This is a genomic window from Rhizobium hidalgonense, assembly GCF_002914525.1.
GTDB lineage: Bacteria > Pseudomonadota > Alphaproteobacteria > Rhizobiales > Rhizobiaceae > Rhizobium > Rhizobium hidalgonense.
Genome location: NZ_LODW01000093.1, coordinates 56,013 through 112,382 on the forward strand (window position 1 = coordinate 56,013; position 56,370 = coordinate 112,382).

The window sequence follows — 56,370 nt, forward strand, 5'->3', positions numbered from 1 at the left end:
AAAGCCGTTCGAGATGGCATCGACGACCTGGCTGCGGACGGCGACCTTGCTGCGCTCCTTGATGTAATCGTCCTGACGGATATTGGCATTGCGCAGGCGCGAGACGAAGAGTTCGCGGTCGAATTTGCCGTTGACGGCCTTGAAAGCGGGATCGTCGGCGATCAGCTGAGCGAGGCGGTCTTCGGACAGGCCGAGGTTCATGTCTTCGGCGAGCTGGTCGAGCGAGGCGCCGGCGACGAGCTGGGCAAGCACCTGCTGTTCGACGCCGAAGGCGCGGGCCTGTTCCGGGGTGAGGCGCATGCCGAACTGCTGGCCGAGACTTGCCACCTGGCGCTGATAGGCGAGGTGGAATTCGTTGACGTCCACATGCTGATCGCCGACGGTCACGACGGTGGTGCTGTTGCCGCCCGACAAGAGCTGATGCGACACGCCCCAGGCGCCGAAGGAGACGACGAGGAGAAGCAGGAGCAGCTTGGCAACCCAGGTCTGAGCAGCTCTTCTCAGGATATGGAACATGGAAAGGCAAACCTCGCAGTATCATTGAGCCGCGCGCGGGCGGACATTCGACGTTCCTTAAAACAAACCCGACAGGAAATGAAGGGTTTGTCGTGCGAAAAGCTGCACAAGCTCGCCGCTTATCCGTGGTGGCTTTGCGGCCAACAAAAGATCGGCTGCGGCGGAACCTTTCAGGCCGTCATTTCGTTGAAACGGCATCCCATGCAACAGGAGCAGACCATGGCTGAATTGAAAACCGCTTCCGCCGAATCCACCGCTGCGCGCGTCAAAGCCGATATGGCAGCAGACGACCTGTCGGCGCAGGTCGCAGCCCTTCGCAACGATCTCTCCCGGCTGACGGAAAGCGTGGTCGCGCTCGGGCAGGGGGCAAAGTCGGCGGTGACCGACGAGGCGTCGCTGATGACGGAGCAGTTGCGTGACAAGGTTCGTGAGGAACCGCTCATGGCGCTCGCGGTGACGGCAGGCATCGCCTATGTATTCGGCCTGCTGAGCCGCCGCTGAACGACATTTCAGGACAGAGAAAAGCCGGACGCGAAGCGCGCCCGGCTTTGAACTATGTCTGCTCCATCTGCGGCAATCAGCGACGGATGGCGCGGCCGACGAAGATCAGAATGCATGCACCGACGAAGCCGGTGATCAGGTAACCCAGCCAACCGGCCAGTGGCTGAATGTGCAACAGACCCAGGATCCAGTTGGCGACGATGGCGCCGACGATGCCGAGCAATATGTTCATGAGCAAGCCCATGCTGCTGCTCATGGCCTTTTCCGCCAGCCATCCGGCGATGCCACCGATGATGATGGCTGCAATCCAACCCACGCCTGCGCTTTCCATGGTTATCTCCCTCCTGGCAAACCGACTCCAAACAATGCATGAAACGGACAGAAATTCCACTCCCGGCAGAATTTAAAGCGCTCACGGGTGCAGATGGGTGACCGGCGTGTCCAGCGCATAAACGGCCAGCTGGAACAGGAGTCCTGATATGGCCAGCATTGCAAAGCCGTAGGGCATGATCAGACTTTTGCTAAACATTCTTTTCTCCCCCTTTTGGAGAAAGAATAAGCTTAAGCAGCTGCCGCGCAAGATTATTACTAATAAATAGTTAAGCTTAGTTTTTGAGTAAAACTTAAGATATCGAAACGGCACGACATGTTATATTTCAATACGAAAGAATTAATACTCGAACAGGGGGTGCGTGGTTATGCGGCATAGGTTGCTTGTCTTGGGCTTCCAGGGCGCAAATGAAGCTGTTCCGCTGGCGGACGACCTACAGGATAACTTTGCCGTCATGCCAGCCCGGACGATTGATTTTGACGCGAAGCGCATCATTTTACTCCAGAAGCCATTCGATCCGAGGGGAACACCTGATGTCAAAAGCTGCAATCGCCGTCGCCTGCATTTGCCTGCTCACACTTTCCGGCTGCGGCAATACCGCATACGGGCTGAAGAAGGATGGACAGGAGGCGAGCCACGCCATGGACAATGCCACACATCGGGTGCTTTCCGCAGGCGCCAAGAAATAAAGCGCGCAAGAGGACGACGGCGAAAAAAGCCCGCCTGGGGTGAGGCGGGCTTGCAGTAACAGGGAGAATGGACGGATCGACGCCGTCTCAGGTAATAAAGCATTTGCTTAAGCGCGTGGCTTTACGTCATTCGACGTATCCGGCGCCGCCGCTCCGGCAGAGCCGAAGCGACTAGTCTATCGCAGTCGAATCAGAAGTTGCCCCAGTTCTGGGCGCGGGCACGGGCGCGAATAATTCTGTATTCGCGACCGCCATAGAGCGAGCCGATTGTCAGCATAAGCGTCAGAACGTCCCAGATGATATGCATTTTATCCTCTTAGGTTGGACGGCTCTGCCGTCGATCGGTTGATGCAGAATAGCAATCTTTCGAATGTGCTTATATGACAAGAATTCGGGATAAGCGGGGAGCAGGCAGGGGGCGCCTCACGCAGAGGAGAGGCGGCCTATGACGATTTTCTCCGTCCGCCATATCACGGCCTATCGTTACGTCAGGGATGTCGATTTCGGCGAGCATCGCTTGATGTTCCGGCCGCGCGACAGTTTCGACCAGCGGCTGATCGAAGCGTCGTTGACGATATATCCTGAGGAAAGTCATGTGCGCTGGATCCACGATGTTTTCGGCAATTGCGTGGCGCTCATCGATATTTCGAGGCCGGCGTCCGAGCTACGTTTCGAAACCTGGATCACGCTAGATCATACGCCCCATGTTGCCCTCGACCTCAAGGTGGATGACCAGGCGCTGACCTATCCGTTCTCCTACGACAAGGACGAAATTGCCGATCTGACGCCGGCGATGCAGCGTCATTATCCCGATCCCAATGACGAGGTCGGACGCTGGGCGCGCCGGTTCGTGCGCCAAGGGCGACCGACCGAGACCGGGCATATGCTGATGACGCTCTGTTACGCGATTCGGGAAAGCTTCGTCTATGCGCGGCGAATGGAGCACGGAACGCAGACGCCGCTGCAAACTTTGCAGCTTCGCTCAGGCACCTGCCGGGATTTCGCGCTGCTGATGATGGAGGCGGCACGCGTGCTGGGGCTCGCGGCGCGCTTCGTCACGGGCTATGTGTATGTTCCCGACCGGGACGGCTCGACCGTGCTCGGCGGCGGTTCCACCCATGCATGGTGCCAGGTTTATCTTCCCGGGGCCGGCTGGGCGGAGTTCGATCCGACGAACGGGATTGTCGGCAATCGCGATCTCATTCGGGTCGCCGTTGCCCGCGATCCGCGCCAGGCCGTCCCGCTGAGCGGCAGCTATGATGGCGATGGGAGGGATTTCGACAGCATGACGGTGCAGGTCAACGTCACCACCAAGTAATCGCGGTTTGGGTTCGGCGACAGTCGCGGCTGCGGGAACCGGGCAGCACGATCGACGTTGCATAGTCACGCCACCTGTGCGGGATGCGAGGACGCCATAATGAAGATACGCGCCGGGTTTCATCTGGGCTATGAATGCATACAGCCGACGCCGATGCTGCTCGCTCTCAACATTCATCCTTCGCGCCGCACCGATCTTCTCAGCGAGCAGGTCCTGACATTCGACCGGCCGATCGAGGCCTGGGAATATACCGACGGTTTCGGCAATGCCTGCAGCCGGATCGTCGCGCCAGCGGGATTGACGACGATCTCCACGGAGTTCGAGATCTACGACAGCGGCCAACCCGACGTCGTTCCCGACGATGCCGTCCAGCACGCGATCAGCGACCTGCCGGACGAGGTGCTCGTCTTCCTGCTCGGCAGCCGCTATTGCGACACCGACAGGCTTGGCGATTTTGCCTGGGCAACCTTCTCGTCGACGCCTCTCGGCTGGGCGCGCGTCCAGGCGATCTGCGATTTCGTCCATGACCACATCACCTTCGACTACCTGAAGGCCGACCTGCTCAGGACCGCGCATGGCGGCTTCGTCGACAAGGCAGGCGTCTGCCGCGACTTTGCCCATCTCGCCATCTCGCTTTGCCGATGCATGAATATCCCAGCCCGGTATTGCACCGGCTATCTCGGCGATATCGGCGTTCCGATCGATCCCAATCCGATGGACTTCAGCGCCTGGTTCGAGGTTTTTCTCGGCGGCCACTGGCATACGGTCGACGCCCGCCACAACACGCCGCGAATCGGTAGAATCCTGATGGGGACCGGCCGCGACGCTACCGACGTCGCAATGTCGACGGCCTTCGGACCGGCAGTGCTTTCCCGCTTCGAGGTGATCACAGAGGAAGTGCCGCAGGAAGCGGCGGGCGAGGCCGATCCTATGCCTTCTTGAGGAATTCCGTTTTCAACACCAGACCCTTGACCTGCTTGGTGCTGCACTCGATCTCGCCTGGATTGTCGGTCAGGCGAATGCCTTTGACGAGGGTTCCACGCTTCAGCGTTTCGGACGTTCCCTTGACCTTGAGGTCCTTGATCAGCGTTACGGAATCGCCGTCGTGAAGCTGACTTCCGTTGCTGTCCTTTACGATGATGTCGGACATGATGTTCCCGCCTGATGATTGACTTGATGATCTCGGGCGGGAAATCACGTCGACACGGGATAGTCAACCATTACGAACGGATCGAGCAGGGCGATCAAATCTAGCGCGAGATCGAATGCCGCAAAGCTCAGGGCTATGACAGGCCGCCGCCGCCCGATCGCGACGGTCTTCAGCAACCGAAACTGAGACCAAGGTCCGATCTATCCCGGACTTCAGGCCTATAGCCAACTCACGCTACTGCAATAGGTTGTCGCGGCATGAGTCGAGTTACGGAGTTTTGCGGTGACGAAGATTTTTTTTGCGGGAATGATACTGACGCCGGTTATCTTCTGGGGTTCTGTCGGCGTCCTGATATATTCGATGCTTTCGTGAGCGGGTGCCGGTGCAGCCTCATGGAATGAGGACAATCGAACCGCGGGTTCGACGGGCTTCCATATCTTCATGCGCTTTAGCCGCATCGCCGAGCCTGTATTTCGATATATTCGGCGCCTTGACGATGCCGGCCTCGATAGCGGCAAAGAGGTTGCTCGCTGCCGCTTCGTACTCGCTGCGATCAGCCGTATAGTGGGCGATGGACGGACGGGTGACGAACAGCGAACCCTTGGTGCCGAGCGACGCAACATTCAAGGGCGCGACCGGGCCGGAGGCTTCCCCGAAGCTGACAAGCGTGCCACGCGGTGCCAGGCAATCCAGGGACCCGGTAAAGGTGTCGGCGCCGACGGAGTCGTAGACGACGCGCACGCCCTTGCCGCCGGTGATCTCGGCAACGCGGGCTTTGAAATCTTCCCTGCTATAGACGATCGTGTGGTCGCAGCGGTTTGCCCGCGCAATCTCGGCCTTTTCCTCCGAACCGACAGTGCCGATCACGGTGGCGCCGAGATGCTTCAGCCATTGGGTGGCGATTGAGCCGACACCGCCTGCTGCGGCATGGAAGGACGGTGTCATCTTTGGCCACCGGCACACAGCGATGGATCAGATATTCGACCGTCAGCCCCTTGAAAACCAGGGCGGCGACTGTCTCGCTGTCGAGCGCGTCCGGCACCGAAAGGGCGCGGACGGCGGGCAGGTTTCGATAGGTCGAATAGCCGTTCGGCGGACCGCCGACATAGGCGACCCGATCACCGACATTGAAATTGCGAACGCCGTCGCCAATAGCGGTGACGATACCGACCCCTTCGACGCCCAGCCCGCTCGGCAGGGGCAGTTGGGCCGCGAAGACGCCCCGGCGATGGTAGACGTCGATATAGTTCACGCCGATGGCGAGGTGCCTGATCTGAATCTCGCCGGCAGCCGGCGCGGCCAACTCGAGGGTTTCCCGGCGTAGGACGTCAGGGGCGCCGAATTCTGAAAATCGGAAAGCGTCTGTTCTGGTTGTCATGCTTGCCTCGTGGGAGCGATAGGTAGACCGGATCAGGCTGACCTGGCGGCGGAGAAAAAATTCGACATCGTGTCAGCGCGATTGGCCCGGAAAGATCGCGACGGTGGCGAGGCTCTCCTTGCCATCGGCTTCCCGCGGATGAGTGTGGAGTTCCGCAGCGCCGGCCGCCACCGAAGCGGCGGCATCGCGCACCATGGCATCGACCGTCAGGGGAATGCGCGGATGAAAATCATTCGCACGAGCACCGTTGATGCAGGCTTGAACGATCAGAGTGACAGGCCTCGCGCTTGTTGGGCTGTGGTAACGATTGGCCATACCAAATTTGGAAACTCTATGTCTTTGAAGTGCCGCCACTGCGGCGACATCTCTTGCCGTTGCAGCCGTGATGATATCAAATCCAGCGCAGTAAGCGATTGCCGATATGGGAAACCGCTATTCCAAAAATGGAAAGTCATATGGACTGGAATGACCTGAAATTCTTTCTCGCCGTTGCAGAGTCGCGATCGCTGAGTGCGGCGTCGCGCCGATTGGGCGTCAGCACATCGACGGTCTCGCGCCGGATCGCCGCCCTCGAGCAGGCGTTGGGCGTGGCGTTGTTCCGGCACCACTTCGACGGATACGAACCGACCGAGGCCGGGATGAACCTGCAGATACCGGCCGAACAGGCCGAATCTTCCCTGAAGGCTTTCGAACGGTCGGCCAGGGACAGGAGCGACACCCTCTCGGGAATCGTTCGGATCGACGCGCCTGAGCTGCTCGGCCAGCAGATCCTGCTCCCCAATCTGGCAGGCTTCATGCAGGACTATCCCGGCATCCGGCTCGACATCCGCTCCAGCGTCCGGCCGGTGCAGCTCGCCACCCAGCAATCCGATATTGCCCTCCGGATCGTTCCGCCGGAACGGGGCAGCTACCGGATGCGCAGCGTCGGCAAAGTCGCATTCGGCCTCTACGCCCACCGGAATTACCTGGAAGCTTATGGACAGCCGTCGAACGACCGCGATCTGCACTCTCACCGAATGATCGGCTGGAGCGAAGAACTGCGTTACCTCTCGATGTCGGTGTGGCTTGACGAGCTTTTCCCCGACTTGCAGCCGGCCATGCGGCTGAGTTCCTTCACCGCCCAGTTGACTGCCGTCGAAAGCAGCCTCGGCATCGCGGTTCTGCCCTGTTTTGCCGCGCGCCGAACCGGGCTGTTACCGGTGCTCGAAGACCTCCCCAGACTGACGCTCGATCTGTGGCTTCTCGTGCAGGATCAGGCCGGCCGGTCGCCGAGGGTTCAGATCGTGAAGGAATGTCTGGTGAAGATTCTCGCGGAGAATGCTGACCAACTGGAGGGTTGAGCGGTGCCGACACGCGACAGATCGAATTCCGCAAAGAAATCAATGCGGCATGGCGGAAGAGGTGGGATTCGAACCCACGGTACGGTTTCCCGCACGCCGGTTTTCAAGACCGGTTCCTTAAACCACTCGGACACTCTTCCATCTAGCTGAAAAGGTTGACCAATCAACATTTTGTTGACCGTCTGAAATCGGAGTTTGCTACCGATTTGCGACCCAATCACTCGATGGCTGGCTTTTTAGCAGCTTTGATAGCAGCGTCAACGTGCCCGGCAGCATTTGTCGGCATCTGCGCCGATTGCAGTGCCGGCGGATAGATCGTTGCCTGTTCCGCACATTGGAAATGACTGGCGTTCGCGCCGGCTTGGGCGTTTACTCTATTGTTCCGGCGGAGGAAAAAATCATGGCCATGTATCTCACGCGCTTCAGTTACACGCCCGACACATGGGCGCGCATGATCGAAAACCCCGAGGATCGCCGAGAGGCGGCCCGTCGTTACATTGAATCGGTGGGCGGCAAGCTCCACGGGTTCTGGTATGCCTTTGGCGAACATGATGGTTGGAATCTGTGGGAGGCGCCCGATAACGTGTCGATGGCGGCCGTCGCGATTGCTATCGGGGCGGGAGGGGCGGTCAGTTCCATGGAAACCACGGTCCTCCTCAGCGTCGAGGATACGATCGAAGCCCTGGGAAAGGCTAAGTCGGTGCGGTATCGTCCCCCGGCAGCGTAGGGGACGGACTGCTGCTTCTATTTGAAGATCGGTGCTTGGCGCGTATCTCGTTGCCGGCGCAAAGCTCTCTTTGAATCGCGCCTGATCTAGGAGAGATCTAGCCTCCGTCAGATCCGAGGCCCTTCGGACCGTTGAGCTGGTTCATATCCTCGCAGAGAGATCGGACTGCCTCCATGGTCACGGCGAGTGCCGACATCAGCATTGCGATGTCATTGTCTTGATCCGGCTGGGAAAGCGCTCGAGATCTGGCATGCAACTGCTGACTGACCGTGTCGAGTTGCGTCATGGTTTCAACGCTCATGGGGATCCTCCAAAGGCATAACCTTGAAAGCCCGTGAGAGACACTTCGTTCCCAATAGCCGCGCGTGAAGCCGTGGCGACGGCGTCATATTGAGCTTTTCGAGCGTTCTGATGTTTAGCATCTGCCCCGGATCGGCACGGGAATTTCAGACCTATTTGCGGCGGCGGCAGGGCAGGGCGGCAAGGCTCGCGTTAGTAATTTGTAAACCATAATCATTAGAATTGTCGCTATCGCTGCGAAATCGTTCGTAAATTTGCCACGAACTTCGCAAGATTAAAGCCTCGTTAGGCGGGCGGGGATAAGGCGTATTGGCCCGGTATGGGGCAAGTTCCTTAACCATAACGATCTTTGAGCGGCGTGGGACAAATGAAATTGGGATACGGGGCGGCGTCTTTCGCAGCGACAGCACGGTGGCTGGCGGTATCGGCGATGTGTGCGACGGTTGCGGCGTGCGGCACGACGCAGGCGGTGCCGAAGAAGAAAGCTCACGGCAAAGAATATTTCTCCGAATCCGAATATGGCGTGAAGGCCAGCCCGCGGGTCGCCACCGGCAACAATATTCCCAAGGGCGGCGGCCGCTACATCGTCGGCAACCCCTATGAAGTGAAGGGCAAGTGGTATTATCCGAAGGAAGACTTCGCCTATAACAAGGTCGGCGTCGCTTCCTGGTATGGCTCGGCCTTTCATGGCCGCCTGACGGCGAATGGCGAAGTCTACGACCAGATGCATCTGTCTGCCGCGCATCCGACCTTCCCGCTGCCGAGCTATGCGCGCGTCACCAACCTCGAAAGTGGCTCCTCCGTCATCGTGCGCGTGAACGATCGCGGCCCTTATCACGAAGGCCGCATCATCGACCTGTCGAACAAGACAGCCGACATGCTGGACCTGCAGCACAGCGGCACCGGCAAGGTGCGCGTGCAATATGTCGGCCGCGCCCGCATGGACGGGCACGACATGCCCTATCTGATGGCCTCCTACACGCCGAAGGGCAGCCGCATTCCCGGCGTCAATCCGGAAGGCCAGATCGCAACCGGCGTGATGGTCGCCTCCAACAGCCGCAAGATTACCCGCGACCAGTTGCAGAGTTCGGAAGATTACGAGACCCCGGCCAACGTGCCGGTGCCGGTGTCGGCGACCTCCTATGCCGGCTCGACGCCGAGCGCACGCTATAATGCGGCGCCCACTCCGGCTCCCGGTGCCCATGTCTTAGTGGCGCCAGCGGCATCGTCTGCCAGCAATGCCCCGCAGGCCTTCGACCAGATGGTCGTGCTGCCGGAGATCGGTCCCATGCCCTACGAACGGCCGCTGGGCTCTTTGGCGCTCGGTTACCAGAACGAGGATGTGAAGACGGTGACCGTCGATCTCGCCTTCGACGCCGTAATGGTTCGCAATGACGGGCTGACGCAGGAGTCGATCCTTGCCGCGGCCAAACGTCATCAGACCAAATTCGCCGCGCGCTGAGCGCTGCGATTGCATCGGATTTCCTCTCGCTCTAACCTTCTGACGACACGCCGCTCGATCGATGGAAACTCCCGATGCTGAAGCCTGTGCTTCGCCTGTTTGCATGCCTGTTACCGCTCGCCACCGGGGCGCTTGCGGCCGATAACGGCACGGCCGGTTTCGCCACCAAGGCGGCGCAGGCCTATATGATCGAGGCCGCCACCGGCACGGTGCTTCTCGCCAAGAACGAGGATCAGGGGTTTTCGCCGGCGTCGCTCGCCAAGCTGATGACGATGGATCTCGTCTTCGACGCGGTGACGAAGGGCGAGATCACCTTCGATACCGAATATCCCGTTTCCGAATATGCCTGGAGAACCGGCGGCGCGCCGTCGAGGACGGCAACGATGTTTGCCAGCCTCAAATCGAGGGTGCGCGTCGAGGATCTGATCAAGGGCGTCGCCATCCAGGGCGCCAATGACAGTTGCATCATTCTCGCCGAAGGCATGGCCGGAAGCGAGCAGCAATTTGCCGTGTCGATGACGCGCCGCGCTCGCGAGCTCGGCATGGAGAAGGCCGAGTTCGGCAATTCTACCGGCCTTCCCGATGGAAAGAGCAAGGTGACGGCGCGCGAAATGGTGACGCTGGCCACGGCCCTGCAGAAGTCCTATCCGAACCTCTATCCCTATTTCGCCCAGCCGGATTTCGAGTGGAACAAGATCTTCCAGCGCAACCGCAATCCGCTGCTGGGGCTCGATCTCGGCGCCGACGGGCTGGCAACCGGCTTTACCGAGGGGGAGGGCTATTCGATCGTCGCGTCGGTTGAGCGCGACGGCAGGCGGCTGTTTCTGGCGCTTGCCGGCATTGCCTCCGACAAGGAGCGGACGGAGGAGGCCAAGCGAGTGCTCGAATGGGGGCTGACGGCCTTCGAGAACCGGCAGATCTTCGCCGACAAGGAAGTGATCGGCGCTGCCAGCGTCTATGGCGGCACGGCGCGCACCGTCGATCTCGTGGCAAAGGCGCCGGTCAGCGTCTATATTCCGATCAGCAATCCCGACCGGCTGTCGGCCCGCATCATTTATCGCTGGCCGCTGACGGCGCCGGTAGAGCCGGATACTCAGGCTGGCACGCTGAGGATTTTCGCAGGCAGCCGGCTGCTCAGGGAAGTGCCGCTCTATACCGTGCAGGCGGTCGGCGAGGGATCGCTCAGCAGCCGGGCTGTCGACGCCATGCTGGAACTCGGCGAATCGCTGTTATTCTCCTGGCTTTGGGACAAGTCCGCGCCGGGTTGAACTGCGGCTGCTGACAGAATTTGCCGGGAAAGGTGAATATGTCGCCGCGGCGAAAGGTTTTCCTTCCTGCCGTCTTCGGATAGATAGAAGGGGCGGGGCGCGTGCGGCGCCTGGAATGCGGGAAGTTGTCATTGTCATCCGGTGCGGGATTGTTCGTTACGTTTGAAGGCGGGGAAGGCGCTGGGAAATCCACGCAGATCCGCCGCCTCGCCGAGGCGCTGAAGGGCGAAGGTCACGATGTGCTGGTGACGCGGGAACCGGGCGGATCGCCGGGTGCCGAGGCCGTGCGCCACGTGCTGCTGTCGGGGGCAGCAGAGGCCTTCGGCACACGGATGGAGGCGATCCTGTTTGCGGCCGCGCGCAACGACCATGTCGAAGAGGTGATCCGGCCGGCGCTCGTCGCCGGCAAGATTGTGCTCTGCGACCGCTTCATGGATTCTTCGCGCGTCTACCAGGGCATCACCGGCAATCTCGAACCCGATTTCATCGAGACGCTGCAGCGCATCGCCATCAACGGCGTCATGCCGGATTGCACCGTGATCCTCGATATTCCCGCCAGCATCGGGCTGGAGCGGGCGCAGAAGCGCGCCGCCACCGATGCGCCCGATCGCTTCGAGAAGGAGCGGCTCGAAACGCACGAGAAGCGACGCGAGGCCTTTCTCGATATCGCCGCCCGCGAGCCGGAGCGCTGCCATGTGGTCAATGCCTTGCAAAGCGAGGAGGCGATCGCCGTCGAAATCCTGACGATCGTCCGGCAACTCATGTCGCCTGAAGGCCATGCGCGGATGCCTGAAGCCGCTCATCATGAGTGATGGCCATTATGAGTGAAGAGAGACCCGGACTGCTCGACGGCGCCATCTGGCCGGCGGAAAATACCAGGCTGTTCGGCCATGAGGAGGCAGAGGTCTTCCTGGCGCAATCCTATCGCTCCGGCAAGGGTCACCACGCCATCCTGATCGAGGGGCCGGAAGGTATTGGCAAGGGGACGCTCGCCTTCCGCTTTGCCAATCACGTGCTCTCCTATCCCGATCCTGCCACCGCGCCGGAGACGATCGGCGATCCGGATCCTGCCTCTCCAGTCAGCCGGCAGATCACCTCCGGCGCCTCGCACAATCTCCTGCATCTTGCCCGGCCGGTGGATGAAAAGACCGGCAAGGTGAAGTCGGCGATCACCGTCGACGAGGTGCGCCGCGCCGGCAAATTCTTCTCGCAAACCTCAGGCACGGGCAATTGGCGGATCGTCATCATCGATCCGGCCGACGACATGAACCGCAATGCGGCCAACGCCATCCTGAAGATCCTGGAAGAACCACCAAAGCGGGCTTTGTTCCTGGTGCTCTCGCATGCGCCGGGGCGACTGCTGCCGACGATCCGTTCGCGGTGCCTGCCGCTGAAGCTGGCGCCGCTTGCCGACGATGCGCTCATGGCGGCCCTTGCCCATCTCGGCATAGCCGGCGAGGGCGGGGCGGTGCTTTCCGCCGCCAAGGGCAGCGTCGGGGAGGCGCTGAAATTATTGAACTACGGGGGCGGCGAGATCATCGCCGCCTATGACGAGATGCTGTCGGCGGAAGGGCCGGCGGCCCGCAAGGCCATGCATCGGCTGGCCGACGCACTTTCAGGCCGGGAAAGCGACACGATCTTCGATTTCTTCGTCAGCCATGTCGGCGACGACATCATGAACCGGGCACGTATTGCGGCTGGCGAGGGGCAGATCATCGCCGCAGAGCGGCTGGCGCGACTCTATTCCGAGATCACCGAGCGGCTCACCATTTCGGATGCCTATAACCTCGACCGCAAACAGACGATCATCAGCATTCTCGCCGACATCAAGCAGCCGGGCCTGTAGGTCAGCTGGCCAGCAGCTTCCAAGCGACGACGGCAAGGGTAACCGCAAGGACGATGCGGATGGTGCGTTCGCGCAGCTTCGGCGCCAAAAGGCTGCCGATGATGATGCCGGGGATAGAGCCGACAAGCAGGGCAAACAGCATCGGCCAGTCGATCTCGCCAATGAACCAGTAACCCATACCGCCGATCAAGGTCAGCGGCACCGCGTGGACGATATCGGAACCGACGATCTCGCGCACATCGAGCCTGGGATAAAGGACGAGTAGGATCGTCACGCCCAGCGCGCCGGCGCCGACCGAGGTCAGGGTGACGAGGACGCCGAGCAGGAACCCGAGTACGACGGTGAGGGTGAGGATGACCGCCGGCCGCGGCGGCGTACGATCGCCGATGGCGCGGCGCGCCAATTCGAGGATCGGGCCCCGGAAGACCAGCATGATCGCGGTCATGACGAGAAGCCAGCCGAGTGCTGTGGTGATCGTATTGGTGACGCCGATGCTTTTGCGGTCGACGCCCGCCAGCAGCCAGAGCATCAGCAGGGCAGCGGGCACGCTGCCGACGGCGAGAGCACCGACGATCTTCCAGTTGATGCGCCCATGCACGCCGTGAACCGCGGTGCCGGCGGTCTTGGTGATTGCCGCGTAGAGAAGATCGGTGCCGACCGCGGTTGCGGGATGAACGCCGAAGAGCAGCACCAGCAGCGGGGTCATCAGTGAACCGCCACCAACACCGGTGATGCCGACGAGCGCGCCGACGAACAGGCCCGAAAGCGAATAGAGAGGCTCGAATGTCAAGCAAGCGCCTCCGACGGCGCGCGGCCACGACTATCCCGGTAGATGAAAACTGGCACCTGCTTCTGTTCCGCCCTCTTTTTCATGAGGGGTAGATTGCGGCACAAGCTGAGTCAAGTTCACCGTGCCCACCTCCCGGAAATCATTGGCGAGGGTAAAACTTGATGTTTCGCTTGACGGTGACATGCGCTAAGAGCGGCTGACCATTTTTATAGAGTTAGCCGGACATTGGCCGCCATGACAGACAAGACACCCTTCTACATCACCACCGCGATTTCCTATCCCAACGGCAAGCCGCATATCGGTCATGCCTATGAGCTAATCGCGACGGATGCGATGGCGCGCTACCAGCGCCTGGATGGCAGGGACGTGTTCTTCCTGACCGGCACCGACGAACACGGCCAGAAGATGCAGCAGACGGCGCGCGGCGAGGGCATCACCGCCCAGGCGCTTGCCGACCGCAATTCCGGTGAATTCCAGGCGATGGCCAAGTTGCTGAATGCGTCGAACGATGACTTCATCCGCACCACGCAGGAGCGTCATCACGAGACTTCGCGCAACATCTGGAACCTGATGGCCGAAAATGGCGACATCTACAAGGACAGCTATGCCGGCTGGTATTCGGTGCGCGACGAAGCCTATTACCAGGAAAACGAGACGGAGCTGCGCGCCGACGGCGTGCGTTACGGGCCGCAGGGCACGCCCGTCGAGTGGGTGGAAGAGGCGAGCTATTTCTTCAAGCTCTCCGAATACCAGGAGAAACTGCTTGCCCATTACGAGGCGAACCCGGATTTCATCGGTCCGGCCGAACGCCGTAACGAGGTGATCTCCTTCGTCAAGTCGGGCCTTAAGGACCTTTCGGTGTCGCGCACGACCTTCGACTGGGGCATCAAGGTGCCGAACGATCCCGCCCATGTCATGTATGTCTGGGTCGACGCGCTGACCAACTACATCACCGCGACCGGCTATATCGAGGACAAGAACGGCCCGCGGGCAAAATACTGGCCGGCCGATGTGCACATCATCGGCAAGGATATCATCCGCTTCCACGCCGTCTACTGGCCGGCCTTCCTGATGTCGGCGAAGCTGCCGCTGCCCAAGCGCGTCTTTGCCCATGGCTTCCTGCTCAACAAGGGCGAGAAGATGTCGAAGTCGCTCGGCAACGTCGTCGATCCCGTCAATCTGGTGAACCATTTCGGCCTCGACCAGGTGCGCTACTTCTTCCTGCGCGAAGTCTCCTTCGGCCAGGACGGCAGCTACAGCGAAGAGGCGATCGGCATCCGCATCAACTCCGACCTTGCCAACGGCATCGGCAATCTCGCCAGCCGCTCGCTGTCGATGATCGTCAAGAACTGCGACGGCAAGATCCCGGAATGCGGGCCGCTCAGCGACGAGGACAAGGCGATGCTGGAGCAGGCCGACGCGCTGCACGGCTCGACGCGCGACGACATGAGCAAGCAGCAGATCCACCGGGCGCTCGCCTCGATTATCGCGGTGGTTTCCGAGACCGACCGTTATTTCGCCGGCCAGGCGCCGTGGGCGCTGAAGAAGACCGATCCGGAGCGGATGGGCACGGTGCTCTATGTCACCGCCGAAGTCGTGCGCCAGATCGCCATTCTGCTGCAGCCCTTCATGCCGGAATCCTCCGGCAAGCTGCTCGATCTGGTCGCGGCGCCTGCAGACAAGCGCGACTTCGCCGCTCTCGGGCAAGCCGGCCGTCTCGTTGCCGGAACGCCGCTCGAAGCGCCGACGCCGGTCTTCCCGCGCTACGTGGCTCCGGAGGCTTGAGGCCGTGCTGATCGATACGCATTGCCATCTGGATTTCGCCGACTTCGAGGCGGAGCGCGACGAGATCGTCGCGCGCGCCCATCAGGCCGGTGTCAGGCAGATGGTGACGATCTCGACGCGGGTGCGCAAGCTCGACGGGCTGCTTGCCATCACCGAGAAATATCCGTCGGTGTTTTGCTCGGTCGGCACGCATCCGAACAATGCCGATGAGGAGCTTGATATCCAGACGGAAGAGTTGGTCCGCTTGGCGAATGCTCATGAGAAGGTCGTCGCCATCGGCGAGGCCGGGCTTGATTATTTCTACGATACGCAGAAGCCTGAAGACCAGCAGACCGGCTTTCGCCGCCATATCGCGGCGGCACGCGAGACCGGGCTGCCGCTCGTCATCCACAGCCGCAGCGCCGATGAGGATATGGCAGCGATCCTGACCGAGGAAGCCGGGAAGGGGACCTTCCCCTTCATCCTGCACTGCTTTTCGGCCGGACCGGAACTGGCCAAGACCGGTGTCGAACTCGGCGGCTATGTCTCTTTTTCCGGCATTCTGACCTTCCCGAAGTCGGAAGAGCTGCGCGAGATCGCCAAGACGATTCCGCATGAGCGGCTGCTGGTGGAAACGGACGCGCCGTATCTGGCGCCGAAGCGATGGCGCGGCAAGCGCAACGAACCGTCCTATGTCGTCAACACCGCCGAGGTGCTGGCCGAGACGATCGGTCTTTCCTACGCAGAGGTGGCGCGGATCACGACAGAGAACGCATTGCGCCTGTTTACGAAGATGCCGAGGGTCTGAGAGCGTGCTCTACCGGCGGCGCTTCACCATTCTCGGCTGTTCGTCGTCACCCGGCGTACCGCGCATTACAGGTGACTGGGGCGCCTGCAATCCCGACAATCCGAAAAATCGGCGCACACGCGCCGCCTTCTTGGTGCAGCAATTTGCGCCGGATGGCGGTATCACCACCGTCGTCATCGACACCGGACCGGATTTTCGCGAACAGATGATCAGGGCAGGGGCCGATCATGTCGATGCCGTGCTCTACAGCCATCCGCATGCCGATCATATTCACGGCATCGACGATCTGCGCGGCTATTTCCACAATACGCGCCGCCGGGTGCCGATCTTTGCCGACCAATATACGATGGACAGGCTGCGCGAAGCCTTCGGCTATTGCCTGGAAACGCCGCCGGGCAGCAATTATCCGCCGATCGTGCTGCCTGTTGTCATCGAAAACCTCGACGAACCCGTCGAAATCCGCGGCCCAGGCGGCAAGATACAGTTCCATCCGCATATCCAGCAGCATGGCGATATCCACTCGCTCGGCTTCCGTATCGGCGATGTGGCTTATTGCAGCGATATCAGCGACTTCCCGCCGCAGACCGTCGACAAGCTTCAAAATCTCGATGTGCTGATCATCGACGCGCTGCAATATAGCTATCATCCGAGCCATCTGTCGCTGGAACAGTCGCTCGACTGGATCGGCCGGCTGAAGCCGAAACGGGCGATCCTCACGCATATGCACACGCCGCTCGATTACGACGTGGTGATGGCCGAGACGCCGGACCATGTGGTGCCGGCCTATGACCAGATGAGCTTCGAAACCGAGGTCAGGATCGGGGCTTGAGCCTCGATCCCACATTACCTAAACGTAGGGCATAACCTCGACGGCGCCGCGATAGATCATGTCGAGCGAGACGTAGAGGATGATCAGCAAGCCGACATAGGCGATCCAGCGATGGTTGTGCAGCAACTGGGCGATCAGGTTGGCGGCGATACCCATCAGCGCGATCGACAAGGCCAGACCGATGATCAGCACGCTCGGATGCTCGCGCGCGGCACCGGCAACGGCGAGCACGTTATCGAGCGACATGGAAACGTCGGCAATGACGATCTGGGTCGCCGCCTGGAAGAAGGTCTTTTTCGGGGCTCCCTCGGCGCCCGCCGCGTCGTGGTTGTTGCCATGGCCGGCGCGTAGCTCGCGCCACATCTTCCAGCAGACCCAGAGGAGCAGAAGTCCGCCGGCCAGCAACAGACCGACGATCGCCAGCAGATAGACCGCAACACTGGCAAAGAGAATACGCAGGATGGTCGCGGCCGCAATGCCGACGATGATCGCTTTTCGGCGCTGCGTGGACTCGAGTCCGGCAGCGGCAAGGCCGATAACCACGGCGTTGTCGCCGGCGAGAACGAGGTCGATAGCAATGACCTGCAGCAAAGCCGTCAGACCGGCTGCCGTAAAGATGTCCATATGAAATATCCCCAATGCGTCAATAGCCGTGCTAGCGTCTCGAAGGTATGACGTCAACCGCACAGCACCTTGAATTGCGGTGGCGCGGGACAACGATCTTCGATGCCAAACCGTTCCTCTTTCTAATGTCGGTGAGCCGCCAATGTGGGGGTGGGCGATGCCGCTGAGGCCGCCACCGCCTCCGGCGCATTGGCTTGGAACATTCCACTCGTCCACCTGTTTTTCTGATCAGGAAACCAGCCGCCGAATCGGCGGCGTGGGTCTATGCATCGAGAGGAGATTTCCCGTGAGCAGCATTTACAACGATACCAAGCCAGCCTTCTCGGGCCCGACAGGGGGCAGTAGCCTCACCGCATTTTTCGACAGTCGATCGGAGGCCGAATCCGCCGTCTCCCGTCTTGAAGATGCGGGCGTGCCGGTCGCGAGAATCAGGTTGATGCCAGACTATGAGGCGGATGAAAAAACCGCCGGCGCGATGAGCGGCGACCGCAGCGGCTTCTTCGACGCGCTGGCCGACTTCTTTTTCCCCGACGAGGATCGTGCGGTCTACGCGAAGGGGCTGCGGCGTGGCGGCTTCCTCGTCCAGGTCAATGACATCGATGACGCGCTCTATGAGACAGTCCACGATATTCTCGACGACGAGGGCAGCATCGACATGGATGAGCGGGCGGACCTCTGGTCGTCGGAGGGCGCATTTCAAGGCGCCTCGAACACGGGGTTTGCCGGCTCGACTGGAGGCGGCAAAGCTGCGGAAGATCTCGCCGTCTCCGAAAGCGCCTTCGAAGGCCGGGATTCTTCTGCCAATCCCGACGACCTGCATCCGGTTGCCACACGCGACACCGCGCATGGAAGCGCCAAGGTGCGGGCTTACACCTTCACCGGCGCCGGCTCGCCGTCGGGCGACGCCGACCGGCAATCCCAGAGCCAGTCACAAGATGGATCGCGACAGAGCCAGAGTTTCCGGCGCGATCATTGATATGCACGACCAAGGCCCGGCCGCTATGCCGGGCCTTGGTTCTCTTGCTAGTAGTTGGAGGACAGATCCATGCAATCATCCATCAACCGGGACGGCGTTCTTCCGCTCGACCCCGATGACCTGGTCGCCGAAGGCGAACCACCTTTTGCCGATGCCGCCACAGAGAGCGCGCGCCAAAAGGCCGACCATGATCTGGCCGTGCTGCGGCATGAAGTCAGGCTGTTGCGCGCCCGGATCGGCATGCTGCGCGAGGATGCGGAAGCCGCACTGAAAGCCAAGGCCACTTCGGTCGATGCAAACGCCCATGTTCAACTCGGCGACTATCCCTGGGCGAAGCTTGCCGCGGCTATGTGTGCAGCTTTCGTCGCAACCAGACTGGTTCGACGCCTTGCGCTGGGGGTGATGCTGACCGGATTTGCCGGTCATCTTTCCGAGGCGAGACGGTGGCACTGACAACCCCGTAAAAACGTCATCAATGAATCGGCGCGGGGTCGGCCGGCATCGGCTTGGCGAGTTCTTTCAGAATCGATTCAAGCGCATCGGCCGTCGTCTGCAGGCCGGATGATTGTGCAATTTTTAGAGCCGCCGTGCAGTGAGCTAACAACTCATCTTGCGGGGTGTGATCATTCGTCGGAAATACGATGCCCGCATAGTGTGACGGGTTTCCGGCTTCGTCCCGGAAGCAGCGGCCGAAGGCAGCCACGGCTACGATATGTCCACTTCGATCAAATACTCGATAGTCATGGCGGTAGGGATTTCCCGTGATCACCGAGTCTGAAATCGCCTTGGCCACGGATGGCTTGTCGTCCGGGTGAATTCGGTCGAGGTATTTTATGATCGGCAGCCCGGCGACGGTCTGCGCCGGATCAAGCCCAAAGAGAATTGCCAGCGCCGAATCTGCATAAACCGTGTCGGTCGCCAAATCCCACGTGAAGATACCAGGCTCTTCAGACAGAAATTCGGGCGTTCCGAAAGTCCCGCTGACAAGGTTCATTTCGCACCCCCAGTCTGAGCGGCCGGTTGACCAATCCCAGCACTTGCAAGAATACGACACGCCTGATCAAAGACAAAGCAGTACTATTTTCCTCCCGATTTTAGTCGCGTTCCACTCGACGCTACTGCAAGAACGTTCCGAGCAGCCTGCTTGTTAAGGCTCCACGCTTGATGGCTCAATCTGCGCCGCATAGTCAACAAGCTTGCCACCGAAGCGCGGCGCGGCGCGTATCGCGCCCTCGTCACATCGACGTTTTCGGGCTCGTTACACACCGCAAGGCGACGCGTAGCACGCGGCCGGCGTCCGCCACATAAACGCGTCACGCGCAGGCATCTGCCCTGGCGATCGTGCGCAGCGGCCGGTTACGATATCGCGGGCGACGATAGACGCTTGGAGCTGCTGTTTCCTCGAAGTAGTGTTTCCAGAAGATCCAGATTCAGTTCGAGGGCCCCATGGATTTTCTGAACGTCGCGGCAATCGTTTTCTTCCTTCTTGTCTGGGTGGCGCTCGAGCCTTTGATGGCAGTGGGTTGGCCGAGGAGAAACGACAGCCTTTCCGTCGATATGGTGCGGATCCGCACCGCCTGGATGCGCGAGGTTCTGACGCGAGACAATAACTTCATCGGCGACGCGGCGATCCTCGGGCACACGATCAATTCGGCATCCTTCTTCGGATCCGCCAACCTCATCGTCATCGTCGGGCTCAGCGGCGCGCTCTTCATGGAGCCGAACTATGGATCGGGTGGCGGTCTGATCGAGATGTTTGCCGCCCAGGATCCCGCCTGGTTTTTCCAGTGCAAGGTGCTCCTGATCATGGCCACGCTGCTTAGGGGACTATCCGATTTCATCTGGGCGGTCCGGCAGATCAACTATTGCCTGGCGGCGATTGGGGCGAGTCCGTCGCGCGATGAAGACAGGGACATTGTCAGCTGGACAAATGCGCTGACCCTGGTTTTGAACCCCGCGCTTCGATCGTTTAGCGTCGGGGTCCGGTCTTATTACTTCACCTTCGCAGCCGCCTTCTGGTTTCTCGGGCCGATCCCCTTCATCGTTGCGACCATTCTCAGCGTCGGCATGCTGGTCTGGCGTCAATCCTGGTCGGATGCCGCCAAAGGGATCATGGCCATACGCAAGCTGCTCGACTAGGGCCAAGACTTAAGTTCCGCTGGAGCGGAATTTGTCGGCATCGTGTGACAGCCGTGGTCCTCGAACAAAAAACAGAAACGGTGCCCGATGGTCCGCCTCGAAGCAATGCGCATGTGATGACCGTTGCCAGACTATTCAACACGATAATCAAGCATTATCTGAAGGATCTGTGGATATCTTCAACTGTTTGTTTCGGATTCTGAAGGTGTGGGAAGTGGCCGATACCCGGCCGGATATCGATTTTCGCACCGATTTTGGCGGCGAACTCGATGCCCATTTCCTTTTTGATGTAGAGATCCTTTTCGCCCCAGACCACTTTGACCGGCGTCTTCAACCACTCGACATTGGCCTCGAGGACGTTCTGGTCGCGGGTGAAATTCGCGTAATAATGGGCGAATGCGTCCGCCGAAGTGATCCCATCGAGGCTCCACGAACGGGCCATGTCTTGTTGAAGGTCGATCGGCAGATCGAATTGCTCCGCGGGCGAGAGGCCGCGCCTGTGCACGTTCGCAAGGATCTCCTCACTGGTCTTGTTCATGTAAGCGCGGGTCGGCGAGGCGGTCGGCTCAGCTTTGAGGTTCTGCAGGTTCTCCCACATATATTGCGGCCGGTCGAACGGCGCGAAGTCGCCAACGATGATCTGCCTGGCCATCGTCGGCTCATCGAGAGCAAGCAGCAGAACGGGGAGGGCAGCGATATCGGTCGCGTAGATCACGAGGCTCGACCGGTCGATGGCTCCCCGTTCGATATAGGCCTTCAAGACCTGGGCATACGCCCTTGGCGCATAGGAAAACCGTTCCAAAACCGGCCGCGACGACTGGCCGTAGCCCGGCCAATCGAAGGCGTGGACGTCGTAGTCGCGAGCAAGCCTTGTTGCGATGCCCTTCCAGACGCTCAGCGTTTCCGGAAACCCATGCAGGAAAAGTACGGTGCCTTTTGTCGCCGGAGCCCGGACAATCATTCTCCTCAGCGTCAGGATCTCGTCGATCTCGATGGAGTCAACGGCCGCGTGCGCGGCTCCTCCAGACGCGGAAGCGAAGGCTTCGGCGGCGCCGAACGATGGAGTTGCTGCGACCGATGCGGCAGCATGTGCGATGTTGTTCTCAGACATATGCGGTCCTTTCGTGAACGACGGCCCAAGCTCGAAAATTGGCCAGCCCCCAGAATAGGTAGACACGGCGCCAGCGCATGGTAGCCGCCGGAAATGAGAGGCACCCTCTCGATGACGATTGCGGACCAGGCCCGATGTTTCGGCATCGAACCGCGCCGGGAAGCGGGGCAGGGTATCTTTCCCCTTCGAAGTTACCCACGGAAGATAGACTCGGGAAATTTATGTCCGCTCCAGCCGCGAGCGTTTGTCGCTTCCGAGCGTCGCTGCAACATATTGTCTGCGTCCGCCAGGCCGGTCGTCGATTGACGTTGATGATGCAACGCTTCACAAAGTGGCGAAGTTCTATCGACTAGACAACAGCGCGACCACTTCGCGGGGACCACAGCGACATGCGCATCAACGACGACCGTCATTTCTTCGGCAGAGTGTTCACATTGCTGACGGTGGTATTTTCAACGCTTCTACTCGCCAGCGCAAATCCCGCGCCAGCGGCCGAGCCGACCAATTCCTCGGCGCCGATCCGGGTTATTATCGAATTGCCGAATGATGATTCCGGCCGCGCGCTGGTCAATCGGATCGTTCCCGGCAGTCAGGAACCCGTGCTGCCGGCGGCGGTCCCGCAGGGGGCGCCACCGCCGTCGATTGCCACCTCATTACAGGATTTGCGCCAGAGGCTGCTCGTGCTCCTCAATGCAGTGCCGACCCTCCCGGGACAGATTCAGGCGGCGGTCCGGGTCTTCCAGACGGATAACCATATCGACCCTGTCGGCCTGATCCTGGCAGTCATACTCTTCATAGCTGGCGGTTTCGTCGCCCAACGCCTGGCCTGGTGGTCGGGGCGGGGGCTTCTGCATTTTGTGCTGACCGCGCCTGCCGACACCGTCCGACAGCGGATCAAGCTCCATGCGGGCCGGCTTTCGATGGGTGTCCTCGCCTTGATCGGCTACCTGATCGGCAGCCTCGGCGCGTTTATTCTCTTTCCGTGGCCTGCGGTGTTTCGCGATGTTGCCCTCATCCTGTTATCAGCCGCGCTGATGGTGCGCCTCGGCGTACTTATCGGCCGCATCGTCATCGCGCCGGGCGCCCGCCTGCCGCATATGCGGCTTCTGACGCTTGTCACCTCGCTTGCCTGGTTCTGGTACTACTGGCTCCTCGGAATCGTCGCGGTACTGGCAGTTGGCTGGGCCACCATCGAAGTGATCCGGACGATCGGCGCTTCACCCATCCTGGTCGACCTCTTTACCGCGGCGTGGCTTGGCGTCGTTTCAATCGCGCTGATCGTCATGATTTGGCTAAGGCAGTTTCGTTCCGACGGGCCGCCGGTGAACCGGCTGGTCTGTGTCGGCTTCAGTGCGAGCATCGTACTATCGTGGTTGTTGTGGGTGTCCGGGCTGCGCGGTGCCTTCTGGACGATGCTCGTCATCGCGCTTCTGCCGCTGACCGTTTCGGTGGTTCGCGATATCATCGGTCGCATCATACAATCGGGCGGCGAGCACGCGGTGGACGATCCGGCCATCGTCGGATGGTCTGTTGTCATCATGCAAACGCTGCGGAACGGCCTCATCGTGGTCGCTGCGCTTCTCATTGCCCGCGCTTGGGATGTCAATCTCAGTGACCTTGCCGCCGCCGAAACGGTGACCACGCGTTTGATCCGCGCAGGCATCCGCATCGTTATCGTGCTGCTGGTGACCGACGTCATCTGGAAGCTCGCCAGCACGCTGATCGACAGTCAGATGGCGGTGGCGTCGCGAAACGCAGAGGCCGGGCATCAGGACGGACCGGAAGCCCGCCGTCGTCAACGGTTGAATACGCTGCTTCCCATTCTCCGCAATGTCCTGTTCCTGGCGATCGGAGCTGTCGGCTTCCTGATGATCCTGGATGCCGTCGGCATTCAGATCGGACCGCTGCTGGCAGGCGCCGGCGTCGTCGGCATAGCGGTCGGATTCGGTGCCCAAACACTGGTCAAGGACATCATATCAGGTGTCTTTTATCTGTTCGACGACGCGTTTCGCATCGGCGAATATATTCAGGCGGCAAAATATAAAGGGACGGTCGAAGGTTTCTCGCTGCGATCGATCCGCCTGCGACACCACCGCGGTCCGGTCACCATCGTCCCGTTCGGCGAACTCGGCGCTGTGCAAAACCTCAGCCGCGACTGGGTGATCGACATCATCACGCTCACCCTGAATTATGACAGCGATCTCGAAGAGGTCCGCAAGACCATCAAGCGCATCGGCGTCGAACTGCTGGAAGATGCCGAGCTCGGGCCCAACATCATCGAGCCCTTGAAGATGCAGGGAATCGAGCAGATGGCGGATTATGGCGTGCAGATCCGGCTGAAGTTCATGGCCAAACCCGGCGAACAATTCGGCGTTCGCCGAAAGGCGCTCGCCATGCTGAAGAAGACATTCGCGGAAAAAGGGATCCAGTTTGCAACCCCGACGGTTCATGTTTCCAACGGGACGGCCGATGCAGCAGCGTCCGCCGCCGCAGCGGAGTTGCAAAGGCCAGCCAAAGTCATCCCAACACTGCAGGAATAATTGTGGCGTGCGATCGTCAAAATGCAGTTCGACCGGGCCCAGAGCCGGGCCGTGAGACGAGCGATGGAGATAGGCCATTGTAATCAAAAGATATCTTTGTGTTCCATAATCTATCTTATGCGATCTTCTGATGTAGCCGCAAAGTTGAAGTGTCCTGTTTCTGCAAAGTTGGAATGTCACACTCCCCGCGTTTTGCTGACGTGGGAGATTGCAGATGGGATTGATTGCGATGAGCGAGCGCGATCTGCAGCGGATCGAGGTTCTGTCGACGGTGATCGCCGGTCGGATGACGCTGGTGTCGGCGGCGCATGTGCTTGATTTGAGCGAGCGCCAGGTGCGGCGGTTGTTGGGTCGCATCCGCACAACCGGCGCGGCGTCGATCCGCCATAAGGCGATTGGTCGGCCGTCGAACCACCGGATCAGCGATGGCGTTCGGGATCAGAAGACCCGTGATCAGCGTCTGAGCGTCGTTCAGGTGCTGCAAGCCTATGATCAGGCCGGTCCAGACGGTCTGGTTTCGAAGAAGCGATCGCGCCCGAGCAACCGGCGTCACAACGATGATTTCCGCAATGCGGCGCTGGAATCTGATCCGCGAAGACTATCTGGATTTCGGTCCGACACTGGCGCGTGAGAAGCTGATCGAACTACATCAGATTTCAGTCGCCAAGGAAAGGCTGCGCCAATGGATGACCGAGGCCGGCATCTGGGTCTCGCGGCGCGAAAGCAAGAAGCGGGTTTTTCAGCCGCGCGGGCAGAGGCCGTCGTTGGCGCCCTCACCTGCCCGGTTCGCCAGTGCCAATCAATCTTATCGCGGCTTGGCACGCGCGCCGCACGGCAGAGAAATTCAAATACAATATTTTTGAATATCTCGACGCAATCTCCAACCGACCGTCGCCGATCGCTGTCGCTGCACCAGCGTGCTGAAAGCAAGAGGCGGCGACATCCGAACCGGATCGGCTTTTCTCCCAGGCCGGCCGGTTTAGCGTTGCCTTAAAGAAACTGTGCAAGGATGCAGGCGTGTCCATCCGCGCCGGCAACCAGATGAAGTTTCTTAGAAGTCCAAAGATAGTACGTGGCCTCGCTACTTCCACAGCCAGCCATGCCAGCGCATTTGCTCCGGCAATATTCGCGGCAATGATTGCAGTCATCATCGTCTGGGTTGCAACGAACTGGCGGCTGGAGCGCTCGCTGGCCGAAGAACGCTCGATTGTTGCCGGCGAGCTTGCCACAATATCATCTCGGCTACAGACCAACCTCAATAGCAATGTGAAGCTGCTGCAAGGGCTGGCAGCCGGTATCGCCGTCGATCCGACAATGGACCAAAACGGATTTTCCAAACTTGCGGCGCAGATACTGCAGCCCGATTCACAATTGCGCAGCTTCGCTGCGGCGCCCGACATGGTGGTCAAGTGGGTCTATCCGGAAAAAGGAAACGAAAAGGCCATCGGGCTCGATTACCGAAAAAATGAGAAGCAACGGGCTGCCGCGATGCTGGCGCGCAACACCCACAACATCGTTCTGACAGGCCCGGTGGAGCTCGTCCAAGGCGGAACTGCTTTCGTCGTCAGGTGCCCGATTTATAACAATGACGGAAACAGCCAGGTCTTTTGGGGTCTGCTCTCCGGAATCATAGATATCCCAAGACTCTATAGCGATAGCGGCCTCGGATCGACCGAGCTTGAGATTGCCATCAGCACCGTGCCGGAGCCAAATTCGGCGAAACAGGTTTTTCTCGGAAATCTGGAAACCTTTTCGAAGCAGCCGGTCGTGACATCCGTTGATATGACTTATGGCCGATGGACCTTCGTCGCCGTGCCCAAGCGGGGATGGGGACAAAATAGCGGGATAGGCATTTTTGAGTTTTATGCGAGCCTGTTGGCGTTGTGTGTCGTTGCGCCGATCATTTGGGTCGGCCTCCTGACCAAATCCCGTCAAAGAACGATTGAAAAGCTTCGCCTTCACAAGAAGAAGCTCGTTCGAGCGCGGCAACGGCTGGAATATCTGTCGTTGCACGATGCGCTGACGGGGCTGGCGAACCGACGGTTTGTCGACCAGATGATCTCGCAACCACAGAGACCCGGTGGAGAACATAGTCTGATCCTCATTCATATCGACCTCGACCGATTTAAAGAGATCAACGACACGAAAGGACATGCCGGCGGCGACATGGTCCTGCAAACTACGGCTTCGCGCCTCGCCGATTTGACCGGTCCAAACGACGTCGCGGCTCGGATCGGTGGAGACGAGTTCATCTTCGCCCGGTGGAGCGCCGATCCCGAGACTGAAGCAACCGAATTGGCCAAACAGATCGTCGACGGCCTCCAGCGGCCCATCCTTATCGATGGGGCAGAGTATGTGGTCGGAGCGAGCGTCGGTGTCGCCTGGGAGACTGAACGTGCCCGCGGGCGGGATCTTGGTCAGTTGCTTCTGAATGCCGATTTGGCTCTCTACGAGGCGAAAAAGACCGGCCGTGGCCGCGCGGCCATCTTCACCGAAGAGCTTCGTAGCGCTGCAATCCATTCAAAAGAATTGGCGGATGAGTTCAATCAGGCGCTCGACCGCGATGAACTTGTCGCCTTCTTCCAACCGCAGTTCAACGCAGATACGTTGGCTATCGCCGGCGTCGAGGCCCTTGCCCGCTGGGATCACCCGCGAAAAGGTCTGCTCGGCCCGAACAATTTTCTTGACGCCGCGGAAAGACTGGGGCGGAGCGGCGACATGGATAGGCTAATCCTGCAGAAGGCCCTGTTCGAGCTTACGAGATGGGATAGTCTGGGAATGCAGATCCCGCGTGTCTCAGTCAATATCTCAGCGCGCCGCCTGGCGCAGCCAAATCTGCTTGCCGAGCTGTCCGAGCTTCCCGTATCGAAGGGTCGACTGTGTTTCGAGTTGCTTGAGACAATTTCCTTCGACGAGCTTCAGCCTGCGCTCAATGATATCATTGCGATTATCAAAGAGCTTGGCATTGAAATCGAGATCGACGATTTCGGCACGGAACATGCCAGCATCATTAGTCTGCTTCGATTTGAGCCGCGGCGACTTAAAATCGACCGCGAAATTATCAAACCGATCATAGCTTCTCCGTCTCAACGCCGCCTGGTTTCCTCCATTATCGAAATCGGCCGGTCACAGAACATCGACATCGTTGCCGAGGGCGTGGAGACAATGGAGCACGCGAAGATCCTGAAAGACCTTGGTTGCCATTTGTTGCAGGGCTATGCTCTAGCGCGACCAATGACATCGGAACAGTTGATCGAATTTTGCAGCATGAAGGACAAAGGACGGACGGTGGCAGGCTGAAGAAACCCCGCCAGCCTAGTCTAAAGCGCGCTAACGACGAGATGGAGCGTGCATTGCCCGCAGCCGGCGAATTGTTTCGCAGCCATCGGTCGTTTTCGAAACCGCGGTCTTCCTGCCGGCTGCTTCGGCGGCCGCATCCACCAGCTGAAACGCATATTCGACGGCCGCTTCCATGTCGTCCTGGCAGAGTTTTTCGCCGCGGCAGCGGGTCTCAAGCAATCGTCTGACCCGGCGTTTGACGATTGGAATGGCGGCGGAAGCGGAGTGAGCGAGGAGCTGTCGCAAGCAGCAGGTCGCCACCACTTCGCAAACCAACAGCTTTCCCTCGATTTCGCCGAACGTCGGTACGGCGAACCGCGCTCCTCCAGTCTGGCAGTCACGATCTGTAACCAACATCTTCGTTCTCCCGTCACTTCACCCCTTTTGGCCGCCCTCTTCAGCCGACGATGTCCCTTGCAATGCCTCCTCCCAACACATCAACGCGTCCGCATGTCCACTATACGCCTCCAGAGACTGGATGGTTGCGCGTATGGCGATTCAATCCCCTTTTATCCCGACCCTGCGCGCTCCTCCCGTGGCGAAACCGTCCCAGCATTCCCTCGGCATATAATAGGATCGGATCTGTGATCGTCTTGCTCTAACCTGCCAGCCGATCCTACCCTGCTCGAACACGGCCGCTTTGCGTTAAATCAATGAATGATCGAGTTCTTGCAGGCTGCTGAAATCGGTGCATGTCACCCTTGTCGATCCGCCGGCATCGTCCTCGGCGGCCGCCAGCTCGTCATGGGCGCCTATATCATCCTCGGCTGCAGCAGCGTCTTTTCGGCGGCGTTGTGCGATCGATGGTCGAAGGCAAACTCAAATTCCGCTGTTTCTCGCCCCTGAACAAATCGCCCGGGATCGTCCGGGCACCCTTCCCTGGCGACAGTCTCAGTCAACCGAGAGCGCCGTTCGACCGCTCACCTCCCGGGCGACTATGCCGTAAAATATATGTTCGGAGACCGAGCCCGTCGGTTGTTCCTGCAGCTTCAACGCGCCGATTTCCCACCAATCGAAGTGTTTTTGCAGCAACGACCAGGCCTGCAGCCTCTCACTGCGCCAACGGTCTGTATCCGGGAACTCCTCGAACCTCCCATCGACGACGACACTCGTCCAACCCTTGCCTGTGCCGCGCCGGTCGATTTGCAGACAGACATTTTCGTTCGCGCGCATCCAGTCGACCTTTCTGCCCGGCATTGAAAAACTATAGATCGTGGTCTTTGCGTAGGCGAAATAGATCGGGACCACGTAGGGTCGGCCATCTTTGCAACAGGCCAGATGGCCAAATCGGGACTGCTCGAGAACGGCGGAGCATTCCGCCGGGGTCAGGTCTTTCAGGATGTAGCTCATCGGTGGCTCCCTCCTCCATGACGACATAGCAGGCTCGCGCTTTTACGCTCAATCCGCTTTGATCTTAATCAATGCGCAATTTCATTGCCCGAGGCGCCTCTCCGGACACCAACTGCTTTCCGCTCCTGCACCGGGCGTCAGGTAACTTAGGCAGTAGCGCTTTCGGAAGTGGCAGCATGCAAGCCGTTCTGTTTAGGGCTTGCAGGCCCCACGCGGCAGGTTCATGCTGCCCCTGTTTAAAGCCCGCTGGTTGCGGTCGAAATCGCCGTGACACATCGGGCCTTCGTGGGACGCGTGCGATGGAGTGCGCCGGCTGCAGTTTCGATATTCAGAGTGGTTTTGCCTTCTGCCCGCGGTGCGGCGCAAGGCAGCCCCTCTCCTGCGCTGCTTGCGGCTGCGCCTGTCAGCCGGATTTTGCCTTCTGTCCGAGATGCGGCGCGTCGATCTCAGGCAAAGCCCCGCCTGCGCCGAAGCCAAGCATCGAGGTAGTGCCGCAGAAATCGGACAGCGATGCCGATCGGCGGCCGGTGACGGTGCTGTTTGCCGATCTCTGTGGCTTCACGACGCTGAGCGAGCAGATCGACCCCGAAATCATGCGTGTGCTGCAGAACGAATTGTTCGAGGAGATGACGCAGGCGGTAGAGGCCTATGGCGGCTTCGTCGACAAGTTCGTCGGCGATGCGCTGCTGGCGCTGTTCGGCGCGCCGGTTGCCCATGAAGACGATCCGGTCCGGGCGCTCGGGGCCGCGCTCGATATGATCCGTCGGGCCACCGAGGTCGGCGAGCGCTGGAACGCCCGCGCCGGCGTGCCGTTGCGTCTGCATATCGGCATCAATAGCGGACCCGTCGTCACCGGCGGCTTCGGTGCCGTCAACACAAAATCCTATTCGGTGACCGGCGACACGGTGAACACCGCCCAACGGCTGCAATCGATGGCGGGCGAAAACGATATCCTCGTCGGGCCGCTGACCTATCGCCTCACCCGCCATGCCTTTGCCTTCGACAGTCTCGGCGCACAGACCTTGCGCGGCAAAAGCGGAAACGTTCTCGTCCATCGGCTAACAGGGCTGCTGGAAGCGCCGCATACGGCGCGCGGGCTGGAAAGTTTCGGCCTTCAGGCGCCGATGATCGGACGGGACGGCGAGATGTCGCGGCTGCTGACCTGCCTCGATCTCGCCTGCGGCGGTGCAGCGCAGCTCGTCCGCCTGATCGGCGAAGCCGGTATCGGCAAATCGCGATTGGTCAACGAATTCGTCGGAACCGCCGGCGATGCGGCCCGTTTCCCCGGCCTTGCCATCCGCAAAGCGACTTGCTCGCCACTCGGCGAACAATCCTACGGCACGCTCGCCGCGGTCGTGCGCAGCGCTTACGGCATCGGCGAGCGGGATGATCTCGACAGGACGCGGCAAATGCTGACAACAGGATTCCGCGCACTCGATCTCACCCAGGAGGATGTCGAGGGGCTTCTGCCGCTGTTTCTGCATGTGCTCGGCCTCGGCGATCCCGATGGGGCGTTGCGGCACATCGAGCCGGAACAGTTGCGGCGACAGATCTTCTATGCGGTGCGCACCGTCTTCGAGCGGCGGCTGGCGCAAGGTCCGCTGCTGCTGGTCATCGAGGATCTGCACTGGGCGGACGCCGCCTCGCTTGAGGTGCTCCGCTTCATGATGGATCGGCTGGAGCGCAGCCGGCTGATGCTGCTGGCGATCTACCGGCCGACATCGCAGACCGATCCGCTGAACTCCGATCGCGTCAACGTTACCGTGCAACGTCTTGACCCGCTGTTTGCGGCCGATGGCCAGAAGCTGCTCGCTGCCTTTTTCGGCGAGGGTCACGGCAAGCTGCCAGTCACGATGCGCAAACGCATCCTCGACCGGGCCGGCGGCAATCCGCTCTTCATCGAAGAAATCCTCCGGGTCCTGATCGACAGGGGCACGTTGCACAATGATGGTCAGCGCTGGCACCTCGCCGCCGAAGACACGGACGTCGACATACCCGTCAACTTGCAAGCCCTGTTGCTTGCCCGTGTCGATCGTCTGCCGCAGGAGATGAGACGCTTGGCGCAGGAGGCAGCCGTCGTCGGGCCGAAATTCGATACCGCCCTGCTCCGCACAGTCACTTTCGACCCAGCCGCCGTCGATGCGGCGCTGGATTACCTCTGCGATGCCGACATCATCGAGGAATTGCGCGGGCCGGATGCCGGGAGCGCCCCAGGCTATCGCTTCAGCCAGACCCTGATGCACGACGTCATCTATCACAATCTGCTGCTGCAACGGCGCATGGAACTGCATCTTCGGATCGGCCGGGTTCTGGAACGCCAATATGGCCTGGCACCCGAGCGGCCCGAGCATCTGGCGCAACTCGGCCATCACTTCAGCCTGACCACCGAAAAGGCCAAAGGCGCCGGCTATCTGATGGCTGCGGGCGATCTGGCACGCAAGACCTACGCCAATGACGATGCCATGCGCCTTTACCGGCAGGCCCTTGCGGCCTTCGCCAATGAGCCGGAGGCGACGGCGGAGCAATTGGCGCTGTTGGAGCGTCTTGGCGACCTCTGCGCTCCTGCCGGCCGCCGCGACGATGCCCTGAACCACTATCAGCAGGCGCTTGCGATCCATCGCGCCAAAGACGACCGGATTGCCGCAGCGAGGATATTGCGAAAGACTGGCCGTCTGCATCTCGATGCAGGACGCCGCGACCAGGCGGAGACCCATTGCGCTGCGGCCGAGGCGATGATCGCGACAATCGATGCGCCGGTCGAACATGCGCATCTCCTGCAGGAGCGCGGCCATCTGGCCTTCCGCATGGGCGATCAGGCTGCGGCCGCCGAGTGGGCGACGCAGGCGCTGCAATGCCTGCAAACACTACCGATCGACGGAACGACCGAGGCCGGGCGGGAGGCGGCGCGCGCAATGGCGGAGGCGCTGAATACCAAGGGTGCAGCGCTTGCCCGGCTCGGGCGCCGCCGCGATGCCGTGCAGGAAGTCGAGCGCAGCCTTTCGGTCGCTGAAAAGGCCGATCTGCAAAGTGCTGCCTGCCGCGCCTATTCCAATCTCGGTGTGCTCTACACGATCGTCGATCCGGCCAGTGCCATCAAGATCTGCCGGCGCGGCCTGGAGGTGGCAACCCGCATCGGTGACCTCGGCTTCCAGGCGCGCCTTCTCGCCAACCTTGCGGTTTCCTGCTGCACCTTTACCGATCGCTGCGCTGCCGAAGGTGTGCCGGCAGCGGAAAAGGCGGTCGAAATCGACCGGGCGCTCGACCAGCGCGACCATCTCTCGGTACCGCTGATCGTCCTCGGGCAGATTCATCAATGCCACGGACAGCCGAACCTAGCCCGTAAGTATTACGAGGAAGCCCTTGAGGTTGCAAAGGAAATTGACGAACCGCAACTGCTCTTTCCGTGTTATGATGGATTAGCGACGCTGAGCCTCGAGCATGACAACATGGACGAGGCGGAACGGTATTTCACGCTGGCGCAGGATGTGTGCATCCGCCACAACCTTGATCCAGGCACGCTCGTCGTCTTGCCGTTTCTCGACTGACCCTCTCAGGGCAACCGCTGGAGATGGGTTAGTTCAATCACGTCAAATGGATAAGAGGAGGAACTAAACATGCAGGAGAACCACTCGGAAAGACCGTTGCAGCCTGGAGATCGGGCGCCGAACGTGGTGCTGGATGCGATCACCCGGCAGGGCAAGATCGCCATCGACGATTTTCGCGGCCAGAAGCCGGTGCTCGTCGGCTTGTTCCGCGGGCTGCATTGCCCCTTCTGCCGACGGCAGATCGCCGCCATGGCCGAACTGACCGATGCATTGCAGGAGAAAGGCATCGACAGCCTGACCGTCGTCAATACGCCGATCGACCGCGCCCGCCTCTATTTCCGCTACCATCCGCTTCCCAATCTGCTGGCCGCCTCCGATCCGGAACGTGTCTCGCACAAGGCCTTCGGCCTGCCGAATCTTCAGTTCACGGAAGACGAGAACGACTGGCCGCACAAAGTCAGCATGAGCACGGTGTCATCGATGCAGATCGACATGCCGGGTGAGCTTCCGGCGCCCATGGGCGTGATGGCGGCGGTGGAATATCTCGACAAGGCCGATGGTTATGAATTCACCGAGGATGACACGCAGATGATCGCGACCGGTCATGGTCAGCTTGTCGGCGAATTCCTCCTCGATCGCGATGGTGTCGTGCGCTGGTGTTTCACCGAAGTCGAGGACGGTGGCCGTCATATGTTCGGCGGTCCCGCGCCCCGGGAGGTGATGTCGGCAGCGTCGAATATGGCCGTTTGAAGCGCGCGATCATTCGTTCGGGATCATTCCTCGGCACCTATCTCGGGCGCGCGACCAGCCAGTCGTGAAACGCCGCAATCTCGTATCGACGCAACGCCTTTGGCGCAGCAACGATGTAATACGCCCACTTCACCGGCCAGCGGACATTAGGCAATAGGTGAACGAGCCTTCCGCTGTCGAGTTCCTGTGCCACGAGCGCCTTGCGTACGAGGGCGACGCCCCTCGCCGCAACGGCAGCCTGGATCACCGCCGCCGTGGAGTTGATCCTCAGCCCGCGTTCCGATGGAACCTGGTTTGCACCGGATCTCGCCAGCCATTCGGCCCATGTCGGAAAGTCGCCGCCCGGGTGCGGCGTGCCGTCATGGATCAGCGTCTGATCGACGATCCACCCGGCGGTCACGTCCCGATCCACGGGCAGCAGCCGATTGTGGCAAACCGCGATAATCTCCTCGCTCATCAGGAATGTCGATTTCACACCCTTCCAGGAACCAAGGCCGCAGCGTATGCCGACATCGGCCTCACCTTGGGCCAGATCGATGACCCTGTCCGACACATCAAGCCGGACATCGATCGTCGGGTAGTTCGTCGAGAAGTCGTCCAATCTTGCAAGCAGCCAGTTGGCAACCAGCGCCTGGGACGCCGTGACCACCACGACCGACCGGGCTTTCCTGCCTCGAAGCTTCCGCAGCCCGGTTTCGAGAAGGTCGAGCCCTTCCGCGATATCATCCAGCGCGTCCTGCGCCTCGTCGACCGGCGTCAGCCTTTCGGCGCCGGAACGGCTCCTCCTAAACAGCGGATAGCCGACCCAATCCTCCAGTGAACGCACGAGCTGCCCGACGGCAGGGGGCGTGACATCCAGCTCGGCTGCCGCTCCGACAAAGCTGCCATGTCTCGCGGAAGCCTCCAGCGCCTGCAGGGACTTCAATCTAGTCAGGTCTCGCATTTCGCTCACGACAAAGATTTTCTTTCTTTGCGGTATGCCCGGTTTTCCTCGCCAATGCAATCGCGTGAGCTACCCTGGAGGAAAGACAAAGAGGTTCCAGGATAATGTTTCAGGGAAAGACGGCATTGATCACAGGCGGCTCGAGCGGGATCGGTCTCGCGGCTGCAAGACAGTTGCGCAATGGCGGTGCGCGGGTGGCCATTGCCGGCCGATCGCAGGAGAAGCTCGACAACGCTGTGGATGATTTGGGCGGCGGTGTCGTTGCGATCCGTGCCGATATATCCTCGCTTGATGACCTGAAGCGCATGCGAACAGAGCTTGAGGACACGTTCGGGTCGCTGGACATCGTTTTCGCAAATGCCGGCGTGGCGCTTGGTACGCCGCTCGCAACCACGGATGAAGAGACCTACGATAAGATCATGGATGCGAATGTGAAGGGCGTCTTCTTCACGGTCCAGGCCGTGCTGCCCTTGATGCGCGAGGGTGGCTCGATCATTCTGAACACCTCCTGGCTGAACCAGGTCGGCACGCCGGGACGGGCGATCCTTTCGGCTTCCAAGGCGGCCGTTCGCTCCTTCGCGCGGACGATGTCGGCCGAACTGATCGACCGCAGGATACGGGTGAACGCCGTCAGCCCGGGCTCGATCGAGACACCTATTCACCGCGGAAAGCACCAGACCGAGGAAGAGTTTCGCGCCTATGCAGAGCGGGTCGGCGCACAGGTGCCGATCGGGCGCATGGGCAGGCCGGAGGAGATCGCAGCCGCGGTTTGCTTCCTTGCCAGCGACGCGTCGAGCTATATGCTCGGTGCGGAGATCGTCGTCGACGGCGGCAGATCGGAGCTTTGACCATGTTGCTCAATGACGACTTCTCCCGGCGCGCCCTAGCTCATGCCGGCCGGCTCGAGTGGATGCCGAGCCCCGCGAAAGGCGTGGATCGGCGCATGCTGTTCCGCATCGGCGGTGAAAAGGCCCGCGCCACCTCGATCGTGCGCTATGCGGCCGGCAGCCGGTTCCCGCATCACGAACATCCAGGCGGTGAAGAGTTTCTCGTTCTGGACGGCGTCTTCCAGGACGAGAGCGGCGACTTCCCGGCCGGCAGCTACGTCAGAAACCCTCCCGGAACCGGGCATGCACCCGGAAGCGGGGACGGATGCGTGATCTTCGTCAAGCTCTGGCAGTTCAAGCAAGGCGACCGGGAACGGATCGTCCGCCTGCCCGGCGAAGGCCGGAGCGGCGGGCTTAGCGATACAGTCACGTCGTCGACGACCCTCTTCGAGGGAGCATACGAGCGTGTAATGCTCGAGGACTGGCGAGCGAATGCCGACATCGAGTTCGCCAATCCCCAAGGACTTGAGCTGCTGGTGATCGACGGCTCCCTGACCGAGGCCGGCGATACACTTGAACGCTGGAGCTGGCTACGCCTTCCCCAGGGCCAAATGTTCCGCGCACGGGTTGGAGATCGTGGCGCAAAGGTCTGGCACAAGGCGGCCCGTCTGCTTCACGACGACGTCTGCAGCTTCGACCAGGCAGAAGATGAAGGACCGGCGAGATGAAAGCATGCAGAGTAGCCGTCGTCGGTGCCGGCCTCGCCGGCCTTTATGCGGCACGCACGCTCCACGCTTCGGGTATCGACGTGATCGTTCTCGAAGCACGGCATCGGCTGGGCGGCCGCATTCTGACGGCCGATGAAGCCGGCATGCCGGCAGAAGACGGCTTCGACCTCGGCCCGTCCTGGTACTGGCCGCAGATGCAGCCGCCGATGGAGACGCTGATCGGCGAACTCAGCCTCCATTCCTTCGCACAAAACAGTGAGGGCGACGTGATCATCGAAAGGATGTCCCGGGAGACGCCGCAGCGCTACCAACCCATAATGGCGGACCAGCAGTCGATGCGGCTTTCCGGCGGCATGGCATCGGTGGTGCGTGCATTGGCGCGCGACGTTCCCGCCGACCGGATCCTCTGCGATGCGACGGTGACGGCGATGTCGCTGTCCGACACCGGGATTGAACTTACCGTCAAAACAGGCCGGGGAAGCAGCGACATCCTCCAGGCGGAGCAAGTTGTCGCGGCCCTCCCGCCCCGGCTGCTGGAAGCGACCGTCAGCTTCAGCCCGGAGCAGGATAAGGCAACCGCCGCCTGCTGGCGCGACACCGCCACATGGATGGCTCCGCACGCGAAGTTTTTTGCCGTCTACGACGAACCATTCTGGCGAACAGCCGGCTTGTCGGGCACCGCGCAGAGCATGGTGGGACCGCTGGTGGAAATCCCTGACGCGACGACCGCCTCGGGCAAGGCCGCCCTCTTCGGCTTCCCAGGTGTCGGCGCAGATCAGCGCGCTGCGCTCGGCGAGGAGACTTTGAAACAAGCCTGCCTGGCACAACTCTCCAAATTGTTCGGCTCAGCGGCCCTCAAGCCTCGAGCGGTTCTGCTGAAGGACTGGGCGGCCGATCCGCTGACAGCCACCGCCGCCGACCGTGTGGGCGGCGGGCATCCGCTGCCGGGAAACTCGCAATGGGTGTCTGGCCTGTGGAAGGACCGCCTCATCCTGGCGGGAAGCGAGACAAGTCCTTCCGAACCTGGTTATCTCGCCGGCGCAGTCGTCGCTGCCGGTCGCGCGGTCGCCGACATCCTGTCGAAGATGGATTCCAGATGAACGTGATGCATCAAGCCTCGGCCGACCCGGCAGCCGCAAAGCGCAACTCCTGGGTCCTGACGGTTGCACAGGCCTTCGGTGGCGCCAATGCTCCGATCATCGTCTCGCTCGGCGGTCTGGTCGGGCAGCATCTGTCGACCGATCCCGATCTGGTCACGCTTCCCGTCAGCCTTCTCAGCCTTGGGCTGGCGCTCGGGACCCTGCCTGCCGCCTGGGTGATGCGTCGGTTCGGACGCAAGTCCGGATATCTGCTGGGCTCGGTGATCGGCGTGGTTTCGGGCTTGATCGCTGCGCTGGGGATTATGCTCTCCAGCTTTTTTGTGTTCTGCCTGGGCACCTGTCTCGCAGGCTTCTATTCCTCCTACGTACAAAGCTACCGGTTTGCCGCGACTGACAATACCACCGCGGCGCAGAGCCAGAAGGCGATCGCCCGCGTCATGGTCGGTGGCCTGATCGCAGCGATCATAGGCCCGCAACTGGTAATTTGGACCCGCGATGCGCTTCCGGGAACGCCCTTCGCCGGAAGCTTCTTCAGTCAGGCCGTCCTTGCAGCCGTGGCATTTCCGGTGCTGCTCATGCTTCGCACATCGACGCCGCCGCCGGCTCATGCATCGGAAAGCGCGCCGGAGCGGCCCCTTTTCCAGATCCTGACATCCCCGCGCTATCTCCTTGCCATGGCAACCGGTGTCGTATCCTACGGGCTGATGACCTTCGTCATGACGGCGTCGCCGATCGCCATGGTCGGGCATGGTCACTCGATCGACCAGGCGGCATTGGGCATCCAATGGCATATTCTCGCCATGTATGCCCCGAGCTTCGTTACCGGCCGCCTGATGGTGCGCTTCGGCAAGGAACGCGTCGCGGCCGTCGGCCTGCTTCTCATCGGAAGTTCGGCGGCCGTCGCGCTCTCCGGCTTCGACATCGCCCATTTCTGGCTCTCGCTGGTTCTGCTCGGCATCGGCTGGAACTTCGGCTTCATCGGAGCAACCGCCATGGTGGCCGACTGCCACACGCCGGCGGAACGCAGCAAGGTGCAGGGCGCAAACGACTTCATGGTCTTCGGTACGGTCGCCTGCGCATCTTTCTCAGCCGGGTCGCTTCTCCATAGCTCCGGCTGGGAGACGATCAACTGGATCGTCCTTCCGGCCGCCGCCCTGGTGCTGGTTCCGCTGGTCTGGCGGGCGGCGCGGCCCGGCGATCATTCGGGAAGACCGGCCTTACGATAGCCATCGACGAAATGCTCGCGCGTTCGAGCGTCGCGGAACGGCTCGGTTTCTGCCCAGTGACGGATGGAAAAATGCGGGTTCGCGACGAGGAAGAGGTCGGTCTCGGCGCGAGCCTCGTCGAGCCGCCCAAGCTGGGCAAGGCTTGCCGCCAGGAAACGGCGTGAGCTTGTGCGATAGGTCTCGTCGCGGCGCAGCGTCTCGACGGCGGCAGCATATTGCCCGGCCGCATATTGCGCCTGACCGAGCGTCAGATAGTACCAGCTTGCCGGAAACGGGTTCAGCCGGAACGCTTTGCGAATGTGTTCGAGCCCCTCCCCGACCCGGCCGGCAAGGACGGTGATGTCGGATAGCGCCGCAAAAGTATCGGCCTCGTTCGGATCGAGCTCGATCGCCTTGGCGAATTCGGCATCCGCTTTTTCGAAATCGCGATCATAAGCAAGCAGGTAAGCCAGGACCCAACGGCAGCCGGCATCGTTGGGATCGATCGCGGCAGCCTTGCGCCAGTTCCATAGCAAGACTACGGCGGGATTCCGTCGGCCCGCCGCTATGAACCCATCCCATCCAGTGGTTCATGGCAAGCCAGCGATAGGCCTCGGCATAATCGGGGTCGAGGGAGACGGCGCGTGTTAGCATCAGATGCGCCTCCTCAGCCGCCTGCGGGGAATCGTCCATCAGCCTGCGCGCCCGCACACAGAGATCGTAAGCCTCGAGGCTGCTTGGCCGTTTGCGCGGCGGTGGTGCGCGCAGCCGCCCGAGCAGCGCCTCGACGATCTTCTCCGTCACCTCGTCCTGAACGGCAAAGATATCGTCGAGGCTGCGATCGAAGCGTTCCGCCCATGGGTGATCGCCGCTGACGGCGTCGATCAGCTTGGCATTGATGCGCACCCGCCCTGCTGCGCGTCGGGCGCTGCCTTCGAGGAGGTAACGCACGCCGAGTTCCTCGGCGATCTCTCCCACGTCGACCGCCTTTCCCTTGTAGGAAAAAGCCGAATTGCGGGCGATGACGAACAAGCCCGGGATCCTGAGGTCGGTAATCAGGTCCTCCGTCAACCCATCGGCGAAGAATTCCTGCTCCGGATCGTTGCTGATACTGACGAAGGGCAGCACAGCTATAGATGGCCGGTCGGGCAGCGGCAAAGCTTTCGGCTTGACGGCGCCGAGCTGATGCATTGCCCCGGTAAAGCGGTAGCCGACGCGCGGAACCGTGGCAATCCACTGGCGGCCGTCAGCAGCCGGGCCAAGCAGCTTTCGCAGCTGCGCGATCTGGACGGTGAGGTTGCCCTCCTCGACGGCCCTGCCGGGCCAGGCCGCATCCATCAACTCCGCCTTGCCGAGAATTTCGCCGGCGCGCCCGACGAGCGCCGCTAGCAGCTTCAGCCCGCGATGGCCGACGGCAACCGGATCGTCATTCCGAAGGAGCGTTCCCGCAGCCGGATCAAGCACGAACGGACCAAAGGCAAAATGAAACTCCTGCATAGGCTTATCCTAGAGTCTTTAAAGCTTGGATGAAACTCGCTCGTGATCCCATACACGTGGCTTGCTGTGCGAAGCAGGATCAAGTCTGCCGGACGATGGCGCCGATCGCATTGACGAGGACCCGCGCGGCGGTGAGCGCCGACAGGCCGGCGATGTCGGCGGGAGGATAGAGCTCGACAAGATCGAATCCCGCGATCCTCGCCCGTCTGCCGAGGCCGGCGATCAGGTCGATCACCTGCGTGTAGGTGAGGCCACCGGGGGTACGCGCCGCCACGCCCGGAATGATGCCCGGATCGATGCTGTCGCAATCAAGGGTGACGACGACCTGCACTCCGTCCGGGATATGCTGGAGGGCGGCGCCGACGCCCTGGCTATGAACCTCGCGAGCGGTCACAAAACAGCTGCCATAGCGTTGCGCCGCTTCGACGTCGGCGGTGCGCCCGCTGCCGACACTGCGCAGGCCGACTTGCACCATGCCGGCGACATGCGGCATCTCGCTCGCTCGGCGCATCGGACTTGAATAGCCGTGTTGTTCGCCATGCACCCCGTCGCGCCAGTCGATATGGGCGTCGATCTGCAGGACCCAGACCGGCCCTTGCGCCGCAAAGCCGGCAAGGAACGGAATGGTCACGGAACAGTCGCCGCCGAGCAGGATCGGTATGGCCGGCAGCGCCAATAGCTCACGCGTCTTCGCCTCGATCCGAGCCCTGTTGCCGATATTGTCGTGCATGGTGGTTTCGACATCGCCGGCGTCGATGCATGAGATCGGCTTGCCTCCGAACAGCGGACCGCCGAGATCGAAATCCCAGTGCTCGACGAGCCCGGCATCGATCTGGCTTGCAGTACGGATGGCGCCGGCGGCCAAGGCATAGCCGCTGCTGTCCTTGCCGGGATAGGTGGTGCCGTGGGCAGCCGCGAAAATCACCGCGCGGGGCAAACGATCATCAGCGAGGCGATTGGGAAGGCCGAGAAAAGTGGGTGAGGCGGTCATTTCCTGATAGTCCTGCGTTCGATCCTGACTTGTTTAGCCCTTTTGGAAATTTTTGAGAACTTTTTGGGAGACCTTAATTACGGCGCTCGCCATTTCCCGCAGAATTCATCCTCTTGAGCGAGGACATCTGCATGAGTGCCGAAACTATCCCATCACCGACGAGGGCCCGCATCCCATGGGCGGCGATGGCTGGGATCATCGCGACCGTCACGGTATTCGCCGTGGCGCAGGGGCTGACCTATCCCCTGCTGAGCTTCATCCTGGAGCGGCAGGGAACGACATCTGGCCTGATCGGCCTGTCGGCGGCGATGACGCCGCTGGGTTTCATCGTATCGGCGCCCTTCATTCCGGCGCTGTCGCGGCGCCTGGGCGGGGCGCGGCTGGCCATTCTGTGTGCGATCCTGGCCGCCCTCACCCTGATTGTGATTGGCTTAATGCAGAATGTTTGGGCCTGGATGCCGCTGCGCTTGCTGCTCGGCGTCTTCGCCAATCCGCTATATGTGATCAGCGAGACGTGGCTGATCTCGATCACGCCGGCGCTGCGGCGCGGCCGTATCATGGGCCTTTATTCGTCGATCGTTTCAGCAGGCTTCGCCATCGGGCCGCTGTCGCTCGGCCTCACCGGCACGGAGGGCTGGCCGCCCTTCGTGATCGGCATCGCGGCCTTCCTCGCCTGCGGTTTCATCGTGATTGCCGTCGCGCCACGCGTGCCAAAGATGCCTGGTGAAGGCGAGGCAACATCGCTGGGCGGCTTTCTCGTGCTGGCGCCGCTGCTGTTGTTTGCGGTTTTCACAGCTGCCGCCTTCGAACAGATCCTGCTTTCTCTCTTCGCAGTCTATGGCGCGGCGCTCGGCAGCGCCGAGGGACGCATCGCTTCGCTGCTCACCTGTTTCATCGCCGGTAATGCCGTGATGCAGATCTTGCTCGGTCGCCTCGCCGAACTGTTCGGCTCGAAGCCCACCATGGCATTCTGCGTCCTGGCTTGCCTTGCCGGTTGCCTGCTGCTGCCGTTGGTCTTCGACGCATGGCTGATCTGGCCACTGGTTTTCGTCTGGGGCGGGGTCTCGTTCGGGATCTACACCCTATCGCTGATCCAGCTCGGCGAGCGTTTTACCGGCCAGGCCCTGATCGCCGGCAACGCGGCCTTCGCCTTGGCTTGGGGAGTCGGCGGCATGGCGGGCTCGCCCGCGGCAGGATTGGCGATGCAACTGATCGGACATCAAGGGCTGCCGTTCTCCCTTGGCCTGCTCAGCTGTGTCCTGGCGGTGTTTCTGATGGCCGAGAGACGGCGGAGCTGATCGCGGAATTTCCTTGTGCTCGCAGCGGACCTCCGTTTGCTGGCGACGGTTCAACCTATACCATTCGAAGCACCTATCGTACCGCCGCAGGCAGCACTTCCATTTTCCAGAAGTTTTCCGGGTTGAAATAGGTCGCGGCAAATTCGCGGATATCCTCGGGGGTGATCTTGTCGTAGCCGCTGAGATTGTCGCGTATCCGGTCCAAGCGGCGCTCATCCGTCTGAGCGCCGCGCAGATATTCAATCCAATATTCGTTGCTCTGCCGCTGGTGCTTCAGTGTCTCGATGATCGGTTCCCGGGCGCGTGCGAACTCGTCCGAAGAGACACCATGCGACCGCAGGTCGTTGGCGACTTCAGCGACAAGTGCATAGAAGCGCGCGATCTTTGCCGGCTCCGTTTCGACGTAGAAAAACGCGTAGCCATAGCCGGGAATTTCCCGTGACAGGTTTGTGTCACCCTCCAGGACGTAGCTTGCGCCTTCGGCGATACGAAACTGGTCAATCAACCTGTTCTGGAAAATCTGGGTGGCGATATTGGCCGTGAACGACCGCGGCAGATCGGAGAGCAAATCGCCGATCGGAACTCCGAAGGCAGCGGCCGCATTATCCGCCCTGCCGCTATGGGTCAGCAAGACGGGCGTCTTGTTCGCCGCCGGAAAACGCACGTCACCCCAATCATTGCTCGGCGCTGCCTCCGGCCGCGGCGGCAAAGCGCCGAAGGTTTCAGCTGTCATCCGGATTGCGCCATCCACCGTGACGTCGCCGACGATGGTGATATCGATCGGGCCGTTGGAAACCATAGGCCGGAACAGGGTCTCGAAATCTTCCGGCTTAGCGGCGGACAACTCAGCGCGATTAGGGAAGGTCCAGCGCGGATCGCCGGAATGCACGAGACCTGCGAAATCACGACTGACAACGCCGCCGGGGGTCGCCTGATACTGATCGAGGCCGCTTAAATAGGCCTGCTGCACCCGCTTGAATGCCTCTGGGCGGTATGCGGGATCGGAAGTGTATGCCGCCATCAGCTGCAATTGCGTCGCAAGATCTTCCGTCCGCGTGCGACCGTCGAACTTAAAGGAGCTGTCGCCGACCGAGAAGTCGATGCCGACGATGTTGGCCGTCAGCGCTTTCTGTATATCCTGGTAATCCATCGCCTTCACGCCTGATAGCGCGACGGCCGGAGATGCCCAGATCGGGGCGGGACGGTCCTGCGACAGCTCCAGCCGGCCGCCGTCGACATCTTCGCGCACCAGCACCTCGTTGGCGCGCAGCTTGGTCGGCTTGACGGTCAGCCGTACGCCGTTGGAAAAGCGCACCATGGTCAAGCCGAGATCATCGACGGCGCGGCGTTCGACCACGGCGCCGGTCTCGCCGAAATGAGTATAGGGCCAAGCGACGTCGGCTGCACCGGTTGATGCCGAGACAGCAATAGCCTTTGAAGCATTATAGACTTGCCGAACCGCATCGGCTCCGCCCTCGGGTGACTGCGCGGTCTGCAGCACGACCTGTGGACCATTGCCGGAGAAAGCTTGCCGCAGGGACTGATTGACCTCGGCCGCCGTGACGCCGTTCGTTATCGTCTCGAACAGCGAAAGGTCTTCGGCGGGCGATGTGAAAACCTGATCGTCATCGACGCTGCTCGCCAGCATGGAAGCGATGTCGGTGGTCGTGCGCGTCGCGGCGCCAGCTGCGGCAGCCTGGAGGGCAGAGCGGTATTCGAGGATTTCGCGATCGATCTCTGCCTGCGCAACGCCGAATTCCTGGATACGCCGCTGTTCCTGATCAATGGTCTTGAGCGCCGCCTGCCATTTATCCGGCTCGGAATTCGCCGCGATCAGGACGACATGCGCGGAATCGAGCAGATTCTGGGAGCCGACGCCGGCACTGATGAAAGGGGCGTCCGCCTTGCTGGCGATGGTGCTCACCCGACGCTTGAGCACCAACAGGCCGAGATCTTCGATAAACCCGGCGCGGCGCTTGGCGAACGTGTCGGGCGCGGCGTCATAGGGACGCGTCCAGGCGACCTGTATGCTGGTCATGCCGCCGGGAACGACGAGGACGTCCGCGCTTTCGCCTTTCGTCTCCAATGTGCCAGGATCCGGTTTTGCAGGCGGCGGCCCCAAGGCCTTCCAGTCGCCGAAGCGTTGCCGGATTTCGATTTCCATGGCCGCGGGGTCGATATCGCCCACAACCATCAGCGTCGCCCGCTCGGGCCGGTAATTGGCCCGGTAGTAATCACGGACAAGATCCACGGGGGCATTGCTGATGATGTCGGTCTTGCCGATCGGCGCGCGCATGGTCGCGCGCCGGCCGGCGAGCAACGAATTCATGATTCCGAGCCCGGCGCGATATTGCGGCGTGTCGCGCAGCCGCTCCTCCGACAGGATGACGCCGCGTTCGCGATCGAAGGCGCCGGCATCGAGGGTCAGCTCGCTCGCCGTCTCCCGCATCAGCATCAGGCCCGTCGAAACCGTGTCGGCATCGACCTCGGGAAGATCGAGCGCATAGACAGTCTCATCATAAGAGGTATGGGCGTTGGTATCAGGCCCAAAGGCCAGGCCCTTGCGCTGCAGAATGCGGATAATCTCCCCTTCGGCGACATGTGTCGAACCCTTGAAGGCCATGTGCTCAAGAAAATGCGCCAGGCCCTGCTGGTTGTCGTTTTCCTCAAGCGAGCCGGAGCCGATACGAAGGCGGATCGCTGCCTGCCCGGGTGGCGTGGCATTGCGCATGATCGCAAATCGCATTCCATTGGCAAGCGTGCCGAAATGGACGTTGGTGTCGGCTTGGAGGTCGCTTTGCGTTTGCGGCCAGGGCGTGGACAGGGTGTCCGCATAGGTCGACGACGCGAAGCTTGCGACAAGGGCGACCGTCGCGAGAAACCGCCAGGCGGCGGAGCATTCCATTTTGTGAAACATTCTTGTCCAGGGATGAGCTTGAAGGGGGGATCGCGTTGATCTGACTATTCCACAGGTTGCATTTTTCTTCAACTTCCCTGTGTGCGAGACGACGAGAAGCGAAAACTTCGGCTAGCGCCTCACCCAATGTCAGACCAATGTCATCGAAGTCTCCTAAGGGATTGCGCCTTATCTGTCACCAGGAGGCGTTTTCGATGGCGACATTGCAGCAGGTCGCATTCCGGGCCGGATGCTCGCTGGCAACGGCAAGCCGGGTCCTCAACCGCAATGGACCGGCGAGCGAGCTGATGGTGCGCAAGGTGCGCCGCGCCGCCGCAGAACTCGGCTATCGCCCGGCCGGCCTCTCCGCCGGGCGGATCGGGCGCAGGCCGGTGGTCGGCGTGCTGATTCCAAGCATCACCAATCCGGTCTTTGCCTCGTCGCTGTCGAGCATCCAGAACCGCATGCTGGTGGCCGGCCATGGCGTGTTGATCGCCCAGTCGAATTACGATCCGGGGCGCGAGGCCGATGCCGTCGCAGCACTTCTGAACGACCGGCCAACCGGGCTGATCCTGACCGTCTGCGATCCCTCGACCAGCGAGGCGCTGCTGGCCAGGCTGCCGCCGACCGTGCTGCTCAACAACCTGCCGACCGCGCAGTTTCCGGCGGCCGTCACCGCCGACAATCGCGGCGCCGGCCGCGAGATCGCCACCTTCCTGATTGGCATGGGGCATCGCCGCATTCTCGTCCTCTCCGGCAATTTCGCCGCTTCCGACCGCGCCCGCCTTCGCCACCGGGGTTATCTCGACGCCATGGCGGAGAACGGACTGACACCGCTCGACGCCGTGCAGATCCCCTTCGTCGGCGGCTATGACCAGCTCGATCTCGGTACGACAATGACCTCGCTGGCGCCGACTGCGATCATCGCCTCCAACGACCTTCTGGCGCTCGGCGTCATCGGCGCGCTGAAGCGGGAGGGGCTGTCGGTGCCCGGGGATGTTTCGGTTGCCGGCTTCGACGGCATCGCCATCGGTCGGCTGATCGATCCGCCGTTGACGACAATCGAAATGCCGGATGCGAGCATGGGGGCGACAGCCGCCTCGCTGCTGCTCGACATGGCGGAGAACGCCGCCCCTGCCCGCCATCTCGATGTCGCCTATACGCTTCGCCGCGGTGGCACGGTGCGCGCCATCTGAAGCTTCGAAACAAAAGGGCCGCCACGCGCTTGGCGTGGCGGCCCTACCCTCTTCCCTGACGGGCAGGATCATCAGCTGCGCGGCAGCATGCCCTCGACATCGGCGGCCGCGTCGTCGAGCACTTCCTTCGGCTCGGCCGACTGGTCGACGGTGCGCGAGAGATTGTCGACGATCGTCTGCGTGACCTTGACGCCGTTGGAACCCGGGAAGGCATACCACGGGATCATCACCGGCATCTGGCTGAGGCCTGCCTGGAACAGCCGGTTCTGCTTGTAGAAGTCGCCGAGATATTCCGGCGACTTGGCGGCAAGCTCGTTGTTCGGGACATAGCCGGTGCCGGGCACGACGACGGAGGCGCCGTAGGGGCCGGCGGCAAATTTGGCGAACTTCCAGGCAGCATCCTGCTTGGCGGCGTCATGCGTCAGGATGACGACGGCGTTGCCGCCGGTGGGAAGACGGCCGTTGACCGGATCGATCAGCGGGATCTTGGCGGTGCGCAGATCGAACTTATCGCCGACATTCTTGATGGTGTTGCGCAGCGCGCCCGTTGTCTGGAATTCGAAACCGACCTTGCCGGCTGCGAAAGCCTGTTCGCCGGCAGGCTTGGTGAAGACGGGCATGCCGCCCTCGGTGACGAGGCGATGCAGAACTTCGACGGCCTTTTCGCCTTCCGGGCCGTTGAAGGCAACCTTGCTTTCGTCGTCGCTCAACATCTTGCCGCCGGCGCCGAAAAGCAGTGCGGAAAACATCCAGTCGTCACCCTGCCAGCGGAAATCGATGCCGTCGACGCCGTTGCCGAGCGCCTTGATCTTGCCGCCGAGGGCGATGACCTCGTCCCAGGTCTTCGGCGGATTGTCGGGATCGCCGCCGGCCGCCTTCACGAGATCGGCGTTGTAATACATGATCGGATTGGAGGTGGCGAAAGCCAAGCCTACCTGCTTGCCCTTGACCTGGGCAAGCTTGAGGATCGTGTCGGAGAAACCCTGCTCGGCCATGTTGCCGTCCTTCTTGACGAGCGGGCCGAGGTCGACGGCGACGTCGCGTTCGTCGAGCATGCGCAGGCGGTTCAGGCCGATGAAGGTGATGTCGGGCATTTCGCTGGTGCCGACCTGGCGAAGGATCGTCTGGATGCCTTCTTCATAGGTTGCCGAGGGGCTGGCAAACTGGATCTTGATATCGGGGCTCTCAGCCATGAATTTCTTCGAGATCGTGTCCATCACGTCCTTGAAGAAACCCGGCATCGGGTAATGAACCGTCAGCGTCGTTTCGGCATGCGCCGGAAGCGCGATTGCCATCGAGACGGCCGCTGCGGCGAGAAGCTGGGTGATTTGTTTCATCGCTCGTTCTCCTGGTTGAAGCCGGTCAGCCTTTGAGACCGGTCATGGTGATGCCCTCGACGAACCGCTTCTGCGCAAGCAGGAAGGCGGCGACGAGGGGAAGGGTAATGATGAGGGTCGCGGCCATCAGCGCGCCGTAATCGTCGCCGGCTTCGGCGGCGCGGAAATACATCAGCCCAAGCGGTGGCGTGGCATAGTCCTGCTTGCTGATGACGATCAGCGGCCAGTAGAGATCGTTCCAATGGGCGACGACCGAGAAGATGGCGAAGGCGGTGACCGCGGGCCAGGCATTCGGCACGATGACGCGGGCGACGATGCCGAGCTCCGACATGCCGTCGAGACGGGCGGCATGGATGAGATCGTCGGGCATTGCGCGAAAGAACTGCAGGAACATGAAGATCGCGAAGACCGAAATGGTGAAGGGCGCGACCAGAGCGGCATAGCTGTTGAGCAGCGAGGTACTGTTGAAAGCGACATAGAGCGGCAGCGCGGTCGCATGGATCGGCACGAGAAGGCCGAGCATGACCAACACCATCATGGCGCGGGCGGCGGCGAAGCGCAGCTTGGCCATGGCGTAGGCGCAGGGGATCGCCACCAGCACCTGGAGCAAGAAGATCAGCCCGCAGACGACGACGCCGTTCCACAAGAGCCGCGCCATCGGCACCCGGCTCAGGGCCTTGGCGAAATTCTCGGCATAGGCGAGATGCGCCGGTATCAGCGACAGCGATGAAGTGAAGATGTCGCTCTGCGTCTTGCCGGCCGCCGAGATCATGAAGATGTAGGGCGCGAGGAAAATGATCGCCCCGACGGAAAGCAGGCTCAGGCGGATGATCCTGCCGAGGGAAAAAGCGCTCGCCATCATGTGTAATGCACCCGGCGGTCGAGAATGCGGTATTGCAGGAACATCAGCACCACGAGGATCAGCAGAAACACCACCGTCATTGCCGAGGCGTAGCCGACGCGCAGGTAGACGAAGCCCTCCTGGTAGATCGTGAAGAGCAACACCTCAGACGCCTTGTTCGGGCCGCCCTCGGTCAGCGTCTTCACAGTCTCGAAGACCTTGACCGCATTGGTGATGCTGATGGTGATGACGAAAAGCGTCGTCGGTCCGAGCATCGGCCAGGTGACCAGCAGGAAGCGGTCGAAGGAGGATCTGGCGCCGTCGACTTCGGCTGCCGCATAAAGCTCGCGCGGGATCGCCGTCAGCCCGGCCAGGAATAGCACCATGTTGAAGCCGGCCGATTGCCAGACGCCGATGATCGACAGGCTGTAAAGCACCGTGCCGGAGCTGCCCAGCCAGTTCGGGCCGGGCAATCCCGCAAGCGCCAGCAGCGCGTTAACCGGGCCGATCGTCGGGTGGAACATATATTGCCAGACGGTCGCCATGGCGACGATCAGCGAGGCGACCGGCAGGAAGTAGGCGGTGCGGAAGAAGCTGCGCGCCGCGGTCTCACTCTCGATCAGCATGGCGATGCCGAGGCCGAGAAGGATCGAGACCGGTGCTACGATCGCCGTATAGACCGTCGTATTCCACAGCGACTTGCGAAAGGTGCGGTCGGTGATCAGGTGCGCGTAATTTTCGAAGCCGACGAAACGGAACTTGCCGTAACCGAGTTCGAAGTCGGTGAAACCGAGGGCGACGACAGCCGCGACTGGCAACAGCACGAAGAGAAACAGCAGGACGACCGCCGGCAGCACCAGCATCCAGGCGATGCGGGCCTCACTGCGGCGATGCGCAATGGCGGCACTATCAGGGATGACCAGGGAGGCGACGCTAGCCATGCGCCCTCTCCCGCTCGGCATCGGAATTGCCAGCAGGCCCGGCATCAGTAGCGCTGAGTCCGGCATCACCACTCGCAACGAAGCCGGCCAGCCGGCTGCCGTCCTCGGCAAAGATCAGCGTGCGGCCTGGCGACAATCGCAGTCCGACGGCATCGCCCGCCGCAAGCCCGGAGGCTTCGGACGGCTGTACCTTGGCGATGATCGTCTCACCGATCGCGTCGAGCCGGCAATGGAGGATGACCTCGGACCCCAGGAATTCGAGGCGTTCGATCCGGGCCGCAAGGCCGTCGTGCCGGCTCTTGGCGAGAAAGACGAATTCCGGGCGAATGGCGAGCATCACCGGCATCTTGCTGTCGGGTGCATTTTCAAGCGTCAGCCGCAGGCCGCCGCAGAGAACGACACCGCCTTCGGCAAAGGCGGGAAGCAGGTTGATGCGCGGCTGGCCGATGAAGCGGGCGACCTCGATATGGGCCGGATCGTCATAGATGACCTGAGGACTTGCGATCTGCAGCAATCGGCCGCCCATCATGACGGCGACGCGGTCGGCCATCGACAGCGCTTCCGCCTGGTCATGGGTGACATAGAGCGTCGGCACGCCGGCGCGGCGATGGAGTTCGACGATTTCGCCGCGGGCGTGGACGCGCAGGTTGGCGTCCAGATTGGACAGCGGCTCATCCATCAGGAAGATGCTCGGCTGGCGCACCATGGCGCGGGCGAGCGCCACGCGCTGGCGCTGGCCGCCCGACATCTGGCCGGGCTTGCGGTCGAGCAGGTGGTCGATCTTCAGCGATGCCGCCATCTCCCGGACGTCGCGGGCGATCGCCGCGCGGGTGGCGCGCTGGCCCGGCATCAATGATCCAACGAAAGGCAGCCGCTCCATTCTCGACAGGCGGCGCATCGCCAGCGGTACGGCAATATTCTGCGAGGCCGTCAGATGCGGATAGAGTGCGTAGGATTGGAAGACCATGGCGATGTTGCGCTCAGCAGCCGCCACACCGGACATGTCTCGTCCGCCGATCAGGATCTCACCACGGTCGGCATGGTCGAGGCCGGCGAGAACGCGCAGCAGCGTGCTCTTGCCACAGCCGGAGGGGCCGACCAGCGCGATGAATTCACTCGCCCCGACATCGAGGCTGACGCCATTGAGGATCTGGTTGCCGCCGAATGCCTTGGCGATGCCGCGAAGCGAAAGCGCGCTCATTCGACGGGCTCCCGCTGCTTGACCGCCTGGGGGTAGACCTCGTGCACGACGTCGTCGAGCACATAAGCAGTCATGCCTGGGACGGCGACGATCTCGCTTTCGACCGATGTATCGAACTCGTGAACGACGGCGCCGATCAGGCGCTCGCCCGGCATCTCGCGCTCCATCTTGTCGATGATGAAGGCGGCCGACGGACCCCAGATCAGCTGGGTATTGTCGAAACGTCCCTGCCAGGCCCAGTGGAGATGGCCGCTGGCAAACAGCGCCACGTCATGGGCTGCTATCAGATCATAGAGCCGCCGGCGCTGGACCGGACGAACGCTCCAGTAGCCGGTATCGCCTTCATCCGGTGCATCGACGAACAGAGGTTTGTGGGCGAAAAGGGCCACGCGCCGCCCTGCCCTCTCTTCGAATGCCTTGGCGAGCCATTCGAACTGGGCCTCTTCCTCCTCGTCCTCATGACCGAGAAGCAGCGAATTCAAGCCGATGAAGCGCCACCCGGCCGCATCCTCCTGCCAGCGATCGTCACCGGCAAGGCTGCGCCAGCGGGCCAGCCGCTCGGTATTGACGGGTTGGTCGGAATCCTTGAGATGGCCGACATCGTGATTGCCGGGAACGATCAGCATTGGGATCGACACCTGGCGCATCAGATCCATCGAAAAGGTGATGTCCTCGTCCTTGTCGGCACCGTCGACGGTGAGATCGCCGGTATGGACGAGCAGGTCGGCGCCGGTCCTTTCGATCCAGTTCAGAAGCGGCGCCCAGTTGCCGTTGAAATGCGGCTTGTTCGGGCTGAAATGGGTGTCGGTGATCTGAATGATTTTCATGAGCGCGTCTCCGAGACCTGGGAAGCGCATCCTGCGCACTCCCTTCTCGGGCCCTCTCTAGAAGGCTCCCATGTCAATCAGACATCCGCGGTTTTCAGCTGTTTCTCAGTTTTGACATCGATTTGTCATGCAAGGAGAAGGCTGCCCGCCGGAACGGGCAGCCTTCTCTGGCATTTGGAATTTAAAACGCGGTACGATCAGTGCCGTCGTGCGTTGGCGGGAATGGACGAAACCGTTGCCGAGACAGGATCGCTTGCCGGAAAGCTGTCCTCAAGGCCTTCCTCGAGCTCCTCTTCCAGCATTTCGGCGTCGTGGCTCGAACGTGCACTCGGCTGGCCGATCAGGCCCTTGCTGCCTTCGTCGAAATTGCCGTTGCTCAGGGCATCGTAACGATTGATGCTGCCATCCGCCTCCCCGCCCGCAAAGCTGGTCAGCTGGACCATCATCACCTTGGCGTGGTCGACGGCCTTGGAGTGGTCGAGTTCGCCGTGAGAGTTGTCGATCTTGACGGAGATCGATTCCCCTCCCTCGCCCAAGAATTCGACGGTGAAGATGTCACCGGCCTGTGACACTCGCGTATCGATCAACTGCATGAAAACCTCCTGTGTCCGTCGATATCAACGGCAATCACAGTCGGTGAGTTCCACGGCAAGGCCATTCAGCGCCGACGTGTGTGGGCAGGAGGTTGGCAACCGCCTAGCCTCTCCGTGCCGCTTATGGTTAATTTATTAATAATTCAGAGTTTATAAAGGGAACGAAGCGGCCTTTCCGAGTGTTGATGGTGCGCCGCGGAGGAACCCCGATGATCCTGAAAATCCTTGCCCCTAAAATCGACACCGATTGCCATGCTACCGGCACCTATCCCGATGGGATCTTTGCCGAAAACCGGATCGATCTGTCCACTCGCCGCGACGGCCGCCGCCGCTCTCAGCACGAGCGCGACTACGGTGCCGGCAGACAACTGGAAAACCTGCCGGTCGGATTTGCCTGAGCGGCGTGCGCACCCATTGCCTGCTGCCTTGGAAGGCGTGATGCGCGACGCGTCACAGCCTGCGAAACACCAGGACGCCTGATGCAGGCAGCGCGGCCTCGAGCATTCCCGCCGTGGCTCTGATCTTTGCGCCGCCGTTGCCACATTCCAGCCGCCATAAGTCTCAGCATCGCTATTGAAGATCTCTTCCCAGAGGCCGTCTCCCAGACGCTCGCTGCGCAGCCGATAGCCATGCTGGAAGGCAGCGTCGTTCAGCGATCCGACCACGAGGAAATCCTCGCCGTCGGACGGTCATCGGAACCTCCAGATACTTCGGATTCCCCCGGCTCTGACTGTGTGGCCGTTTCTCACCCAGGCATGATCTGCCGCCCGGCCGGAAAAATACAAGTAAAGATTGATAATCTATTGGGTAAATTGCTGGCCGATACGGGCCACATTCAGAACAATAAATCATGGTTAACGGGCAGCGCTACACGTCCCTCCTCGTGTATTAAATCGAATTGGCGGACAGCAAGTGGGGGATATATTCCCATGGCCAATTCCCTCGTAAATCGGGAGAGAACCTATGGCCCAAGCCGTTAGAATAAACGATATTATCCGTTCCTTTGGCATCGATACACATATCGACTATACCGACGGAAAATATTCCAATGTCGGAGAAGTCGTTAAGGCACTCGATTATCTCGGCCTTGGCACGGTTCGCGATCACGCTCCCAACTCCGCTTCCGATCCTAACGGCCAAACACATCTCGGCAATGCGGCCGACGCCGGCGTGCAATTCGTCTTCAGCGCCCAGCGGGAGGTCGACCCCGCCAGCGTGGCCCAGCGGCTGCACGCCTTCGTTGAGGCCCATCCCGGCTCGGTCGTCGGCATCGAGGGGCCGAACGAGGTCAACAACTGGCCGGTCAGCTATCATGGCCTGAGCGGCCAGGCCGCAGCGGTTGCCTATCAGAAGGACCTGTCCGCCGCCGTCAATGCCGATCCGCTTCTGAAGAATATCCCGGTCCTCGGCTTTACCGGATATACGGTTGCCTCCGCCTCCGACTACACGACGATCCACACCTATGCGAAGGATGGCGGCCAGCCATATTCATGGCTCTCCCGAGAATCCGGCGTTCAGCGCGCTGCCGATCCGGGCAAGCCGCTGGCGATAACCGAGACCGGCTACCATACCTCGCTCACCGCCGACACCAATGGCGGCTGGGAAGGTGTCAGCGAAGCGACGCAGGCAAAACTTCTGCTCAACACGCTGATGGACGGCGCAGCCCTCGGATCGAAACAGACCTTCCTCTACGAGCTGCTCGACGCCTATTCCGATCCGCAGGGCGCCAATCAGGAAAAGCATTTCGGCCTTTTTCATCTCGACTATTCGGCCAAGCCGGCTGCGACGGCGATCCACAATCTGACCGAAATACTGGCGGACGACGGTGTTCAGAAGGCAAGCTTCAGCGCAGGCACTCTCAACTATTCGATCGACGGCATGCCCTCCTCGGCGCACAGCCTGCTTACGGAAAAATCGGACGGAAGCTCCCAGATCATCATCTGGAACGAGCCCGATATCTGGAACCAGTCCACCGACACGGCCATTCAGGCCGCGGCGACAGGCGTCAAGGTCAATCTCGGGACCTCGTTCGGCTCTGTGAAGATTTTCGATCCGTTGAGCGGGACGACGGCGATCAAGAGCTTCAGCAATGTGTCGTCCCTGACCGTGGATGTCGTCGACCATCCCGTTATCATCGACATCGGAGGCGGTAGCGCCACCACGCCGCCGCCGGCCACCGGCCATATCTATGGCGGCGCGGGCAACGACACATTCACCGTAACCAACCCCACGCAAATCGTTGACGAAAGCAAGGGTGGCGGGACGGATACCGTCATGTCGTCGATCAGCTTCAGCCTCAGGGATACGGCGCATACGATCGGCGAGGTCGAGAATCTGACGCTGACCGGTACCGCGAATGTGAATGCCACGGGCAATGCGCTGGCAAATGTACTCGTCGGCAATTCCGGCAACAATATCCTCGATGGAAGCACCGGCGCCGACCGGATGTCGGGACACGGCGGCAACGACACCTACGTGATCGACAATGCGGGTGATTTTGCCGATGAAACAGGGGCATCCGGCAAGGACACCGTCAAGGCTTCGATCTCCTTCAGCCTGGCCGATCCGAAGCGCACGGCCGGAACGATCGAAAACCTGACCTTGACCGGGACGGCCAATCTCAACGCTGTCGGTAACAACACGGCCAACGTTCTCACCGGCAACGACGGCAGCAACTCGATCAATGGCGGCAAAGGCGCCGACCAGCTGAGCGGCGGGCTCGGCAACGACAAGCTTATCGGCAAAGCCGGCGCCGACATTCTGACCGGCGGCGCAGGCAGCGATAGCTTCGTCTTCGATGTGAAACCCGACAATATCAGCGTCGACAAGATCCGGGATTTCTCCGCCACGGCGGGCGACAAGCTGCTGCTCGACCATTCGATTTTCGCCGCGCTCAGCCTGTCCGCATTTTCGGAGGAGAATTTCGTTGTCGGCGCGAAAGCGCTCGAGGCGGATGACAGACTGATCTACGATCAGGCGAGCGGCATCCTATCTTTTGACGCGGATGGGAGTGCGGCGGGCACGGCGATCCATATCGCCGATCTCGACAATTCTCCGTCGCTTCACTTCAAAGATTTCGTGCTTGTCTGATCCGGCCGACCCGTCGCCCTTCGGCGGCGGGCTGCCGCAGCGCGCGCTTTTCCAGGCTGCTCTTGCCGGCATGACTTTCCCGGCCACATTCCTCCGTTGACGCCACTCGCAGCGCCGGAGAAACCTTTGCCCTGGATTGCCTATATCGTCCATTTCATCGCCGCGGCATTTATGACCGCCGGCATCCCGCATTTCGTCAACGGCGTCAGCGGCCGGCCTTTCCGTCTGCCAATGGCGCCGAGGGGCAAGCTCGGCTCGCCGATCGCGAATGTCGTCTGGGGCTGGGCGAATTTCCTCATCGCCTTTCTGCTGTTTGCCAATATCGGACCGCTCTACATCGGCACGCCCGGCGACACGATCTTCGTTGCCGCCGGCATGCTCGTCGCCGGCGTACTGCTCGCCCGGTATTTCGAAGGTGATGTCCGATAGTAACTTGCATAATGATAGTCACTGATATAGTGACTGCGGTATGCAACGGACGAGCTTCAGCGATTTCAAATGCCCGGTGGCGCGTGCGCTCGACAGCGTCGGCGACTGGTGGAGCATCCTGATCCTGCGCGACGCCTTTCAGGGACTTTCGCGCTTCGACGATTTCCAGAAGAGCCTCGGCGTGGCGCCGAACATCCTGACGCGGCGGCTCAAGCACCTGACGGATCAGGAGCTGTTCGAACGGCGTCTCTACCATCAGCGCCCTGCCCGCTACGAATATGTGCTGACGGACAAGGGCCGCGATTTCTTTCCGGTGCTGATGACGCTGTTTTCCTGGGGAAGCCGGCACATTCCGGAAGAAGACCTCGCCTTTCTGCTCGGCGATACCGCGGGCAAATCGCGCCAGACGGTGCTTGTGGACACGCGGACCGGCGAACAGGTGACACCCGAAAACACCAGCCTGCTTGCAGGCCCCGCCGCCGATGACGAGGTGCGTGCGCGGATTGCCCGCATGCGCGCCTGGTATCTGGGCATCGACGCCTAAAAAGGAGAATAGAATGGATCGCATCGTTGTCACCGGCATGGGACTTGTCTCGCCACTGGGCACCGGCGTCGAGCCCGCCTGGAAACGTCTCGTCGACGGCGCCTCGGGTCTCAGAGTGCTTACCGAGGATGTGGTCGGCGAGCTCTCAGCCAAGGTCGGCGGTGTCGTTCCTGATATCGGTGAGGATGCAGAGGCCGGCTTCGATCCGGACCGCACCATCACGCCCAAGGACCAGAAGAAAATGGATCGCTTCATCCACTTCGCCATGGCGGCGACGGAGGAAGCAGTCAAACAGGCCGGCTGGATGCCCACTGGCGAAGGCGAACGCGAGCGCACCGCGACGATCATCGCCTCCGGGGTCGGAGGCTTTCCGGCGATCGCCGAAGCGGTGCGGATCGGTGAGGCGCGCGGCGTGCGGCGGCTGTCGCCCTTCACCGTGCCGTCCTTCCTCGTCAACCTTGCCGCCGGCCAGGTCAGCATCCGCTACGGCTTCAA

At 61.2% G+C, this 56,370-nt stretch carries 50 protein-coding genes, 1 tRNA gene and 5 pseudogenes (2 of these 56 running past the window's edge); 32 read left to right on the top strand and 24 right to left on the bottom strand.

Going from position 1 to position 56,370, the window contains the following annotated elements; genetic code table 11:
* Positions 1 to 516 carry the start of a peptidylprolyl isomerase gene (locus ATY29_RS28105; RefSeq protein WP_097533458.1) on the bottom strand. 1,377 nt of this gene lie to the left of the window's left edge, so the window shows 516 of its 1,893 coding nt (coding positions 1–516); the start codon lies at positions 514 to 516; the stop codon falls past the left edge of the window.
* 219 nt (positions 517 to 735) lie between these two features.
* Between ATY29_RS28105 and ATY29_RS28110 the strand changes: the two genes are divergently transcribed.
* The gene (locus ATY29_RS28110; RefSeq protein WP_003573046.1) at positions 736 to 1,017 is read left to right on the top strand and encodes a hypothetical protein; all 282 of its coding nucleotides are present in this window, start codon (positions 736 to 738) and stop codon (positions 1,015 to 1,017) included.
* A 76-nt stretch (positions 1,018 to 1,093) separates the two neighbouring features.
* Here the strand turns inward: ATY29_RS28110 and ATY29_RS28115 are convergent, their stop codons facing one another.
* A complete protein-coding gene (locus ATY29_RS28115) occupies positions 1,094 to 1,348 on the bottom strand; it encodes a GlsB/YeaQ/YmgE family stress response membrane protein (RefSeq protein ID WP_003573048.1) in 255 nt (84 codons plus the stop codon).
* A 533-nt stretch (positions 1,349 to 1,881) separates the two neighbouring features.
* Here ATY29_RS28115 and ATY29_RS28120 point away from each other — a divergent pair.
* The 3 genes from ATY29_RS28120 (at position 1,882) to ATY29_RS28130 (ending at position 4,297) form a co-directional block, all read left to right on the top strand.
* Positions 1,882 to 2,037 carry a hypothetical protein gene (locus ATY29_RS28120; RefSeq protein ID WP_003573054.1) on the top strand — a complete coding sequence of 52 codons (156 nt, stop codon included), beginning with the start codon at positions 1,882 to 1,884 and terminating at the stop codon, positions 2,035 to 2,037.
* A 445-nt stretch (positions 2,038 to 2,482) separates the two neighbouring features.
* A complete protein-coding gene (locus tag ATY29_RS28125) occupies positions 2,483 to 3,355 on the top strand; it encodes a transglutaminase family protein (protein WP_003573058.1) in 873 nt (290 codons plus the stop codon).
* A gap of 99 nt (positions 3,356 to 3,454) precedes the next feature.
* Positions 3,455 to 4,297, top strand: a complete 843-nt coding sequence (locus tag ATY29_RS28130; RefSeq protein WP_003573060.1) for a transglutaminase-like domain-containing protein — start codon at positions 3,455 to 3,457, stop codon at positions 4,295 to 4,297.
* On the opposite strand, the gene ATY29_RS28135 is transcribed toward ATY29_RS28130, so the two are convergent.
* The 3 genes and pseudogenes from ATY29_RS28135 to ATY29_RS28150 all read right to left on the bottom strand — a co-directional run.
* Complete coding sequence (locus ATY29_RS28135; RefSeq protein ID WP_003573062.1) at positions 4,284 to 4,505, bottom strand: alkylphosphonate utilization protein; 222 nt, start codon at positions 4,503 to 4,505, stop codon at positions 4,284 to 4,286. The two genes, ATY29_RS28130 and ATY29_RS28135, sit on opposite strands and share 14 nt — an antisense overlap.
* A 390-nt stretch (positions 4,506 to 4,895) precedes the next feature.
* Positions 4,896 to 5,883, bottom strand: a pseudogene (locus tag ATY29_RS28145) (quinone oxidoreductase family protein).
* Positions 5,884 to 5,982: 99 nt separating this feature from the next.
* Positions 5,983 to 6,153, bottom strand: a pseudogene (locus ATY29_RS28150) (3-keto-5-aminohexanoate cleavage protein); the annotation flags it as partial.
* Between the two features lie 185 nt (positions 6,154 to 6,338).
* Here ATY29_RS28150 and ATY29_RS28155 point away from each other — a divergent pair.
* A complete protein-coding gene (locus tag ATY29_RS28155) occupies positions 6,339 to 7,223 on the top strand; it encodes a LysR family transcriptional regulator (protein WP_097533460.1) in 885 nt (294 codons plus the stop codon).
* A gap of 50 nt (positions 7,224 to 7,273) precedes the next feature.
* Here the strand turns inward: ATY29_RS28155 and ATY29_RS28160 are convergent.
* Positions 7,274 to 7,363 (bottom strand) — tRNA-Ser (locus tag ATY29_RS28160).
* A 260-nt stretch (positions 7,364 to 7,623) separates the two neighbouring features.
* Between ATY29_RS28160 and ATY29_RS28165 the strand changes: the two genes are divergently transcribed.
* A complete protein-coding gene (locus ATY29_RS28165) occupies positions 7,624 to 7,950 on the top strand; it encodes a GYD domain-containing protein (protein WP_003573069.1) in 327 nt (108 codons plus the stop codon).
* Positions 7,951 to 8,047: 97 nt separating this feature from the next.
* Here the strand turns inward: ATY29_RS28165 and ATY29_RS28170 are convergent, their stop codons facing one another.
* Positions 8,048 to 8,251, bottom strand: coding sequence for a hypothetical protein (locus ATY29_RS28170; protein ID WP_097533462.1), 204 nt, complete (start codon positions 8,249 to 8,251; stop codon positions 8,048 to 8,050).
* Between the two features lie 366 nt (positions 8,252 to 8,617).
* Here ATY29_RS28170 and ATY29_RS28175 point away from each other — a divergent pair, with 366 nt between their 5' ends.
* From ATY29_RS28175 to ATY29_RS28190, 4 genes are all read left to right on the top strand, one after another.
* Positions 8,618 to 9,712 (top strand): septal ring lytic transglycosylase RlpA family protein, encoded by a 1,095-nt coding sequence (locus tag ATY29_RS28175; RefSeq protein WP_003573074.1) that lies wholly within the window; start codon positions 8,618 to 8,620, stop codon positions 9,710 to 9,712.
* Between the two features lie 74 nt (positions 9,713 to 9,786).
* Complete coding sequence (locus ATY29_RS28180; RefSeq protein WP_097533464.1) at positions 9,787 to 10,980, top strand: D-alanyl-D-alanine carboxypeptidase family protein; 1,194 nt, start codon at positions 9,787 to 9,789, stop codon at positions 10,978 to 10,980.
* A gap of 131 nt (positions 10,981 to 11,111) precedes the next feature.
* Positions 11,112 to 11,792 (top strand): dTMP kinase, encoded by a 681-nt coding sequence (gene tmk, locus ATY29_RS28185; protein WP_097533466.1) that lies wholly within the window; start codon positions 11,112 to 11,114, stop codon positions 11,790 to 11,792.
* Between the two features lie 8 nt (positions 11,793 to 11,800).
* Positions 11,801 to 12,826, top strand: a complete 1,026-nt coding sequence (locus tag ATY29_RS28190; RefSeq protein ID WP_097533607.1) for a DNA polymerase III subunit delta' — start codon at positions 11,801 to 11,803, stop codon at positions 12,824 to 12,826.
* Position 12,827: 1 nt separating this feature from the next.
* Here the strand turns inward: ATY29_RS28190 and ATY29_RS28195 are convergent, their stop codons facing one another.
* A complete protein-coding gene (locus tag ATY29_RS28195; protein ID WP_003573081.1) occupies positions 12,828 to 13,616 on the bottom strand; it encodes a sulfite exporter TauE/SafE family protein in 789 nt (262 codons plus the stop codon).
* Between the two features lie 234 nt (positions 13,617 to 13,850).
* Here ATY29_RS28195 and metG point away from each other — a divergent pair, with 234 nt between their 5' ends.
* Genes metG through ATY29_RS28210 form a run of 3 tightly spaced genes read left to right on the top strand, consistent with a single transcriptional unit; the run spans position 13,851 to position 17,017 of the window.
* A complete protein-coding gene (gene metG, locus ATY29_RS28200; RefSeq protein WP_097533468.1) occupies positions 13,851 to 15,401 on the top strand; it encodes a methionine--tRNA ligase in 1,551 nt (516 codons plus the stop codon).
* A gap of 4 nt (positions 15,402 to 15,405) precedes the next feature.
* Positions 15,406 to 16,188 carry a TatD family hydrolase gene (locus ATY29_RS28205; protein WP_003573084.1) on the top strand — a complete coding sequence of 261 codons (783 nt, stop codon included), beginning with the start codon at positions 15,406 to 15,408 and terminating at the stop codon, positions 16,186 to 16,188.
* A 4-nt stretch (positions 16,189 to 16,192) separates the two neighbouring features.
* The gene (locus ATY29_RS28210) at positions 16,193 to 17,017 is read left to right on the top strand and encodes an MBL fold metallo-hydrolase (protein ID WP_025416198.1); all 825 of its coding nucleotides are present in this window, start codon (positions 16,193 to 16,195) and stop codon (positions 17,015 to 17,017) included.
* A gap of 18 nt (positions 17,018 to 17,035) precedes the next feature.
* Here ATY29_RS28210 and ATY29_RS28215 read toward each other — a convergent pair whose 3' ends face one another.
* Positions 17,036 to 17,641 (bottom strand): TerC family protein, encoded by a 606-nt coding sequence (locus ATY29_RS28215; RefSeq protein WP_097533470.1) that lies wholly within the window; start codon positions 17,639 to 17,641, stop codon positions 17,036 to 17,038.
* A 286-nt stretch (positions 17,642 to 17,927) separates the two neighbouring features.
* Between ATY29_RS28215 and ATY29_RS28220 the strand changes: the two genes are divergently transcribed.
* Positions 17,928 to 18,617 carry a hypothetical protein gene (locus ATY29_RS28220; RefSeq protein WP_097533472.1) on the top strand — a complete coding sequence of 230 codons (690 nt, stop codon included), beginning with the start codon at positions 17,928 to 17,930 and terminating at the stop codon, positions 18,615 to 18,617.
* 69 nt (positions 18,618 to 18,686) lie between these two features.
* Entirely contained in the window at positions 18,687 to 19,070 is a 384-nt protein-coding gene (locus ATY29_RS28225) for a hypothetical protein (protein WP_097533474.1), read from the top strand.
* A 19-nt stretch (positions 19,071 to 19,089) separates the two neighbouring features.
* Here the strand turns inward: ATY29_RS28225 and ATY29_RS28230 are convergent, their stop codons facing one another.
* Positions 19,090 to 19,611 (bottom strand): PAS domain-containing protein, encoded by a 522-nt coding sequence (locus tag ATY29_RS28230; RefSeq protein ID WP_097533476.1) that lies wholly within the window; start codon positions 19,609 to 19,611, stop codon positions 19,090 to 19,092.
* A gap of 452 nt (positions 19,612 to 20,063) precedes the next feature.
* On the opposite strand from ATY29_RS28230, the gene ATY29_RS28235 reads away from it, so the two are divergent.
* Entirely contained in the window at positions 20,064 to 20,756 is a 693-nt protein-coding gene (locus tag ATY29_RS28235; RefSeq protein ID WP_097533478.1) for a DUF599 domain-containing protein, read from the top strand.
* Positions 20,757 to 20,910: 154 nt separating this feature from the next.
* On the opposite strand, the gene ATY29_RS28240 is transcribed toward ATY29_RS28235, so the two are convergent.
* On the bottom strand, positions 20,911 to 21,867 hold the full coding sequence (locus tag ATY29_RS28240; protein WP_097533480.1) for an alpha/beta fold hydrolase: 957 nt from the start codon (positions 21,865 to 21,867) through the stop codon (positions 20,911 to 20,913).
* Between the two features lie 389 nt (positions 21,868 to 22,256).
* Between ATY29_RS28240 and ATY29_RS28245 the strand changes: the two genes are divergently transcribed.
* The 3 genes and pseudogenes from ATY29_RS28245 (at position 22,257) to ATY29_RS28260 (ending at position 27,707) form a co-directional block, all read left to right on the top strand.
* Positions 22,257 to 24,407 (top strand): mechanosensitive ion channel family protein, encoded by a 2,151-nt coding sequence (locus ATY29_RS28245; protein ID WP_097533482.1) that lies wholly within the window; start codon positions 22,257 to 22,259, stop codon positions 24,405 to 24,407.
* 214 nt (positions 24,408 to 24,621) lie between these two features.
* Positions 24,622 to 25,096: pseudogene (locus tag ATY29_RS38570) on the top strand (helix-turn-helix domain-containing protein); the annotation flags it as partial.
* Positions 25,097 to 25,448: 352 nt separating this feature from the next.
* A complete protein-coding gene (locus ATY29_RS28260) occupies positions 25,449 to 27,707 on the top strand; it encodes a bifunctional diguanylate cyclase/phosphodiesterase (protein ID WP_037092924.1) in 2,259 nt (752 codons plus the stop codon).
* 30 nt (positions 27,708 to 27,737) lie between these two features.
* Here the strand turns inward: ATY29_RS28260 and ATY29_RS28265 are convergent, their stop codons facing one another.
* Both ATY29_RS28265 and ATY29_RS28270 read right to left on the bottom strand, forming a co-directional pair.
* Entirely contained in the window at positions 27,738 to 28,103 is a 366-nt protein-coding gene (locus tag ATY29_RS28265) for a hypothetical protein (RefSeq protein WP_003573105.1), read from the bottom strand.
* Between the two features lie 534 nt (positions 28,104 to 28,637).
* Positions 28,638 to 29,096 (bottom strand): pyridoxamine 5'-phosphate oxidase family protein, encoded by a 459-nt coding sequence (locus ATY29_RS28270; protein WP_003573107.1) that lies wholly within the window; start codon positions 29,094 to 29,096, stop codon positions 28,638 to 28,640.
* Positions 29,097 to 29,395: 299 nt separating this feature from the next.
* On the opposite strand from ATY29_RS28270, the gene ATY29_RS28275 reads away from it, so the two are divergent.
* Both ATY29_RS28275 and ATY29_RS28280 read left to right on the top strand, forming a co-directional pair.
* The gene (locus ATY29_RS28275; RefSeq protein WP_097533484.1) at positions 29,396 to 32,641 is read left to right on the top strand and encodes an adenylate/guanylate cyclase domain-containing protein; all 3,246 of its coding nucleotides are present in this window, start codon (positions 29,396 to 29,398) and stop codon (positions 32,639 to 32,641) included.
* A gap of 69 nt (positions 32,642 to 32,710) precedes the next feature.
* Positions 32,711 to 33,391, top strand: coding sequence for a peroxiredoxin-like family protein (locus ATY29_RS28280; RefSeq protein WP_003573110.1), 681 nt, complete (start codon positions 32,711 to 32,713; stop codon positions 33,389 to 33,391).
* Between the two features lie 37 nt (positions 33,392 to 33,428).
* Here ATY29_RS28280 and ATY29_RS28285 read toward each other — a convergent pair whose 3' ends face one another.
* On the bottom strand, positions 33,429 to 34,334 hold the full coding sequence (locus ATY29_RS28285) for a LysR substrate-binding domain-containing protein (protein WP_097533608.1): 906 nt from the start codon (positions 34,332 to 34,334) through the stop codon (positions 33,429 to 33,431).
* A 104-nt stretch (positions 34,335 to 34,438) separates the two neighbouring features.
* On the opposite strand from ATY29_RS28285, the gene ATY29_RS28290 reads away from it, so the two are divergent.
* From ATY29_RS28290 to ATY29_RS28305, 4 genes are read left to right on the top strand one after another with little or no spacing between them, the layout of a single operon-like run.
* On the top strand, positions 34,439 to 35,182 hold the full coding sequence (locus ATY29_RS28290) for an SDR family oxidoreductase (protein WP_097533485.1): 744 nt from the start codon (positions 34,439 to 34,441) through the stop codon (positions 35,180 to 35,182).
* Between the two features lie 2 nt (positions 35,183 to 35,184).
* Positions 35,185 to 35,889, top strand: a complete 705-nt coding sequence (locus ATY29_RS28295; protein ID WP_003573115.1) for a cupin domain-containing protein — start codon at positions 35,185 to 35,187, stop codon at positions 35,887 to 35,889.
* A complete protein-coding gene (locus tag ATY29_RS28300) occupies positions 35,886 to 36,989 on the top strand; it encodes a flavin monoamine oxidase family protein (protein ID WP_097533486.1) in 1,104 nt (367 codons plus the stop codon). Before ATY29_RS28295 ends, ATY29_RS28300 begins: the two co-directional genes overlap by 4 nt.
* Positions 36,986 to 38,215 carry an MFS transporter gene (locus tag ATY29_RS28305; RefSeq protein WP_097533487.1) on the top strand — a complete coding sequence of 410 codons (1,230 nt, stop codon included), beginning with the start codon at positions 36,986 to 36,988 and terminating at the stop codon, positions 38,213 to 38,215. Before ATY29_RS28300 ends, ATY29_RS28305 begins: the two co-directional genes overlap by 4 nt.
* On the opposite strand, the pseudogene ATY29_RS28310 reads toward ATY29_RS28305, so the two are convergent.
* Positions 38,188 to 39,691 (bottom strand): annotated as a pseudogene (locus ATY29_RS28310) (winged helix-turn-helix domain-containing tetratricopeptide repeat protein). The gene ATY29_RS28305 and the pseudogene ATY29_RS28310 overlap by 28 nt on opposite strands.
* A 79-nt stretch (positions 39,692 to 39,770) precedes the next feature.
* A complete protein-coding gene (locus ATY29_RS28315) occupies positions 39,771 to 40,682 on the bottom strand; it encodes an agmatinase (RefSeq protein ID WP_003573121.1) in 912 nt (303 codons plus the stop codon).
* Positions 40,683 to 40,813: 131 nt separating this feature from the next.
* Between ATY29_RS28315 and ATY29_RS28320 the strand changes: the two genes are divergently transcribed.
* Positions 40,814 to 41,980, top strand: a complete 1,167-nt coding sequence (locus tag ATY29_RS28320) for an MFS transporter (RefSeq protein WP_003573123.1) — start codon at positions 40,814 to 40,816, stop codon at positions 41,978 to 41,980.
* A gap of 73 nt (positions 41,981 to 42,053) precedes the next feature.
* On the opposite strand, the gene ATY29_RS28325 is transcribed toward ATY29_RS28320, so the two are convergent.
* Entirely contained in the window at positions 42,054 to 44,897 is a 2,844-nt protein-coding gene (locus tag ATY29_RS28325) for a M16 family metallopeptidase (RefSeq protein WP_097533488.1), read from the bottom strand.
* 194 nt (positions 44,898 to 45,091) lie between these two features.
* Here ATY29_RS28325 and ATY29_RS28330 point away from each other — a divergent pair, with 194 nt between their 5' ends.
* On the top strand, positions 45,092 to 46,072 hold the full coding sequence (locus ATY29_RS28330; RefSeq protein ID WP_097533489.1) for a substrate-binding domain-containing protein: 981 nt from the start codon (positions 45,092 to 45,094) through the stop codon (positions 46,070 to 46,072).
* Between the two features lie 71 nt (positions 46,073 to 46,143).
* Here ATY29_RS28330 and ATY29_RS28335 read toward each other — a convergent pair whose 3' ends face one another.
* From ATY29_RS28335 to ATY29_RS28360, 6 genes are all read right to left on the bottom strand, one after another.
* Complete coding sequence (locus tag ATY29_RS28335) at positions 46,144 to 47,409, bottom strand: ABC transporter substrate-binding protein (protein ID WP_097533490.1); 1,266 nt, start codon at positions 47,407 to 47,409, stop codon at positions 46,144 to 46,146.
* Positions 47,410 to 47,434: 25 nt separating this feature from the next.
* Positions 47,435 to 48,271: a carbohydrate ABC transporter permease gene (locus tag ATY29_RS28340; protein ID WP_003573129.1), complete on the bottom strand. Its 837-nt coding sequence runs from the start codon at positions 48,269 to 48,271 to the stop codon at positions 47,435 to 47,437.
* On the bottom strand, positions 48,268 to 49,191 hold the full coding sequence (locus ATY29_RS28345) for a carbohydrate ABC transporter permease (protein ID WP_037092926.1): 924 nt from the start codon (positions 49,189 to 49,191) through the stop codon (positions 48,268 to 48,270). Before ATY29_RS28345 ends, ATY29_RS28340 begins: the two co-directional genes overlap by 4 nt.
* Entirely contained in the window at positions 49,184 to 50,392 is a 1,209-nt protein-coding gene (locus ATY29_RS28350; RefSeq protein WP_097533491.1) for an ABC transporter ATP-binding protein, read from the bottom strand. Before ATY29_RS28350 ends, ATY29_RS28345 begins: the two co-directional genes overlap by 8 nt.
* A complete protein-coding gene (locus ATY29_RS28355; RefSeq protein WP_037092759.1) occupies positions 50,389 to 51,219 on the bottom strand; it encodes a metallophosphoesterase family protein in 831 nt (276 codons plus the stop codon). Before ATY29_RS28355 ends, ATY29_RS28350 begins: the two co-directional genes overlap by 4 nt.
* Before the next feature lie 197 nt (positions 51,220 to 51,416).
* Entirely contained in the window at positions 51,417 to 51,812 is a 396-nt protein-coding gene (locus ATY29_RS28360; RefSeq protein ID WP_003573135.1) for a hypothetical protein, read from the bottom strand.
* A 209-nt stretch (positions 51,813 to 52,021) separates the two neighbouring features.
* On the opposite strand from ATY29_RS28360, the gene ATY29_RS28365 reads away from it, so the two are divergent.
* Positions 52,022 to 52,210: a hypothetical protein gene (locus ATY29_RS28365; RefSeq protein ID WP_003573137.1), complete on the top strand. Its 189-nt coding sequence runs from the start codon at positions 52,022 to 52,024 to the stop codon at positions 52,208 to 52,210.
* 52 nt (positions 52,211 to 52,262) lie between these two features.
* Here ATY29_RS28365 and ATY29_RS38380 read toward each other — a convergent pair.
* A pseudogene (locus ATY29_RS38380) lies at positions 52,263 to 52,498 on the bottom strand (alpha amylase C-terminal domain-containing protein); the annotation flags it as partial.
* 277 nt (positions 52,499 to 52,775) lie between these two features.
* Between ATY29_RS38380 and ATY29_RS28375 the strand changes: the two are divergent.
* The 4 genes from ATY29_RS28375 to fabF form a co-directional block, all read left to right on the top strand.
* A complete protein-coding gene (locus tag ATY29_RS28375) occupies positions 52,776 to 54,902 on the top strand; it encodes a calcium-binding protein (RefSeq protein ID WP_097533492.1) in 2,127 nt (708 codons plus the stop codon).
* Between the two features lie 126 nt (positions 54,903 to 55,028).
* Positions 55,029 to 55,331, top strand: coding sequence for a hypothetical protein (locus tag ATY29_RS28380; RefSeq protein ID WP_097533493.1), 303 nt, complete (start codon positions 55,029 to 55,031; stop codon positions 55,329 to 55,331).
* 40 nt (positions 55,332 to 55,371) lie between these two features.
* Positions 55,372 to 55,875: a winged helix-turn-helix transcriptional regulator gene (locus ATY29_RS28385; protein ID WP_003573141.1), complete on the top strand. Its 504-nt coding sequence runs from the start codon at positions 55,372 to 55,374 to the stop codon at positions 55,873 to 55,875.
* A gap of 13 nt (positions 55,876 to 55,888) precedes the next feature.
* Positions 55,889 to 56,370, top strand: the beginning of a protein-coding gene (gene fabF / locus ATY29_RS28390; RefSeq protein ID WP_003573143.1) for a beta-ketoacyl-ACP synthase II. 784 nt of this gene lie beyond the right edge of the window; only the first 482 of its 1,266 coding nucleotides appear in the window; it begins with the start codon at positions 55,889 to 55,891; its stop codon lies beyond the right edge, outside the window.

Bases quoted from the DNA above. Each gene is read 5' to 3' on its own strand.
- ATY29_RS28305 (WP_097533487.1), top strand. From the start codon at position 36,986: ATGAACGTGATGCATCAAGCCTCGGCCGACCCGGCAGCCGCAAAGCGC.
- ATY29_RS28155 (WP_097533460.1), top strand. From the start codon at position 6,339: ATGGACTGGAATGACCTGAAATTCTTTCTCGCCGTTGCAGAGTCGCGA.
- ATY29_RS28385 (WP_003573141.1), top strand. From the start codon at position 55,372: ATGCAACGGACGAGCTTCAGCGATTTCAAATGCCCGGTGGCGCGTGCG.
- ATY29_RS28375 (WP_097533492.1), top strand. From the start codon at position 52,776: ATGGCCCAAGCCGTTAGAATAAACGATATTATCCGTTCCTTTGGCATC.
- ATY29_RS28340 (WP_003573129.1), bottom strand. From the start codon at position 48,271: ATGATGGCGAGCGCTTTTTCCCTCGGCAGGATCATCCGCCTGAGCCTG.
- ATY29_RS28225 (WP_097533474.1), top strand. From the start codon at position 18,687: ATGCAATCATCCATCAACCGGGACGGCGTTCTTCCGCTCGACCCCGAT.
- ATY29_RS28190 (WP_097533607.1), top strand. From the start codon at position 11,801: ATGAGTGAAGAGAGACCCGGACTGCTCGACGGCGCCATCTGGCCGGCG.
- ATY29_RS28270 (WP_003573107.1), bottom strand. From the start codon at position 29,096: ATGAGCTACATCCTGAAAGACCTGACCCCGGCGGAATGCTCCGCCGTT.
- ATY29_RS28300 (WP_097533486.1), top strand. From the start codon at position 35,886: ATGAAAGCATGCAGAGTAGCCGTCGTCGGTGCCGGCCTCGCCGGCCTT.
- ATY29_RS28335 (WP_097533490.1), bottom strand. From the start codon at position 47,409: ATGAAACAAATCACCCAGCTTCTCGCCGCAGCGGCCGTCTCGATGGCA.
- ATY29_RS28235 (WP_097533478.1), top strand. From the start codon at position 20,064: ATGGATTTTCTGAACGTCGCGGCAATCGTTTTCTTCCTTCTTGTCTGG.
- ATY29_RS28115 (WP_003573048.1), bottom strand. From the start codon at position 1,348: ATGGAAAGCGCAGGCGTGGGTTGGATTGCAGCCATCATCATCGGTGGC.
- ATY29_RS28260 (WP_037092924.1), top strand. From the start codon at position 25,449: ATGAAGTTTCTTAGAAGTCCAAAGATAGTACGTGGCCTCGCTACTTCC.
- ATY29_RS28325 (WP_097533488.1), bottom strand. From the start codon at position 44,897: ATGTTTCACAAAATGGAATGCTCCGCCGCCTGGCGGTTTCTCGCGACG.
- ATY29_RS28350 (WP_097533491.1), bottom strand. From the start codon at position 50,392: ATGAGCGCGCTTTCGCTTCGCGGCATCGCCAAGGCATTCGGCGGCAAC.
- ATY29_RS28330 (WP_097533489.1), top strand. From the start codon at position 45,092: ATGGCGACATTGCAGCAGGTCGCATTCCGGGCCGGATGCTCGCTGGCA.
- ATY29_RS28360 (WP_003573135.1), bottom strand. From the start codon at position 51,812: ATGCAGTTGATCGATACGCGAGTGTCACAGGCCGGTGACATCTTCACC.
- ATY29_RS28230 (WP_097533476.1), bottom strand. From the start codon at position 19,611: ATGAACCTTGTCAGCGGGACTTTCGGAACGCCCGAATTTCTGTCTGAA.
- ATY29_RS28240 (WP_097533480.1), bottom strand. From the start codon at position 21,867: ATGTCTGAGAACAACATCGCACATGCTGCCGCATCGGTCGCAGCAACT.
- ATY29_RS28175 (WP_003573074.1), top strand. From the start codon at position 8,618: ATGAAATTGGGATACGGGGCGGCGTCTTTCGCAGCGACAGCACGGTGG.
- ATY29_RS28315 (WP_003573121.1), bottom strand. From the start codon at position 40,682: ATGACCGCCTCACCCACTTTTCTCGGCCTTCCCAATCGCCTCGCTGAT.
- ATY29_RS28265 (WP_003573105.1), bottom strand. From the start codon at position 28,103: ATGTTGGTTACAGATCGTGACTGCCAGACTGGAGGAGCGCGGTTCGCC.
- ATY29_RS28275 (WP_097533484.1), top strand. From the start codon at position 29,396: ATGGAGTGCGCCGGCTGCAGTTTCGATATTCAGAGTGGTTTTGCCTTC.
- ATY29_RS28320 (WP_003573123.1), top strand. From the start codon at position 40,814: ATGAGTGCCGAAACTATCCCATCACCGACGAGGGCCCGCATCCCATGG.
- ATY29_RS28285 (WP_097533608.1), bottom strand. From the start codon at position 34,334: ATGCGAGACCTGACTAGATTGAAGTCCCTGCAGGCGCTGGAGGCTTCC.
- ATY29_RS28170 (WP_097533462.1), bottom strand. From the start codon at position 8,251: ATGAGCGTTGAAACCATGACGCAACTCGACACGGTCAGTCAGCAGTTG.
- ATY29_RS28355 (WP_037092759.1), bottom strand. From the start codon at position 51,219: ATGAAAATCATTCAGATCACCGACACCCATTTCAGCCCGAACAAGCCG.
- ATY29_RS28165 (WP_003573069.1), top strand. From the start codon at position 7,624: ATGGCCATGTATCTCACGCGCTTCAGTTACACGCCCGACACATGGGCG.
- ATY29_RS28365 (WP_003573137.1), top strand. From the start codon at position 52,022: ATGATCCTGAAAATCCTTGCCCCTAAAATCGACACCGATTGCCATGCT.
- ATY29_RS28120 (WP_003573054.1), top strand. From the start codon at position 1,882: ATGTCAAAAGCTGCAATCGCCGTCGCCTGCATTTGCCTGCTCACACTT.
- ATY29_RS28345 (WP_037092926.1), bottom strand. From the start codon at position 49,191: ATGGCTAGCGTCGCCTCCCTGGTCATCCCTGATAGTGCCGCCATTGCG.
- ATY29_RS28215 (WP_097533470.1), bottom strand. From the start codon at position 17,641: ATGGACATCTTTACGGCAGCCGGTCTGACGGCTTTGCTGCAGGTCATT.
- ATY29_RS28180 (WP_097533464.1), top strand. From the start codon at position 9,787: ATGCTGAAGCCTGTGCTTCGCCTGTTTGCATGCCTGTTACCGCTCGCC.
- ATY29_RS28130 (WP_003573060.1), top strand. From the start codon at position 3,455: ATGAAGATACGCGCCGGGTTTCATCTGGGCTATGAATGCATACAGCCG.
- ATY29_RS28245 (WP_097533482.1), top strand. From the start codon at position 22,257: ATGCGCATCAACGACGACCGTCATTTCTTCGGCAGAGTGTTCACATTG.
- metG (WP_097533468.1), top strand. From the start codon at position 13,851: ATGACAGACAAGACACCCTTCTACATCACCACCGCGATTTCCTATCCC.
- ATY29_RS28110 (WP_003573046.1), top strand. From the start codon at position 736: ATGGCTGAATTGAAAACCGCTTCCGCCGAATCCACCGCTGCGCGCGTC.
- ATY29_RS28295 (WP_003573115.1), top strand. From the start codon at position 35,185: ATGTTGCTCAATGACGACTTCTCCCGGCGCGCCCTAGCTCATGCCGGC.
- ATY29_RS28290 (WP_097533485.1), top strand. From the start codon at position 34,439: ATGTTTCAGGGAAAGACGGCATTGATCACAGGCGGCTCGAGCGGGATC.
- ATY29_RS28280 (WP_003573110.1), top strand. From the start codon at position 32,711: ATGCAGGAGAACCACTCGGAAAGACCGTTGCAGCCTGGAGATCGGGCG.
- ATY29_RS28125 (WP_003573058.1), top strand. From the start codon at position 2,483: ATGACGATTTTCTCCGTCCGCCATATCACGGCCTATCGTTACGTCAGG.
- ATY29_RS28135 (WP_003573062.1), bottom strand. From the start codon at position 4,505: ATGTCCGACATCATCGTAAAGGACAGCAACGGAAGTCAGCTTCACGAC.